The organism is Vibrio sp. Y58_MX_L22 (assembly GCF_024181865.1).
Lineage (GTDB): Bacteria > Pseudomonadota > Gammaproteobacteria > Enterobacterales > Vibrionaceae > Vibrio > Vibrio alginolyticus.
The window spans coordinates 346030-403700 of sequence record NZ_JAMZAN010000003.1 but is presented as its reverse complement, the minus strand read 5'-3'; the positions used below and the strand labels follow the sequence as shown (position 1 = coordinate 403700).

Annotated in this window: 51 protein-coding genes (2 of these 51 only partly in view); 26 read left to right on the top strand and 25 right to left on the bottom strand. The window is 45.9% G+C overall.

Translation table 11 applies throughout. The features are described 5' to 3' along the window. Positions 1-426: the 5' portion of a BCCT family transporter gene (locus NL626_RS09520; RefSeq protein ID WP_005373846.1), read on the bottom strand. It extends 1161 nt beyond the left edge of the window; the window shows 426 of its 1587 coding nt (coding positions 1-426); it begins with the start codon at positions 424-426; its stop codon lies off the left edge, out of view. A 303-nt stretch (positions 427-729) separates the two neighbouring features. On the opposite strand from NL626_RS09520, the gene NL626_RS09515 reads away from it, so the two are divergent. Next, on the top strand, positions 730-3138 hold the full coding sequence (locus NL626_RS09515; protein WP_253657271.1) for a glycoside hydrolase family 2 protein: 2409 nt from the start codon (positions 730-732) through the stop codon (positions 3136-3138). A 101-nt stretch (positions 3139-3239) separates the two neighbouring features. Here the strand turns inward: NL626_RS09515 and NL626_RS09510 are convergent, their stop codons facing one another. Beyond that, positions 3240-3494 (bottom strand): hypothetical protein, encoded by a 255-nt coding sequence (locus NL626_RS09510; RefSeq protein WP_005387084.1) that lies wholly within the window; start codon positions 3492-3494, stop codon positions 3240-3242. A gap of 167 nt (positions 3495-3661) precedes the next feature. Between NL626_RS09510 and NL626_RS09505 the strand changes: the two genes are divergently transcribed. Beyond that, entirely contained in the window at positions 3662-4021 is a 360-nt protein-coding gene (locus NL626_RS09505) for a DUF6559 family protein (RefSeq protein ID WP_253657270.1), read from the top strand. A gap of 137 nt (positions 4022-4158) precedes the next feature. Further along, positions 4159-5193: a PotD/PotF family extracellular solute-binding protein gene (locus NL626_RS09500; protein WP_053307190.1), complete on the top strand. Its 1035-nt coding sequence runs from the start codon at positions 4159-4161 to the stop codon at positions 5191-5193. A 106-nt stretch (positions 5194-5299) separates the two neighbouring features. On the opposite strand, the gene tyrS is transcribed toward NL626_RS09500, so the two are convergent. The 4 genes from tyrS to ppsA all read right to left on the bottom strand — a co-directional run bounded on the left by tyrS (position 5300) and on the right by ppsA (position 10964). After that, positions 5300-6559: a tyrosine--tRNA ligase gene (gene tyrS, locus NL626_RS09495; RefSeq protein ID WP_253657269.1), complete on the bottom strand. Its 1260-nt coding sequence runs from the start codon at positions 6557-6559 to the stop codon at positions 5300-5302. A gap of 82 nt (positions 6560-6641) precedes the next feature. Beyond that, positions 6642-7448 carry a response regulator transcription factor gene (locus tag NL626_RS09490; RefSeq protein WP_021707696.1) on the bottom strand — a complete coding sequence of 269 codons (807 nt, stop codon included), beginning with the start codon at positions 7446-7448 and terminating at the stop codon, positions 6642-6644. A gap of 193 nt (positions 7449-7641) precedes the next feature. Next, entirely contained in the window at positions 7642-8421 is a 780-nt protein-coding gene (locus tag NL626_RS09485; RefSeq protein WP_005373824.1) for a hypothetical protein, read from the bottom strand. Between the two features lie 170 nt (positions 8422-8591). Beyond that, positions 8592-10964 (bottom strand): phosphoenolpyruvate synthase, encoded by a 2373-nt coding sequence (gene ppsA, locus NL626_RS09480; RefSeq protein WP_005373822.1) that lies wholly within the window; start codon positions 10962-10964, stop codon positions 8592-8594. A gap of 251 nt (positions 10965-11215) precedes the next feature. Here ppsA and NL626_RS09475 point away from each other — a divergent pair, with 251 nt between their 5' ends. Next, entirely contained in the window at positions 11216-12052 is an 837-nt protein-coding gene (locus NL626_RS09475) for a pyruvate, water dikinase regulatory protein (protein WP_005373820.1), read from the top strand. A 76-nt stretch (positions 12053-12128) separates the two neighbouring features. On the opposite strand, the gene ansB is transcribed toward NL626_RS09475, so the two are convergent. Both ansB and NL626_RS09465 read right to left on the bottom strand, forming a co-directional pair. Then, on the bottom strand, positions 12129-13193 hold the full coding sequence (ansB, locus tag NL626_RS09470; RefSeq protein ID WP_213869136.1) for an L-asparaginase 2: 1065 nt from the start codon (positions 13191-13193) through the stop codon (positions 12129-12131). Between the two features lie 374 nt (positions 13194-13567). Beyond that, on the bottom strand, positions 13568-14824 hold the full coding sequence (locus NL626_RS09465) for an adenylosuccinate synthase (protein ID WP_150917033.1): 1257 nt from the start codon (positions 14822-14824) through the stop codon (positions 13568-13570). A gap of 105 nt (positions 14825-14929) precedes the next feature. Here NL626_RS09465 and NL626_RS09460 point away from each other — a divergent pair, with 105 nt between their 5' ends. The 3 genes from NL626_RS09460 (at position 14930) to NL626_RS09450 (ending at position 16903) form a co-directional block, all read left to right on the top strand. After that, positions 14930-15799: a LysR family transcriptional regulator gene (locus NL626_RS09460; protein ID WP_253657268.1), complete on the top strand. Its 870-nt coding sequence runs from the start codon at positions 14930-14932 to the stop codon at positions 15797-15799. Positions 15800-15818: 19 nt separating this feature from the next. Beyond that, a complete protein-coding gene (locus NL626_RS09455) occupies positions 15819-16211 on the top strand; it encodes a ribosome recycling factor family protein (RefSeq protein ID WP_017819813.1) in 393 nt (130 codons plus the stop codon). A gap of 77 nt (positions 16212-16288) precedes the next feature. Further along, positions 16289-16903, top strand: a complete 615-nt coding sequence (locus tag NL626_RS09450; RefSeq protein ID WP_017633575.1) for a LysE family translocator — start codon at positions 16289-16291, stop codon at positions 16901-16903. 93 nt (positions 16904-16996) lie between these two features. Here NL626_RS09450 and NL626_RS09445 read toward each other — a convergent pair whose 3' ends face one another. The 6 genes from NL626_RS09445 to doeA all read right to left on the bottom strand — a co-directional run bounded on the left by NL626_RS09445 (position 16997) and on the right by doeA (position 23664). Continuing rightward, positions 16997-17518, bottom strand: coding sequence for a DUF2058 domain-containing protein (locus NL626_RS09445; RefSeq protein ID WP_005373793.1), 522 nt, complete (start codon positions 17516-17518; stop codon positions 16997-16999). Positions 17519-17689: 171 nt separating this feature from the next. Further along, on the bottom strand, positions 17690-19093 hold the full coding sequence (locus NL626_RS09440) for an aspartate aminotransferase family protein (RefSeq protein WP_213871453.1): 1404 nt from the start codon (positions 19091-19093) through the stop codon (positions 17690-17692). Between the two features lie 41 nt (positions 19094-19134). Further along, positions 19135-20655 (bottom strand): NAD-dependent succinate-semialdehyde dehydrogenase, encoded by a 1521-nt coding sequence (locus NL626_RS09435; protein WP_253657267.1) that lies wholly within the window; start codon positions 20653-20655, stop codon positions 19135-19137. Between the two features lie 155 nt (positions 20656-20810). Continuing rightward, on the bottom strand, positions 20811-21290 hold the full coding sequence (locus tag NL626_RS09430) for an Lrp/AsnC family transcriptional regulator (RefSeq protein ID WP_054576150.1): 480 nt from the start codon (positions 21288-21290) through the stop codon (positions 20811-20813). A 124-nt stretch (positions 21291-21414) separates the two neighbouring features. Continuing rightward, on the bottom strand, positions 21415-22422 hold the full coding sequence (doeB, locus tag NL626_RS09425) for a N(2)-acetyl-L-2,4-diaminobutanoate deacetylase DoeB (protein ID WP_005373782.1): 1008 nt from the start codon (positions 22420-22422) through the stop codon (positions 21415-21417). A 54-nt stretch (positions 22423-22476) separates the two neighbouring features. Then, positions 22477-23664, bottom strand: coding sequence for an ectoine hydrolase DoeA (gene doeA, locus NL626_RS09420; protein ID WP_005373780.1), 1188 nt, complete (start codon positions 23662-23664; stop codon positions 22477-22479). Positions 23665-23935: 271 nt separating this feature from the next. Between doeA and NL626_RS09415 the strand changes: the two genes are divergently transcribed. After that, positions 23936-25369, top strand: a complete 1434-nt coding sequence (locus tag NL626_RS09415) for a PLP-dependent aminotransferase family protein (RefSeq protein WP_080996739.1) — start codon at positions 23936-23938, stop codon at positions 25367-25369. 20 nt (positions 25370-25389) lie between these two features. On the opposite strand, the gene NL626_RS09410 is transcribed toward NL626_RS09415, so the two are convergent. After that, a complete protein-coding gene (locus tag NL626_RS09410; RefSeq protein ID WP_253657266.1) occupies positions 25390-26412 on the bottom strand; it encodes an AraC family transcriptional regulator in 1023 nt (340 codons plus the stop codon). A 131-nt stretch (positions 26413-26543) separates the two neighbouring features. On the opposite strand from NL626_RS09410, the gene NL626_RS09405 reads away from it, so the two are divergent. From NL626_RS09405 to NL626_RS09395, 3 genes are read left to right on the top strand one after another with little or no spacing between them, the layout of a single operon-like run. Further along, a complete protein-coding gene (locus tag NL626_RS09405; RefSeq protein ID WP_253657265.1) occupies positions 26544-27305 on the top strand; it encodes an SDR family NAD(P)-dependent oxidoreductase in 762 nt (253 codons plus the stop codon). Between the two features lie 40 nt (positions 27306-27345). Continuing rightward, positions 27346-27858, top strand: coding sequence for a 2,4'-dihydroxyacetophenone dioxygenase family protein (locus tag NL626_RS09400; protein ID WP_253657264.1), 513 nt, complete (start codon positions 27346-27348; stop codon positions 27856-27858). Positions 27859-27862: 4 nt separating this feature from the next. Continuing rightward, positions 27863-28921: a zinc-binding dehydrogenase gene (locus tag NL626_RS09395; protein ID WP_253657263.1), complete on the top strand. Its 1059-nt coding sequence runs from the start codon at positions 27863-27865 to the stop codon at positions 28919-28921. Between the two features lie 83 nt (positions 28922-29004). On the opposite strand, the gene NL626_RS09390 is transcribed toward NL626_RS09395, so the two are convergent. Further along, positions 29005-30129, bottom strand: coding sequence for an alkene reductase (locus NL626_RS09390; protein ID WP_239938755.1), 1125 nt, complete (start codon positions 30127-30129; stop codon positions 29005-29007). Between the two features lie 10 nt (positions 30130-30139). Continuing rightward, positions 30140-30769 (bottom strand): glutaredoxin 2, encoded by a 630-nt coding sequence (gene grxB, locus NL626_RS09385; protein WP_253657262.1) that lies wholly within the window; start codon positions 30767-30769, stop codon positions 30140-30142. A 198-nt stretch (positions 30770-30967) separates the two neighbouring features. Here grxB and NL626_RS09380 point away from each other — a divergent pair, with 198 nt between their 5' ends. Beyond that, positions 30968-31903 (top strand): LysR family transcriptional regulator, encoded by a 936-nt coding sequence (locus NL626_RS09380; protein WP_253657261.1) that lies wholly within the window; start codon positions 30968-30970, stop codon positions 31901-31903. Here the strand turns inward: NL626_RS09380 and NL626_RS09375 are convergent. After that, positions 31856-32767 carry a LysR family transcriptional regulator gene (locus tag NL626_RS09375; protein ID WP_005392753.1) on the bottom strand — a complete coding sequence of 304 codons (912 nt, stop codon included), beginning with the start codon at positions 32765-32767 and terminating at the stop codon, positions 31856-31858. The genes NL626_RS09380 and NL626_RS09375 overlap by 48 nt on opposite strands. Before the next feature lie 220 nt (positions 32768-32987). Between NL626_RS09375 and NL626_RS09370 the strand changes: the two genes are divergently transcribed. Beyond that, positions 32988-35867, top strand: coding sequence for an amylo-alpha-1,6-glucosidase (locus NL626_RS09370; protein ID WP_253657260.1), 2880 nt, complete (start codon positions 32988-32990; stop codon positions 35865-35867). A gap of 106 nt (positions 35868-35973) precedes the next feature. On the opposite strand, the gene NL626_RS09365 is transcribed toward NL626_RS09370, so the two are convergent. Next, entirely contained in the window at positions 35974-37542 is a 1569-nt protein-coding gene (locus tag NL626_RS09365; RefSeq protein ID WP_253657259.1) for a DEAD/DEAH box helicase, read from the bottom strand. Between the two features lie 285 nt (positions 37543-37827). Next, complete coding sequence (locus tag NL626_RS09360) at positions 37828-38538, bottom strand: lipoate--protein ligase (protein WP_253657258.1); 711 nt, start codon at positions 38536-38538, stop codon at positions 37828-37830. Between the two features lie 225 nt (positions 38539-38763). On the opposite strand from NL626_RS09360, the gene NL626_RS09355 reads away from it, so the two are divergent. Continuing rightward, positions 38764-39090 carry a DUF4156 domain-containing protein gene (locus NL626_RS09355; RefSeq protein WP_025767966.1) on the top strand — a complete coding sequence of 109 codons (327 nt, stop codon included), beginning with the start codon at positions 38764-38766 and terminating at the stop codon, positions 39088-39090. A gap of 95 nt (positions 39091-39185) precedes the next feature. On the opposite strand, the gene NL626_RS09350 is transcribed toward NL626_RS09355, so the two are convergent. After that, the gene (locus NL626_RS09350; protein ID WP_253657257.1) at positions 39186-40214 is read right to left on the bottom strand and encodes a hypothetical protein; all 1029 of its coding nucleotides are present in this window, start codon (positions 40212-40214) and stop codon (positions 39186-39188) included. A 410-nt stretch (positions 40215-40624) separates the two neighbouring features. Further along, positions 40625-41773 (bottom strand): PLP-dependent aminotransferase family protein, encoded by a 1149-nt coding sequence (locus tag NL626_RS09345; RefSeq protein ID WP_017819834.1) that lies wholly within the window; start codon positions 41771-41773, stop codon positions 40625-40627. 125 nt (positions 41774-41898) lie between these two features. Here NL626_RS09345 and NL626_RS09340 point away from each other — a divergent pair, with 125 nt between their 5' ends. After that, positions 41899-42768 (top strand): GyrI-like domain-containing protein, encoded by an 870-nt coding sequence (locus tag NL626_RS09340; protein ID WP_005387011.1) that lies wholly within the window; start codon positions 41899-41901, stop codon positions 42766-42768. Positions 42769-42848: 80 nt separating this feature from the next. Then, positions 42849-43745, top strand: coding sequence for a LysR family transcriptional regulator (locus NL626_RS09335; protein WP_167416170.1), 897 nt, complete (start codon positions 42849-42851; stop codon positions 43743-43745). An 80-nt stretch (positions 43746-43825) separates the two neighbouring features. Here NL626_RS09335 and NL626_RS09330 read toward each other — a convergent pair whose 3' ends face one another. Then, positions 43826-44863 carry a DUF4382 domain-containing protein gene (locus tag NL626_RS09330; RefSeq protein ID WP_213866906.1) on the bottom strand — a complete coding sequence of 346 codons (1038 nt, stop codon included), beginning with the start codon at positions 44861-44863 and terminating at the stop codon, positions 43826-43828. Positions 44864-45095: 232 nt separating this feature from the next. Between NL626_RS09330 and NL626_RS09325 the strand changes: the two genes are divergently transcribed. Beyond that, complete coding sequence (locus NL626_RS09325; RefSeq protein WP_005373737.1) at positions 45096-45335, top strand: YdcH family protein; 240 nt, start codon at positions 45096-45098, stop codon at positions 45333-45335. Positions 45336-45408: 73 nt separating this feature from the next. On the opposite strand, the gene NL626_RS09320 is transcribed toward NL626_RS09325, so the two are convergent. After that, positions 45409-46080 (bottom strand): cupin domain-containing protein, encoded by a 672-nt coding sequence (locus NL626_RS09320; protein WP_253657256.1) that lies wholly within the window; start codon positions 46078-46080, stop codon positions 45409-45411. Between the two features lie 207 nt (positions 46081-46287). On the opposite strand from NL626_RS09320, the gene NL626_RS09315 reads away from it, so the two are divergent. The 6 genes from NL626_RS09315 (at position 46288) to NL626_RS09290 (ending at position 53098) form a co-directional block, all read left to right on the top strand. After that, positions 46288-47430 (top strand): hypothetical protein, encoded by a 1143-nt coding sequence (locus NL626_RS09315; protein ID WP_253657255.1) that lies wholly within the window; start codon positions 46288-46290, stop codon positions 47428-47430. Further along, positions 47420-48346 carry a zinc ABC transporter substrate-binding protein gene (locus tag NL626_RS09310; protein ID WP_213876886.1) on the top strand — a complete coding sequence of 309 codons (927 nt, stop codon included), beginning with the start codon at positions 47420-47422 and terminating at the stop codon, positions 48344-48346. The genes NL626_RS09315 and NL626_RS09310 overlap by 11 nt, the downstream gene beginning before the upstream one ends. 3 nt (positions 48347-48349) lie before the next feature. Then, the gene (locus NL626_RS09305; protein WP_167416166.1) at positions 48350-49144 is read left to right on the top strand and encodes a metal ABC transporter permease; all 795 of its coding nucleotides are present in this window, start codon (positions 48350-48352) and stop codon (positions 49142-49144) included. A gap of 300 nt (positions 49145-49444) precedes the next feature. After that, on the top strand, positions 49445-50164 hold the full coding sequence (fabG, locus tag NL626_RS09300; RefSeq protein ID WP_017633598.1) for a 3-oxoacyl-ACP reductase FabG: 720 nt from the start codon (positions 49445-49447) through the stop codon (positions 50162-50164). Positions 50165-50476: 312 nt separating this feature from the next. After that, positions 50477-51205, top strand: a complete 729-nt coding sequence (locus NL626_RS09295; protein WP_025767960.1) for a hypothetical protein — start codon at positions 50477-50479, stop codon at positions 51203-51205. Between the two features lie 519 nt (positions 51206-51724). Beyond that, positions 51725-53098: a carbohydrate porin gene (locus NL626_RS09290; RefSeq protein WP_253657322.1), complete on the top strand. Its 1374-nt coding sequence runs from the start codon at positions 51725-51727 to the stop codon at positions 53096-53098. 63 nt (positions 53099-53161) lie between these two features. On the opposite strand, the gene NL626_RS09285 is transcribed toward NL626_RS09290, so the two are convergent. Continuing rightward, positions 53162-54148, bottom strand: a complete 987-nt coding sequence (locus NL626_RS09285; RefSeq protein WP_005373712.1) for a LacI family DNA-binding transcriptional regulator — start codon at positions 54146-54148, stop codon at positions 53162-53164. A 235-nt stretch (positions 54149-54383) separates the two neighbouring features. Between NL626_RS09285 and NL626_RS09280 the strand changes: the two genes are divergently transcribed. The 3 genes from NL626_RS09280 to NL626_RS09270 form a co-directional block, all read left to right on the top strand. Further along, on the top strand, positions 54384-55823 hold the full coding sequence (locus NL626_RS09280; RefSeq protein ID WP_017819848.1) for a sucrose-specific PTS transporter subunit IIBC: 1440 nt from the start codon (positions 54384-54386) through the stop codon (positions 55821-55823). A gap of 165 nt (positions 55824-55988) precedes the next feature. Continuing rightward, entirely contained in the window at positions 55989-56912 is a 924-nt protein-coding gene (locus NL626_RS09275) for an aminoimidazole riboside kinase (protein WP_253657254.1), read from the top strand. 31 nt (positions 56913-56943) lie between these two features. Continuing rightward, positions 56944-57671, top strand: the 5' portion of a protein-coding gene (locus NL626_RS09270; RefSeq protein ID WP_042523221.1) for a sucrose-6-phosphate hydrolase. Its footprint extends 727 nt past the window's final position; only the first 728 of its 1455 coding nucleotides appear in the window; its start codon is at positions 56944-56946; the stop codon falls past the right edge of the window.

Below are 57671 nucleotides of genomic sequence, written 5' to 3'. Positions count from 1 at the left end.
AGTCACAAAGTGGGCGATAGGCTCAGCAGCAGCCCAGAATACACCACCACCTGCAAGTAGAGTACAGAGTACGATTGACAACCACTTAAAGTTATCAATATCAGGTTTCGCTAGACCACCTAGGCGCACATAACCAGTGCGACCAAACGCAAGAGCCAAACCAATTAGGAAATTCAGAAGAAGCAGTACTTGCCAGTAAGCTCCGAAATATTTAGTAGCAAAGCCGAAGCCGGTGTTAACCATTGCGGTTAGAGAGTCGGTATTCGTTAGAGCAAGTAAAACGAATAGAGTGAGGAAGCTACCACTTAACCAAAAGACAGGATTGGTGAGTTCGAGGCGCTTGAGTAAAGATGGGGGATGAATAGCAGAATAGTCAGCATCCTGAATAGGCGCTGTGTGGGAGGCGGCATTCGTCATATTTGACATAATTACTTCGCTTTTTAGGGCTATGAAGCCGTGCATTTCCCCTCACATCGTTTCAACGAAAAGTGTGAGGATGTTCAAAAAGCCGATGATGTTAACATGTCGAAGTTGCAAATATAACCTTAGATTTCGATTAATTTTTAACAGGTTAGCCAAGTTGCTGATTTTTGGGTAGAGATCAAAAGAAAGAGTTTTTACGTGAAATGCACCGCATTTCGTATGTAATTAACATTTCCCTTGTTTTTGCATGGGATTATCAGGATTACATTGAGAAAACATGTTTTTCCCAAGCTAAGGTTTAACTCAATGGCTCACTTCGAACTTAACGGGCAGTGGATGCTTACCTCGCAACAGCGTCCCGATCTTGAAATTCCAATGTTTATTCCGGGCGATAATGTGTCGGCGCTTTTACAAGCAGAGCAGATTCCAGATCCTTATTTTGCCGATAATGAAAACAAAGTTCGATGGATTGAAGAGTGTGAGTGGCATATCTCACGTGAGTTTGACGTCGACGCGTTTACGTTGTCTGCCAAGCAAATTTGGATGACGCTAACTCGTGTCGATACATTGGCAACCTTCTATGTTAATGGTGAGCTAGCACTAACGTGCAGCAACATGTTTACCCAGCAACGTGTGGATATTAAACCGCATTTAAAGCAAGGTACTAACACGATTCGGATTGAGTTTGCTCGGGCGGATTTAGAAGGTATCGCAAGAGCAAAAAAACTGCCATTTCCTATTCCATCGGCAATGGGCAACAACCAAATTCCACACATGAACTTGATCCGCAAAACACAATGCCATTCCGGATGGGACTGGGGCATTTGCTTGATGGTATCGGGTATTTACGACCCCATTCAAATCGACATTGTGAATGAGCTTTGGCTCAAAGGCTTCTCGACAGAGCAGCAATGGCAAGCCGATGGGAGTGTGTTTCTTGATGTAGTAGTTGAAGTGGAAACGGACAGTCAACGCCATGAAATGATGGTTGAATTTAATGGTGAGCGTCAATGTATTCAAACAAAAGGAAGTGGTCACTATCATTGCCAGTTCCACATTTTGGAGCCTCAACGCTGGTGGCCATCGGGTTATGGCGAAGCGTATCTCTATCCCATTACCATTTCTTGCAGAGAGCAAAAGTTAACGCACAACATTGGTTTGCGTCAGTTAACCCTAAATAACCAAGCTGATGAGCACGGCTCTGCAATGGAATTTATCGTCAATGGCGTACCGATTAATGCTAAAGGTGCCAACTGGATCCCTATTGACGCAATGCCGGGGCGAGAGTGCGAAACACGTTATCGCAACCTTTTGCAAAGTGCGGTTGACGCCAACATGAACATGATTCGCGTATGGGGCGGTGGTCAGTACGAGAGTGAAACCTTTTATAACCTTTGTGATGAACTTGGCTTGTTGGTGTGGCAAGACATGATGTTCGCCTGCTCGTTGTACCCATCAAACGACGAGTTTTTAAAAGACGTAGAAGAAGAACTTAGATTCCAAATCCCGAGGCTTAAGAAGCACCCATCAATCGCACTTTGGTGTGGTGACAATGAAGTGATTGGAGCTATTGGTTGGTATGACGAATCTAAGCGCAGTAAAGTCAAATACACGGTTAACTACGATCGCCTCAACCGCATGATTGAGAAGGAGATTACCGAGCAAGATAGCACTCGCCGTTTCTGGCCAAGTTCCCCATGTAATGGTGAACTGGATTTCGGTGATGCGTGGCATGATGATAGTAAAGGCGATATGCACTTTTGGGACGTTTGGCATTCAGGAAAATCATTCAGTGCCTACCTTGACGTGAATCCTCGTTTTTGCTCTGAGTTTGGTTTTCAATCTTGGCCATCTTTTGCTGAAGTTAAGCGGTTTGTCCCTGAGCAAGACTGGAATATTACATCCCCAACTTTCGAACAACATCAGAAGAACCCTCGAGGTAATAGTATTATCACAGAGATGTTCACGCGCTATTTTCGTTTTCCCTCTGGATTTGAGAGTATGCTGTATTTAAGTCAAGTTCAGCAGGCAATCGCGATCAAAACTGCATGCGATCATTGGCGTGCCATTTCTCCAGTTTGTCGCGGCATGCTGTACTGGCAACTCAACGACAATTGGCCTGTCAGTTCTTGGTCTAGTTTGGAATACAGTGGTAGATGGAAGCAGTTGCACTACCATGCAAAACGCTTTTTTGCGCCACAGTATTTGGTATTTTCCGAGCATACAGGCGAGTTGAGCCTACATTTGCTCAATGATGCAAAAGAGCCCGCAAGCGTCAACGCACTGCTTAAGTGGGTAGATTGGCAAGGGGAAGAAAAGCAATGTTGGAGCTTAGAACAAACAGTCATAGCAGACAGCAATACGATTTTGTGGCAGTTGGATGAATTGATCGAGAAGGATGAACTTACGTCAGGCTTCTTCTATGTTGAAGCGCAAATCGGTGAAGACAGAATAAGCAACACATGGTTTAGTACTCACGAGCTAAAAACCTTGCCGATAGCGAAAGCCAATATAGATGTCTCTATTGAAGGGAGGCGAATTACATTGATTGCGGATAAGCCTGCGTTTTTTGTTCATTTGGAGAGTGATGCTGATGGAAGGTTCAGTGACTCCAGTTTTACTCTGTTGGTCAATGTTCCAATGACGGTTGAGTATTTAGGTGATGATGTTTCAGGTATGCAGCAGTCGTTGAGGGTATACCACCTTAATGATTAAAGCGGGCATAGAACATCTACATGCTGATAACTAAAAAGGGAGCGTTTGCTCCCTTTTTAGTTATCAAGTATCCGTTATTAAGCTCAGGTGGAGACAGAAGACTATTTAAGTTTCTGATGGACCCGATAGCTAACGACAAAGCCAATGTAGAATAGTGCAGCAAGAGTAATCACTGCCGTCGCGTACGCCAGCAGGCTGTTTAACCCTAAACCAAAAGCCAAAGTGAAGGCGATACCATGAATGGCTTCCGCAGGGATTCGGTACCAAGCAGCGTGGACGGAAGATCCGAAGAGGATAAAGGTACTAAGTAAGACAATCGTGCCGCCTATAAAGCCGACCCATCTGCTGTTGTTCATGTTGCAGTCTCAGGGGTTACCGAGGTAACGTAACAAAATATTTCAGGATCGTATTATACAACCGATCATCGCGAAAAGCGCTAGAGAAATTTCGCGGATAAAACAGAGTGTTTTAATTCGAACAAAAGAATACGACCATAGCCAACTTAATACAGGAATAACAAAACATGTTGAGATTTATACAACGTCGTCGCATTAAGAAAGTGATTAAACTAATGAGTACCAGATTGGTGGTGGGATACGGCAGTCGTGAGTATTTTTCGGTTGGTCAGGTAAAGACGAGCACCAGTGAGTTAAGCGCGTGCCAACAAAAAATTGCGTTGGCATTATATGCGGATCCGCAAGATCTTGATTTGGAAAATCAACCAGAGTTGCAAGCAATACGCTCAGACGTGGCGCATGATTTCTTTTCTGGTGCCGATTATACCGCTCAAGATGTGCTTCATTTACTCGGCTCTGGTGGCTGGAAAGGTGGCCGAATGGAAGATGGAATGTCTCATCATTTTGGTATGCACAGTCGCTATTAAAAACATGCGTTAATTTTATAAATTCGATAAATATTTTTGCTGTTAAAGATTAATTAAATTTTCTTTCAATTGGGTAACAATTACCTAATTATGCACCCGAATCCCAGCGCGTCGCTGGACTGGTTGGATTGCATACCATGAAATTAATCATCAAAGGATTGGGGCTGAGTGCTCTTGTGCTCAGCATGTTTGCTCATGCAGATAGCAAAACGTTGAACGTTTATGCATGGGGTGGCTATTTGCCGGAAGCATCGTTAAAAGTGTTTGAAAAACAAGAAGGCGTTACGATTAATTATTCGACCTTTGAGAATAATGAATCAATGTACACCAAGCTAAAATTGCTAAAAGGTTCTGGTTACGATGTGGTTTTTGCTTCTGCGTACTTCATTGAAAAAATGGGTCGAGAAGGGCTGCTTTCGAAAATAGATCACGCTCAAGTGCCAAACATGCAAGACACAATGGACGGCTTACTTGGCCAAGCGCACGATCCTAAAAATGATTACTCGCTGCCTTATATTTGGGGCATTACCGGGATCAGCTACAACGAATCCATGGTTGAGCAACCAGTGACCAAATGGGCAGACTTATGGGAGTCTCAATACGAACAACAAGTCATGCTGATTGATGACGTTCGCGATGTGTTCGGTATGGCGCTGAAGAAAAATGGCCATAGCGTGAACACAAAAGACGAAGCAGAAATCGAGCAGGCTTTTGATTCTCTAGTCGCGCTGAAAAACAACGTATTACTGTACAACTCAGATGCGCCGCAAGTCCCTTACGTGTCCGGTGAAACATCGGTCGGCATGCAATGGAACGGCAACGCATTCCAAGGACAAGTTGAAATGCCTGAGCTGAAGTTCGTGATGCCGGAAGAGGGCGCGGTATTGTGGATGGACAACTTCACTATTCCGTCTGGCAGTAAAAACAAAGCATTGGCGCATAAATTTATTAACTTCATGTACCAATCAGAGAACCAAGCGGAAATCGTGACCAGTTTGGGTTATGCGTCGGCAACGAACGCAGGGCGTGACAAATTGCCAGAAGAGTTGAAAAACAACCGTACTATTTTCCCTTCATCAGAAGACTTGAAAAAAGGCGAGTTTATTAATGATGTTGGAGCAGAAACGTTAGCGATTTACGAAAAGTACTGGCAACGTTTAAGAACGCAATAAGCAACGTCTTTGCCTATTGTTAGGCTTAAAATCGTTCAAATTTGGATTCCCCTCATCACGAAAGTGGTGAGGGGAATTTTTTATAGGCTTTGTACTGCGAGTGTTGCTACGCGGCACGCTTTACGAGGCAGAAGTGCTTTTTACCGCGTTGCAGTAACCAATATTGATCAAACAGTGGGAAGCTTAAACTCGGGTTATCAGCCGCCACTTTTTCACCGTTTACACTGATGGCGTTGTTGCTGATGTGTTCGCGTGCAACACGCTTCGAACTTGCTAAGCCCGACTCAATCAACAGCTCAACCAAATCTTGTTGTGTGCTCTCAATGCTTGGTAAACCATCCAACTCCAACTGTTTTAATTCACCCAAACTCAGCTGTTGCACATTACCGCTGAATAAAGCTTGAGTGATGCGCTCGGCACTGGCGAGGCCGTCTTCGCCATGAACAAATCGCGTCATTTCTTCAGCGAGAATACGTTGTGCTTGTGGCTTGCTTTGGCTTGCTTGGTCTTGCGCTTCAATGCTGGCAATTTCTTCGCAGCTCAAGAATGTGTAGTAACGCAAGAAGTGGTAAACGTCGGCGTCTTCTGCGCCAAGCCAGAACTGGTAGAACGCGTAAGGAGAGGTTTTGCTAGGATCTAGCCATACTGCGCCGCCTTCGGTTTTGCCAAATTTGGTACCATCGGATTTGGTGATCAGCGGCAGAGTTAAGCCAAATACTTGCTCACCATTTTGACGGCGAGTTAAATCGATCCCGCTGACGATGTTTCCCCATTGGTCATTGCCACCGATTTGCAAACGGCAACCGTATCGACGGTTTAGCTCGGCAAAATCGTACGATTGCAGTAGGGCGTAGCTAAATTCGGTGAAGGAGATACCTTGGTCAGGTCGTTGCAGGCGTTGTTTTACCGATTCTCGGTTGACCATAGTATTGATCGAGAAGTGCTTACCCACATCGCGGAAGAAGTCGATCACATTGATCGCTTTCATCCAGTCAGCGTTGTTCACCATGATCATCGGCTTGGTCAGTTGGTGATTCATCAACTGATGAATTTGATTAGAAAGATCGTTAACCCAGCCTGAGACGATTTCCTCTGAGTTCAGACTGCGCTCAGTCGCTTTAAAGCTTGGGTCGCCAATCATGCCCGTTGCACCGCCAATCAAGGCAACAGCTTGGTGTCCGGCATCTTGAAAGCGCTTAAGCATAATCAAAGGCACGAGGTGGCCGATATGCAAGCTGCCAGCTGTAGGATCGAAGCCGCAGTAAACGGTTTGTGGCTGTGAGAGAAGTGTCTGAATTTCTTCCAAATCGCTGGCTTGTGCAATCAAGCCACGATCTTGTAAATCTTGCAGTAATGGTGTCGTCATTCTTTTTGTCTGTTTTAGTGGTTGTTGTATTCAGACTAAAACGCGACACCTTTTCTCGATATATCCCTTAAGGGACAGTTTTTTATCTTGAATGGAGAATGAGGTGATTGAGGAAAAGCTGGAATAACTCACTCAATGAAGACACATTTAATTGCGAGTAAATTCGCTTTCGATGATTTTTGACCGTGCCTTGAACTAAGTGTAACCGCGCGGCAATTTCTTTGGTGTCAAACCCTTGAGCGAGAAGCGAAGCCACCTCTTGTTCGCGACGGGTGAGTGATTCTACGCCAAACGTTGCTAAAGCTTGCTCAATGGCTAATCGCATACTGCCAGAATAAGCACTCTGTGCAAAAACAGGCTCAGAAAAGGTAAATTCCGTTTGTTTCCAATGCTGCTGACAAAGCGACTGAATTATCGGGAAATAGGGCTTTAGCTTATTGATTTGTTGCTGAGAAAAGTATTTTCCATCAGTCATATATCCGAAGTACAGCATGACCCAACGGCCAGATTCAACTTCGACTAGCATGCTAAGCTCGTCTTTCCACCCTGTTTGATGATAGAACTGCTCGCAGTATGAGGTGAAGTCAACGCCTTTACGCGCCACGTCTTTGAGCGTAAATACGCCTTGTTGCTTTGTCTCGTTTAGTTTGAGAAAAAAAGGGTCATTTTGAAATGAGTCAGTAAGGTAGCGTTGAAAAAGTAACTCTCGCTCGTTCTCAATTGAGTCGTAGAGATAAATAGGATGTTTACCTTCTCGGTAACCTAAAATAACTGCGCAATCAAAATGAAAAAGAGTGCGAATGACACGCATAAGTTTAGGAGTAAAGTTAGGCGTGTTAAGAGCAGAAATTGCTTCTGCTAGCAGATTATTAAAGTTATTGTCAGGCATGGGATACCGAATTGCAGGTGGTTTTGCGCAAGCATAACCAAAAGCAATCCAACGAGAAAGGGAAGTCGCCATCTTCTGGTGACTTCCATAGAGAAAGTTGCGTAAGTGCTCAGTTTTGAGGATTCATATCCCCGTTAACTTATTGATAAGGGTGCATAACAACGGTTTTATTTAAGCGATTAGTTGCTATGCATTACTGCGAGTTAGTGAGCTCTTCGTTAACCCAATATTTAGAACCAGACACGTTAGCATCGATGAGCAAACCTTTAGCGTTCAACTGATAGACGGCGACGCCGCTGTTAAATTGTTTTGAAAGTTGCTCTGAATCTTCGCCCGCAACAGCAGAGGCTTCACTTGTGGCCTCCCATCCTTCGTTGACGAACGTATCAAAGTCTTCTTTGCTCTCAAACAGAACCACTTGTTGGTAAAATTTGCCGCCAGCCCCAAGTGCAACGCCCAAACCAAACATATTCATATAAGTGCGTTCTTCTGTTTCCTTATTCACTGCGACTCCTGACCCTGAGTTGGTGTGAAACAGCAAAGATAATTTACGAGAATCAAAGACCGCGTAGCCGTACGCGTTGTCGTAAATAGCTTTTGCCTCCGGCTTTTCATTAAATAACTTGAGCAAAGCGCTATCTGCCATTAAGTCCACGGCTTGGCGAGCTTCTTCTGGCGTATCGCCTTCCATCAGCTCATCAATTTTTTTGTCGGCAGCATCTATCCATTCTTTGCTTTTCTCGATGCTGGCTTCTGTCCATTCGCCTGCGGTATTGATCGCTTCCTCGGACCAATTCGTGAAATCTTGCCACGCTTGTTTTGAAAACGCTTTGGTGTCGTCCCAAGCATCTTGTGCAGTATCAGAAACTGCGTCGCCAAGCTCAGACATTTTATTGGAAATTTCATCCCAATCGGCATAAGCAGGGGATGCCAGGAGCATCAATGTAGTAAGGAGTGCGATAGGCTTTTTCATCAAATTCTCTCTGGAGTTATCGATATACCATTCATTTTAGGTCATCAGACTTTGATAATGAAATTGACTAAATGACGAACTTGAGAGAGGAATCACGAACTGATTGTGAAATGACGTGTGAATAACAAAGCCCTCACAAGGGGAGTGTGAGGGCTAGAGTTTATCGTGTGTTACTTGCTGCTAACTTTACCTAGTTTTAACCAAGTATCGATAACCGTATCTGGGTTTAGTGATACAGAGCTAATACCTTGATCCATTAGCCATTCCGCTAGGTCGTCGTGGTCTGATGGGCCTTGACCACAAATACCAACGTATTTGCCTGCTTTTGTTGCCGCATCAATCGCCATCTGAAGCATCACCTTAACCGCTGGGTTGCGCTCATCAAATAGATGTGCGACATCGCCAGAGTCACGGTCAAGACCAAGCGTTAGCTGAGTCATGTCGTTTGAGCCAATCGAGAAGCCATCAAAGTACTTCAAGAACTCATCGGCAAGGACCGCGTTGGATGGCAGTTCGCACATCATGATGACTTTAAGACCCTGATCGCCACGGCGCAGATCAAACTTCGCTAGCAAATCAATCACTGATGCTGCTTCGCTTGGTGTACGCACAAATGGGATCATGATTTCAACGTTTTTCAGACCCATTTCGTTACGAACGCGTTTGATTGCTTGAGTTTCTAGCTCGAAGCAGTCTTCAAACACTGGAGAAATGTAACGAGACGCGCCACGGAAGCCAAGCATTGGGTTTTCTTCATGCGGTTCGTATGCTTTACCGCCAACCAAGTTGCTGTATTCGTTAGACTTAAAGTCAGACATACGAACAATAACGCGTTTCGGCCAAAATGCCGCAGCAATGGTTGCGATACCTTCTGTCAGTTTGCTTACGTAGAAATCGATAGGATCTTTGTAACCACGAATACGCTGAGTGATTTCTGCTTTTAGCTCATCGCTTTGTGCATCAAAGTTAAGTAATGCTTTCGGGTGGATACCAATCATCTTATTGATGATGAATTCAAGACGCGCAAGACCAACACCTTCATTTGGAATTTGTGCGAAGTCAAACGCGCGATCAGGGTTACCCACGTTCATCATCACTTTTGTTGGTAGCAGTGGCAGTTCATCAACAGAAGAGCGTTTTACATCAAACTCAAGTTCACCTTGGTAAACGTAGCCCGTTTCACCTTCTGAACAAGATACGGTCACGGTTGCACCATCGGTTAACTTGCTTGTCGCATCGCCACAGCCAACGATTGCAGGAATACCAAGCTCACGAGCGATGATGGCAGCGTGACACGTACGGCCACCACGGTTGGTTACGATTGCAGATGCTTTTTTCATCACTGGTTCCCAATCTGGGTCAGTCATGTCTGTAACTAGCACGTCACCTTCTTGGACTAAAGACATTTGGTCCAGAGAGTCAACCAAGCGAACCACGCCTTTACCGATGCGCTGACCGATTGCACGACCTTCAACCAAAACATCCGCTTTGTTTTGTAGCTCGTAGCGCTCAATCACGTTTTGTTCCGTTTGTGAACATACGGTTTCAGGACGCGCTTGAACAATGTACAGCTTGCCATCAATGCCATCTTTTGCCCATTCAATGTCCATTGGACGCTGATAGTGCTTTTCGATGATCATTGCTTGTTTTGCGAGCTCTTTAATCTCGTCGTCGTTCAATGAGAACGTGTTGCGCTCTTCATCAGAAGTATCAACGATATCAACTTGTTTGCCGATTTCTTGGTTATCTGAGTAGATCATTTTGATCAACTTAGAACCAAATGTTTTCTTAACGATTGGGTGTTCGCCTGCTTCGAGCATTGGCTTGTGAACGTAGAACTCGTCAGGGTTTACTGCACCTTGAACGACCATCTCGCCTAGACCCCATGAAGAGGTGATGAAGACAACTTGGTCGAAACCCGATTCAGTGTCTAGTGTAAACATAACACCCGACGAGGCTTTATCTGAACGCACCATACGTTGGATACCCGCAGATAGCGAGATGCCACGGTGGTCGAACCCTTGGTGAACGCGGTAAGAAATCGCACGGTCGTTAAATAGAGAAGCGTAAACGTGCTTAGTTGCTTCTAGTACTGCGTCGATGCCTTTCACGTTCAAAAACGTTTCTTGCTGACCAGCAAAAGAAGCATCAGGTAGGTCTTCTGCCGTAGCAGATGAACGAACTGCGACTGAAAGCTCAGGATTGCCTTCGATCAGTTCTTGGTAGTTTTCACGAATTTCTTGTTCAAGGTCCGCAGGGAAAGGGGCCTCTAATACCCATTGACGAATGTTTGCACCTGTCTTACGCAGAGCTTCTACATCTTCAACGTCTAGTTCATCGAGTAATTGGTGAATACGCTCATCCAAACCTTCGTGGTCAAGGAATTGGTTAAACGCGTATGAGGTTGTCGCAAAACCATTTGGTACAGAAACGCCTGCGTTTGCTAGGTTAGAAACCATTTCGCCAAGTGAAGCATTCTTACCGCCGACTTTGTCGACATCATCCATGGATAGGCCATTGAACCAGAGGGTGTTCTTTTGCATGTCTTTCTCCAGAAACATTGCAGCTTAGTAGGGGGACTTAAATCGATCTAAACAATCGCATGTTGGCTGTTATTACACGTTGACCATACATTGCTTCATTTAGATTGATATCAAAGGCAAACGATTACGTTCTGGCTGAAAAAAATTCAAAAGAATTTTTAAAGCTGTGGTGAACCTAACTGAAAGCCAAACTGATTTATTAATATTATGTGTACCATCCTACTCAAAAGATTTTGAAAAATTAAACAGAAATGCAAATAAATAACCAAAGTCGTGATGTATTCTATGTTTCTGACGGTACGGCGATAACATGTGAGACATTAGGGCATGTTGTTCTCGGTCAATTTCCGTTCATTCCTAACGAAAAAACCTTTCCGTTTGTAGAAAGCCAGGACAAAGCTACTGACGTAGTCAAAGAAATTGAAACTTCCTACCAGCGCAATGGCGTCAAACCTCTGGTCTTTTTCTCAATTGTCGTTCCAGAAGTACGTGAAATGCTGCTTGAAGCGCCGGCATACAGTTACGATGTGTTGGAGAGTATTGTGCAGAAAGTGCAAGACGACATTCAGATGGCACCAAAGCCTAAGTTGCAGCGTTCTCGCAGCGTGGGGAAAGATTCCGACACCTATTTTGACCGTATTGCGGCTATTGAATACACATTGGCGCATGATGATGGCATCACGCTAAAAGGGTTGGAACAAGCCGATATTATCCTGCTGGGAGTATCGCGCAGCGGAAAAACGCCGACTAGCTTGTACATGGCGATGCAATTTGGTTTACGTGTTGTGAACTATCCGTTCATTGCGGAAGATGTGAAGATGATGCGTTTGTTGCCTGAGTTTGAGATCCATCGTCATAAGTTGTTTGGGCTGACTATCGATCCCGAGCGCTTGACTGAAATCCGTGAAAATCGTTTGTCTGGAAGTGATTACGCTAGCACAGAGCAGTGCAAGCTGGAGCTAGACACTGTTGAGGCGTTGTTTAGAAGAGAGGCGATCCCATATATCAATACGTCCTCTCTGTCTGTTGAGGAAATTACTACGCGTATTCTGGAAAAAGCAGGAATGAAGCGTCGCTTGTTTGGCTAACAAGAGACGCTCATGTCGCTATGTGTAAGAGGAGGTAAGGTGTGTACCTCCTCTATCGAATGAGCCTTAGACAGAATTAATAGTATTGGAACATCTTTTGGATGTCTTGATAGTTTTTCGTCTGAGTCAGTGACAGCATCAGTAAGATACGTGCTTTTTGTGGGTTCAATGTACCTGCGGCAACAAAGCCATATTTGTCGTCATCAATTTCAGCATCCAAAGTCGTTGAGCCGCTAGGCGTTCGGGAGCTTCTTACAACAACAACGCCATCTTTACTCGCTTTCTCTAGCTCATCAAACACAGTGTGGTACAAGTTACCATTACCGACACCAGCACTTACGATGCCGTCAAACTTCGCATCCACAAAGGCTTTCACCGGCAAACTGGAGGCATTTGCATAGTTATAAACAATACCGACCTTAGGCAACTTAGTAAGCTTTGATACATCGAATGGGGTTTCTGTCGTATGTTTACGTTCTGGGCTTCGTTGATATTTGGCATCGCTATTATGAATGTAGCCGATAGCACCAAAGTTGGGTGACTGGAAAGTGCTGACGGAGGTTGTATTGGTTTTTGTCACATCTCGCGCATCGAAAATCGTGTCATTCATTGCGACTAGCACGCCACGTCCTTCTGAATCTTCATCGGTGGCTGTTACGACTGCATTGTATAAGTTGACTGGTCCATCAGCACTCATTGCGGTGGAAGGACGCATTGCACCGACGATCACGACAGGCTTTTTGCTCTTGACGGTCAGATCAAGGAAGTAAGCGGTTTCCTCTAACGTATCCGTACCATGAGTAATGACGATGCCGTCAACATCATCTTGATCGAGTAGCTCATTAACTCTTTTCGATAATTTTAGCCACACTTCATCATTCATATCTTGTGAACCGATACTGACCACTTGCTCTCCAGAAATATCGGCAATCTTGGTCATACTCGGCACCGCAGAAATCAATGATTCAACGCCGACTTTACCTGCTGTGTAGTTTGATTCTGTTGCAGATTGACCTGCGCCTGCTATGGTGCCACCAGTGGCAAGAATTTTAATGTTCGGAAGATCGGATTGCGCAAAAGAGAACGAACTGATGCATAAACCGAGGGTTATCGTACTGAGGCGGAAAAGATTTTTTGTCATGGGAATCACCTGCTTTTAGGTTAGATGTTGGTTGGGGAACAACCTCTATCCTAAAAACAGAACGGGAGAATTTTTGAGCACAAGCTCAACAAATTGCAGATGAAAATCGTGATCAACTAATCACTTAAAGAATATCAAATCAACCAGTTAACCTAATTAACGTGCTTCTTTAACAAGTGAGATGTGCTAGTAACGTGCACAACGTGTTAAGTCCTATAATTTATTGATTTATAAATAAAGGAGGTGGGAGTCTCGTGATGAGGTTATTAAACATGAATTTAGCCGTGCAATTTTCCAAAGTTTACAGTGTAAAAAAAGCGGCTTTACCCCGGAACAGATAAAAGCCGCTTGCCAATGATGTGTTAATTCACATCTTATCGCATAATCATTTGTTCACGACCAGGACCCACAGACACCATTTTTACTGGTACGCCCATGAGTTTCTCAATGCGTAGAACGTATTTCTGTGCTGCTACTGGAAGCTCTTCAAACTTACGACAACCTGTGATGTCCTCGCTCCAGCTTTCCATCTTCTCGTAGATTGGCGCAAGAGAGGCAGTTTGAGGCCAGATTGGGTTTTCGCTGTGGTCGCCTTCGTAGCCAACACAGATTTTCAGATCGTTAAGGCCAGTCAAACAGTCTACTTTCGTTAGTGCAATTTCAGTTGCGGCTTGCAGTTCAACGCCATTCTTCGTAGCGACTGCGTCAAAGTAGCCCATATCGCGTGGACGACCCGTAGTTGCACCGAACTCGCCAGCAAGTTCGCGGAAAGCGTCTTGCTCTTCCATTGCAGTGATCAACGTACCAGTACCCACTGATGAGCTGAAGGCTTTTGCAACCGCAATAACGCGTTCAGGACGAAGTGCCGGAAGGCCACTACCGATACCCGCGTACATTGATACAACATTAGAAGATGTTGTCCAAGGGTACTCACCGTAAACAAGGTCACGACCCGCGCCAAGCTGCGCTTCGAACAAGAGAGTTTTGTCTTTCGCTTGTAGTTCTTTTAGAGGAAGCGTTACGTTGCAAATTGAATCGCGCCAAGGTGCAGACACTTCTAGCAGCCAGTTCGCCAGTTCTTCAGCGGTTTGTTCAAACTCGAACGTCGGGTAAAGTGCACGCAGTTGCGGCAGTTTCCAATCCATCATGAATTGAAGGCGTTCAACCAATACTTCTGGTTGCTTCAACCAACCAACTAGGATGCCTTTCTTCATTACGCGGTCACCGTAAGCAGGTGCAATACCTTGACGAGTTGAACCGTATGCTTTGTCGCCTAAACGTTGTTCTTCTAGCGTATCTTCTAGTGCGTGTAGAGGTAGACACAGTGTTGCGCGATCAGAGATGCACATATTCACTTTTACGCCCGCTTCTTCAACTTCCGCAATCTCCTGAGACAGCAACGCAGGGCTGATAACCATACCCGGACCTAACACTGCCAAACAGTCTGGGTTGAATACGCCACTTGGTAGCTGGTGCAGCTTAAACGTACCTAGATCGTTAACCACGGTGTGACCCGCGTTGTTACCACCTTGGAAACGAATGCTCGCAGAAGCTTGCTCTGCCAAAAAGTCAACGATGCGGCCTTTGCCTTCATCACCCCAGTTTGCACCCACAACAACGATAGACGACATAATTTAATCTCCAAAAACAGATGCAAAAATCTTAAGGTGTTCGCCATAATAAGAGAAATTAATTATACTCATTAACTTGATAAGAATTTCATATCGGAATTGGCAATGTTAGATTTGAACTGGCTGCGAACCTTCGTAACTCTTGCAGAGGTAAAACACTTTGGTAAAACAGCGACGGAACTGCACATGACGCAGCCGAACGTAAGTTTGCATATCAAGCAGTTGGAGCAAGCCACGCGCACGAAATTGATTGAGCGAAATCCCGTGCAGTTGACGCAAGCGGGGAAGCGTTTGTTAGCTACGGCGCAGCGGATGCTTAATGAGCTGCAAATTTGTCAGTCGGATCTCAATGCCATCAACGATCTTACGCAGGGGACGCTTTCTATTGCGGCGAGCGATATTGTTTCACGTTTACTGCTTATCAAACCATTTCAGCAATTCAAAAGTGAATATCCGGGGATCGACTTGGCATTGTTCAACACCACATCTTCTCAAGCGGTGGATTTGGTGAAAAGTGCACGTGCCGATATCGGCTTTGTTATCGCACAAAAAGAGAGTCAACCGCTGCATTTTACGCCTCTCACGCAAATTCACTGGTGTGCGTTTGGCGATAACATTTTTGAGTGGCAAGACAATCGAAAAGAGAGCCAGACGCTGATCCTGCTAGGGCACGATACTCGAACCCGAGAGCTGATTGATGCGTCTTTACCTGAGCTAAATCTGCCTAAGCATCGCGTGATGGAAGTGGGCAGTGTGGAAGCACAAATCGACTGGGCGGAAGCGGGGTTTGGGACTGCTATTGTGCCGGATTTTTCGCTCGATCCGAGATTAAAGCTTTCTCGAGAAGTTACGCCTTTGCCAAGTTTTCCAAACACTGATTTCGGCTACATCGTGCGTCAAAATCAGGTGTTATCCAAAGCGGCAAAACAGTTGTTGGCTTGGGTTGGTGAGAATGTGTCGGTGGTTGAGGCCTAAGACGATGAAAGAAAAGGCCATGAAAGAGACGAAGATTACGATTTCGCTCCCATCCTTGATTCACCGTATTGGGGGCGACCATGCCAAGCGAGCGAAAACACTCGCAGCAGAAAAACAGTGCGATCTTAAGCGAATTAGACGATCTCGTCACTGGCAAATCTCGGGCGAGGCTTTGGATGTAAAAGCGTTTTTAGAGCATCTCAAAAACGAAGAAGCAGAGACGATGCGATTTGCGATCAACAAAATCGAACAAGCTCTACTTGCTCACCAAGACAAATTGGAACCTTTGGACGTGAAGTTGATACGTTTGGTGAGACAAAACCCAAACATCACCTTAGCGGAGCTGATGGCTGAAACGAACTGCACGTTAGTTCAAGCTCGCACGGCACGATTTGATGCTGAGTTGCTTTAAGATCGGTTTGTGGTTTACTCACTTTATTAACAGATGTTAGGGTACCGATCAAAATCACTCACTAAGACCATTTTATTATGGATATTTGGCAGCTTCTCCTTTTTATTCCTGCTTGCTTTGCTCTCAATATGGCTCCTGGCCCAAACAATTTATTGGCAATGAATAATGCGCGTTGTTACGGCTTTAGGGCCGCGTTTACGGCCAGTTTAGGCAGAATTGCTGCTTTTTCAGCGATGATTGCGTTGTCTGCATCAGGTCTGGCTGTGATTTTGTATACGTCAGAAATGCTATTTTTGGCAATAAAGTTGGTAGGGGCGTTGTATCTACTGTGGATTGCGTTCAACCTTTGGCGTTCAGAGTCCAGCCCGATCTCTGACTTGGACAATTCGCGCAATTACGCAGGACTTGCGAAGCAAGAATTTACGCTTGCTGCTGGCAACCCGAAAGCGATACTTATTTTTACTGCATTCTTGCCGCAATTTGTTGATGCCAATGCCAACGTTCAAGAGCAGTTTTTTGCCCTTGGCTCCACGTTTTTGATATTAGAAATGGTCGCCATTTCAATCTATGCCATCTTTGGTTTGTACTTGAGACACTGGTTTTCAAATCCAAAAATGGCGAAACGTTTCAATCGCGGATGTTCGCTGTTTTTAGCCGCATCAGGTGCGAATTTGCTACTAAGTAAGCAATAACAACACATCATCTCCGTAGATTATTTTTCTATAAAAAGAGCCGCTGATGTTACATCAGCGGCTCTTTTCGTTGATGCATCGATTAATTTATTGTTACCACATCAAATCGTCAGGCACGACGAAATCTGCGTATGGATCGTCTTCTGCCGGAATCTCAGATTCTGCTTCTTTCTGTTCGATGATGACGGATTCATCACGTTGAGCAATTTTATTCGCTACTCCGCGCGGAATGACAACGTAGCTTTCACCGACAATAGCAATAGCCAAAATGCCTTTGATCAACTGTTCGCGGATAAGTGAATCTACATAAAGTGATTTCACTAGCGTACCGTGCGTGAAGTTGTATTTGATGTCGCCATCTTTTAGCTCGATCTTGTTCATCTCAATCAGTTGATTGATTTGCGCTTTGATCTCTTTGTTTAATCGCTCAGCATTTTGCTGCTCGCTCAATTGTTTATCACGCTCTAACTGTTGGCGTTTATTTTCTTCAACCGCCGCTTTTACTTCGCGTGCTTGAACGCGTGATTTTTTAGAGCCTTTCTTCGCTTTCTTTAGTTTCTTTTCATTAACTAAGCCAGCTTTCAGCATTTGTTCTTGAAGGGTAAGTTTTGCCATGTTTTATCCAGTTAGTGCGCAATTTTGGGCATTTTACCCACTATTGCCACTTGTAGTAAATAATAGTGCTTTCTATGGGTCTAAAATGTTTGGTTGGCTTGTTATCTCTTTAACGAAAGTGCAAAGCGGGCCTTCTCCAAAGCCCGCGAGCGTCACTGAAATCTAGGTGGGTTATGGCTGCCACTGTTTAGATGTGACGAGGTTATCCATCACTTTGTTTACCGCTTGATGCGCTTTGTCGACAATGGTGTCTATATCGTTACGGTTCGCGATAAGCGGTGGAGCAAAACCGAGGATGTCACCATGTGGCATGGCGCGAGCGATTAAGCCTTGCTCTAAACAGGCTGCCGCGATTTGCGGGCCTACTTTCAAGTTTGGATCAAAGTGTGCTCTGCGGAGCTTGTCTGAAGAAAACTCCAACGCATGCAACAAGCCAACGCCACGAGTATCACCGACTAATGGATGATCGTTAAACGTCTCCGCCATACGTTGCTGCAAGTAAGCGCCGACTTCGGCCGCGTTTTGCACTAAGCCTTCACGTTCAATGATATCGAGGTTGCAGTTCGCGGCTGCCGCTCCCATTGGGTGACCAGAGTAGGTATAACCGTGTCCGATAGCACCCCATTGGTCGGTGCCGTTTTCTAGCACACTCCAAACTCGTTCACCGACGATCACGCCAGACAGCGGTTGATACGCCGAAGTTAATCCTTTCGCTACCGTGATGAGATCTGGTTTCATGTCGTAGTGCAGTGAGCCAAAATCGGAGCCGAGGCGACCAAAGCCACACACCACTTCATCCGCAATCAAGAGCACATCGTATTTGTCGAGCACTTTGCGAATCGCCTGCCAGTACCCTGCTGGTGGTGGCACAATACCGCCAGTACCGAGCACTGGTTCTGCAATCATTGCTGCTACCGTTTCTGGGCCTTCTTCCAAGATCATCGCTTCGAGTTGATCTGCGCAATATTGAGAGAATTCGAGCTCAGACATACTCTCGTCTTCACGGCGATAATAATATGGCGCGATGGTGTGTTTGATACGCTCAAGTGGTAAATCAAAATGGGCGTGGAACAGCGGCAAACCTGTCATTGAACCGGATGCGATACTTGAACCATGGTAGCCGCGGTCACGCGAAATGATTTTTTTCTTCTCTGGTAGACCACGAGCATTGTTGTAATACCACACCAACTTAAGTTGAGTTTCGTTCGCGTCGCTGCCTGACATGCCGTAGTAAACTCTGCTCATGCCTTCAGGCGCCATTTTGATGATGCGATCTGACAGTGTCACGAGCGCTTCGTTCGTATGACCGACGTACGTGTGGTAGTACGCCAGTTCTTTGGCTTGCTCATAAATCGCATCGGCCATTTCGGTCCTGCCATAGCCAATGTTTACACAATACAACCCGGCAAAGCCGTCTATCAGCTCGATGCCTTCTGAATCGGTGATGCGTATTCCGCTTCCGCTCGAGATAATTCTTCCCGGAAGCTCCCCGGCCGCATACTGCTTTAGGTGGGTTGAGGCATGAAATACTCTCTGACGATCGATCTCTAAAAGTTGTTGGGTTTTGTTACTCATGATCCTTCTCCTCGAATAATTGGATATCCATATTTCGTGTCTCAACTGCCACTGACGGTTGGTAAAGCGCCTAAGCAGCAGTATTTGATTTCGCTGTATTCTTCAAATCCGTGACGGCTTCCTTCTCGTCCAAGACCAGACTGTTTCACGCCGCCGAATGGGATAGGGTGCCCTGTCATTTTGACGGAGTTCACGCTCACCATGCCAAACTCCAAACCGCGCATGCAGTGCCAAATTTGGTGGATATCGTGACCATAAACATAGGCAGCTAAGCCGTATTCAGTGTCGTTGCTCATTTCAATCACGGTATCTAAGTCTTGGTAAGGCAATACGCCTGCCACAGGACAAAAATTCTCTTCGCGATACACCGCCATTTCAGGGGTTACATCGGCTAGCAATGTCGGCGCGAAGAAGTTTTCGCCTGGTACGGGCTGGTGGTATCCCGCTACCAATCGCGCGCCTTTGTCGAGCGCGTCACGCACCAAATCATGCGCTTTATCCACCGCAGTGCGATTAATAAGTGGTCCCATGGTGGTTTTTTCGTCTAAGCCATTGCCCAAAACGATGTGGCTCATTTCTTTGGCAAACGCTTCCAAAAACGCTTCGTACTTATCGTCAGGGACGAAAATACGGTTTGCGGCCAAGCAGTCTTGTCCTGCGGTTTGAAACTTCGCATCCACGGCGGCTTTGGCTGCTTGCTCGACATCCATATCTGGCAGCACGATGAAAGGGGCGTTACCACCTAGCTCCATACTGCACTTCTTCACGGTTTGTGCCGCGTCGCGTAGCAATAGTTTGCCTACTCGAGTTGAGCCTGTGAACGAGAGCGCTTTGACTTTATCGGAGTGACACAAGGTTTGTGACACCATCACCGCATCGCCAGTGATCACGTTAAATACACCAGGTGGAAAGCCAGCTCGGTCTGCTAACTCTGCCAACGCTAACGCAGAAAAAGGCGTTTCACTGGCGGGCTTAATGATCACCGGACAGCCTATTGCTAGTGCGGCTGCGGCTTTGCGTGTGATCATGGCATTAGGAAAGTTCCATGGCGTAATCAGTGCTGCGACACCAATTGGCTCGCGCACCGTTGATAGCTGCGCATTCGGAATATGACTTGGGATGGTTTCGCCATAACAGCGGCGTGATTCTTCGGCAAACCAACGAACAAAGGATGCGCCGTAGTCAATCTCACCTACAGCATCACCTAGTATTTTTCCTTGCTCCATCACCATCAAATGAGCAAGATCTTGCTTTGATTCTAGAATCAGGTCGTGCCAACGCATGAGAATTTCAGCGCGCTCTTCTGCTTGCATTTTTCGCCATTGACGAAAGGCTTGGTCGGCTTCATCAATCGCTTGATAGAGTTGTTGCTGAGAAAGCTTAGTGATGTAACCGATGACCGTGCCATCTGCTGGATTATCCACCGGATGAAATTGATCACCACTTACCCATTTGCCATTTACGTACGCTAAACCTCTCACCAAACGTACGTCTTTCATTATCGCCATCATGTCGTGCGAGGCTTTTAATTCCTCTGCATGTAAGCTGTGCAGTGCTGTCATGAGTCCTTCTCCCAGCATCGTTGTCCATAATGAAACTGTAATGGAGAAGTGACCGAAATAATTTCTGATACCGAGGTTTAAAACGTCAGAACTTTCTTTTTAGTGCCGTTAAATATGGTGTTTTTTCTGTTCACGTCTGATGCGCATTTTCCCTTTTATAACAAAGCGTTTTGGTTTACTTCGAATGTGCCCGCATCACGTTTGATTGTTTTTGTCACAATGTAAGTAAAGTAGCGCTCAATGCCCACATCTGAGTCTAACCAGTTGTCGATAAGCCGCTGATATTGGTCGATATCTTCTGACTGAATTTTAAGGATGTAATCGACACCACCGCCCGTGGCATAGCAATCAGTGACTTCTGGTGAATGTTGAACCAGTTGCTCGAAGCGTTTGAACGCTTGGGCGTTGTGTTCTTTGAGCGTAACTTCAACCATAACCGACGTTCGTTTGAACAAAATATCGGTATTTACTCTTGCTCCGTAGCCTTCAATGATGCCTGCTTCTTCCAGTTTTTTGACGCGCTCCCAGCAAGGGCTCACGGATAGGTTGATGGCCTCGGCAAGGTGAGATTTGGTGATACGACCATTATCATGAAGTATTTGTAGAATTTTTACGTCGTAGCGATCGAGGCGCATAATGAGTCTCCCTGTAGAATACTAATCATTTCATGAAAGGCTGATGACTGGTCGCTGTTATAAGGTGCTTTCCAGTTTGCTTCTGGTATGCCATTTGTTTTGATTTCTTTAGTTGGCTTTTCAATCAGCCTATCTCGCCGCAGTCTTCGGCTATAACTGCGATAGTGTCACCGATATTCACCATAGCAGGAAAACGACGCGCCGCGAAAATACCATTGCGCTGTGACTTGTACTCAACGGGGGCGGTACCTGTGCGCTCGGTCGAGAAGATTCTCACTAATACATCGCCCTTTTTGACGGTATCGCCAAGATCAAATAAGTATTCTGTGATGCCGTGGTGCTGGCTTTGCACATAACAACTTGCATCAGGCATATCTAATAACTTAGTTGGTTGGGTTGGTTGTTCGTAGTCACCGGGCAAGTTGCCTGAGAAGCGTAAGAAGTTGCGAATGCCACGGTCGGAATAAGCGATGGTTTCTGGAGTGCTGGTTCCGCCTCCTCTTAGTTCGGTGGTAACAAAGATTTTTCCCTGAGACTCCACGGCAGTGTCATACAGGCTGGTGGCGTCCATTTCGAGCAAGATCATGGTGTAAGGTGCGCCAAACAGTTTTGCACCTAATATGCAGGCTTCTTCTTGATCGAGATTGTCGAGACGATGGGCAGCGGCGAACGGCACGATATCTAACGTTTTACCACCTGAGTGAATGTCTAACGCAAAATCGCACTTAGGAACTAGGTAACGAGTAAAATAATCCGCAATTTTCTCGGTCACTGTGCCTATGGGGTTGCCGGGAAAGCTGCGATTTAAATTCCCTTTATCGATAAACGACGTACGTGAGGCATTTTGTACCGCAGGTAAGTTCATCATGGGTACAATAATGACACGACCTTGGATTTGATCTGCCTGAAGCGAGTTCGTCAATTTTAGCAGGCTGGTGATGCCTTCGTATTCGTCTCCGTGATTACCGCCAGTAAGCAGTGCGGTTGGTCCGTGACCATTTTTGATCACGGTGATAGGTATCATAATACTGCCCCAAGCGGAGTCGTCATGTGAATAGGGCAGCGTTAAAAAGCCGTGCTGTACACCTTCTCGGTCAAAGTCTATGGTGGCTGTGATCGAGCTTTTTTGCATATCAAGTCCTTTTAGTTCTCAGACCTGGCTCAACAGAGCTTAAGGTTTGAAAAATTAGTGTTTAACAAATAAGTGGCGTGGAAAATCACACAATGTTTTTGCTCCATCATGGGTAATGACGATACTTTCCGTTGTTTCTAACCCCCAATCTTTGAACCACAGCCCCGGCATAAAATGGAATGTCATACCTTCTCTCAAGATGGTTTTATCGGTGTCTCGCAAACTCATGGTTCGTTCCCCCCAATCTGGCGGGTAGCTCAAACCTATTGGATAGCCACAACGGGCGCCTTCGCGTGAGAATCCCGCTTTATCGAGAACCTGGTTTAGTGCATTGGCGATGTCGGCGCAGGTATTTCCGGGCTTTGCCACTTTCAAGCCCGCTTCAAGTCCTAGAGTTAGGGCTTCGTCGGCTCGTTTGAACTTGTCGTCAGGCTCGCCAAGAAAAATAGTGCGTGAGAGTGGGCAATGGTAACGGCGGTGCGCCCCTGCGATTTCAAAAAACGTCCCTTCGCCTTTCTTGAAGGGTCTGTCATCCCAAGTCAGGTGAGGTGCGGAAGCATCAGAACCTGATGGCAAAAGCGGCACAATCGCGGTGTAATCGCCAAAGTGGTCTTCATGCCCGAGCACGGCTTGACGGTTAATCTCGGCAACAAGGTGGTGTTTCGGTAATCCTGGTTCAATCATGTCGAACGCGACACGGTGCATGTTTTCAACAATGCGAGCGGCACGGTACATGTATGCCAGTTCTTGATCGGATTTAACGGCGCGGCACCAGTTGACTAGTCCGGTTGCATCGAGAAGTTGAGCATTCGGTAGGTGCGTAGTGAGTGATTCGTAAGCGGTGGCGCTAAAGTAATAGTTATCTTTTTCTACACCGATACGACCACGATCCCAAAGGCGCGGAGCCAGTACGGCTTCGACCAGGAAATCCATCGGGTGTAGCGGCGGATTCATTACATAATGGTCTGGATAGTAGGTAATGTTTTCTGCCGACATATACGCAGTCCTGTATGCTCCGTTGGCATCTTGGCAGCGTCCAAACCAAACAGGTTCATCAGATGGACCAACAACGACACATTGTGGCACGTAAAAAGACCACCCATCATAGCCTGTCAGCCACGCCATGTTAGAAGGGTCATGAATGATAAGGACATCCAATTCTCTTTCTTCCATCGATTGCCGAACTTTCGTTAACCGATCCTGGAACTCATCCAGTGTAAAATGCAAAGCAACGCCTCTCATATTTTCTCCTTGTTAGAAATCCGACGCCTTATGGGCCTTCGGAGACGCTGAGGTATTTCTACCTTCTACCAGCTAGCCAGATCTGCGTTAAAAATGATTGCAATTTACCTCTGGGGTTGTATTTGGATTGAACGATGCTGTTTAACATGTTTGTTTAACCCATACATTTCATGTCAATCATTACAATTGTGGTTTATTTTTGTGCATTTCACCTCGTTTTGTGAGTTAAAGTTCGCCATTTGTTAAACGGAAGTTACAATGAGCGTTAAAAATGAATCAATTAAAATATTGTGTCATGACAATTTCTTTGAACCCGATCATTCGGCCAGGCACCGCTAAATACATCTCCATTGGTAACTATCTTGTCGAATGTGTCCGCAGTGGTTATCTAAAACCGGGGACTCGATTACCCACACATCGTGAGTTTGCAGAGCAAATTGGCGTCAGCGTACAAACGGTGAGCCATGCATATGGTTATGCAGAGAAAAAAGGGGCGATCGAGTCTTGGGTTGGGAATGGTACTTTTGTCAAATCAGGTTTTGTGGATGAAAGTACGGACACGGAGTTCATGCTGACACAAGAGATGAAAGAAACGCCGGATGAAATTGATATGTCGATTGCACATCCAGTGGTGACCGATCGCCACATTACGCTTTTTAATCAGGCGTTAATGGAGATTGCTGGGCAAACAAACAATCGTGGTTTGATCAGTAAAGCAAAGCCGGTAACAGGTCAGCCTCATCATATTGAGTCAGGAGCACGATTTCTAAGTAGCCAAGGGTTGGATGTGGGTGCCGATCAAATATTACTCACAAATGGCGCATGCCATGGTTTAACGTTGGCTTTAAGCACAGTTGTTGAACACGGCGATTTAGTTGCTTGTGGTCACTTGGTTGATCATGGCTTGATCTCTCGCTCGAGAATGCTTGGATTTAAGTTGCAACCACTTGAAATGGATGAGTTTGGTATAACGCCGGATGCATTTGAATGGGCATGTAAACACAAACCAATCAAGGTATTGTGTTGCACACCGAGCATGGCTAACCCGACTAGTGCGCATATGGATGTTGAACGCCGAGAGGCGATAGCGAATATTGCGCAGCAATACGACATCTATGTAATTGAAGATGACGTGTATGGAGCACTAGAACCTAACCGTGTCCCACCCCTTGCCACATTGTTACCCGAACAAGCTTTCTATGTCACCAGTTTAACCAAAGTTGTAGCGCCAGGCATGCGCACTGGCTATCTGACGGTCCCACGTCATTTTTTGCAGCACGCGATTGGTCGTTTAGCGGCAACGAGTTGGTCTGCGACTCCATTACCATTTGAAGTTGCTCATTTGTGGATCGAAAACGGTACGTTAAATCGACTTATTCGCTTTCAAGTCAATGAGTTTGCCAAGCGACAGCGAATAGCAAAAGCCGCTTTAGAAGGGCATGTTTATAGCTCGCACCCGAATGGACAGCACATTTGGTTGAGACTACCCGAGCAGTGGAATAGCGATGATCTGGTTGCTTCGGCTAAGCGTTCAGGGGTGCAGATCACGGGATATAAACCGTTTGTTCTCGATACAAATCAGCCAATGCCTTACGTGCGAATCAGCTTGGGAGCAGAAACAAACCGAGGCTACATCAAACACGGGTTATCTGTGATTGCTGAAATTCTCGATACCAACCCTCCCACCTCACACTTTTTGGTCTGAGCGATAGGTTATCTATGCTTTTATCTGATGGGCTTAAACGTTTGTAACTGAGTTTTTTCTTGTCGCCATTGTCTCGGCGATTTCCCCGTCCAACGGCGAAAGTGGCGGCTGAAGACCGCAGTTTCTGCATAGCCCAGTTGCAACGCGATATCGGTAATACTCTGAGTATTCTCATGCAATCGCTGTTCGGCGAAATCCTGACGCACTTGTTGTAAAAGCTGCCGATAATTTGTGCCCTGTTGTTTCAGCTTGTTTTGCAGCATTCTCGGATGCAGGTCCAATGCTCTTGCAACGCGCTCAACGCTGCATTCTCCGGTTGAGAGCAGACGGCCAATCATGTTTGCTGCTTGGTCACTGAGATTGTTGGGGTAACGGGTTTGCAGCTCTTTGAGGTGCTGTTGAAAATGGCGCTCTAGTGCGTCTTCATCTTGGTGGTTCCTAGCATTAAGCAGAGTCGCTTTAAGTAGGATACCGTCAAACTTATCGCCGAAACGCAGTTTGCTCTGCTGGGCAAATTCGCTCTGTTCTGTCTCGAAGCTCGCGTGTTGGGTGAGGTGTAAAGAGAAGTGACTTGCTTCAATATCAAGCAGACTGGCAATAAACATCGCCAGATGCGACACACTGAGCTGCATCAGCTGTGCGATACCTCGTTCGCTGTGCACATCAATATTGAGCGACAACCGTACCCAATCATCTTGTGGCGTCATGTTGAGAGTGACCCCTGACGAATGCAGATAGAGAAAATCATTCACCCGCGCCAAGGCTTCACCGACCGTTTGCGCCCGGGAAACCAGCATTGGCAAGTCTCCCAAGCTCTGTAGGTTTTGACGCTCGGCGAGCAACACGCCAAACAGCGGTTGCTGACAACGAGCAGCCGCTTCCTCCAGCAATTCAGCCAGCCTAGGGTAGGCGAGATACGTATCGGGATTGCGAAACTGCGCCGCAGACAGCCCGACGGCAGCCATAATCTCAACCGGATTCTGCCCCAGTTCGGAAACCAAGCTATCAAATTTATCGGCAGCGCCACTTCGTACGATATGCATGTCTCGATTTTTAAATGTTAACAGGTTGTAAATCGCAATGTATCAAATTTACTTCGCAAAAGGTCAAGTGAGTGTCAGTGAGTTGATCTAGGTTACATTTTGATAACAACAACGCATGGATGAGAAGGTGTATGGAACTTATCAATAAAACGGCCATTGTGACTGGGGCAGCTGGTGGAATTGGCCAAGCCATCATTGCAAAGCTGAGAGAGCAAGGAGCCAAAGTGCTTGCTGTCGATATTTCAGAACAATCACTGCAAATGTACACAAGTTTTGACCCAAAGCAGTTGGGAACCTTTGTCGCGGACGTCACCGATTACCAACAAGTTGAAGCTATGGTGAAGTACGCGGTTGAACAGTTTGGCTCGCTTGACATCATGGTTAACAACGCGGGCATCGGTGCACCGAAACCTCTGCTTGACCACGACCCAATTGCCGATTTTGAGCCGATCTCTAAGGTCAACCAAAATGGCGTTTACTACGGCATTCTTGCCTCTGGAAGACAATTCCAAGCGCAAGGCACGCCGGGCGTGATCCTCAATACTTCTTCTGTTTACGCACGAATGGCGTCTGAGATGACCTTTACCTACAACGTCAGTAAAGCCGCAGTCGATATGATGACCAAATGCGCCGCATTAGAACTCGCACCATTGGGTATTCGTGTTTGCGCTGTCGCTCCGGGACGCGTTGATACTCCGATGTTAAGGCAATACGAAGAGATTGGCCTGTGGGACCACATCCGCAAAGAACAGATGCGTCAAAACTTCACACAACCAGAAGAGATTGCTGATGTGGTGGCGTTTCTGGTCAGCGAGAAAGCCAACTGTATCAACGGTTGTACCATCAGCGCATCTGACGGTTTCGAGAATTTTAAGTACCCACTTATGGGATAGGCGAGTACGCCACATTACAGCAATAGCGAGGATGTAAGTTATGTCATTACCAGAAGTTATTCAGCACCAAGATTTCTTATTAACTCTTAATACCAATGAGGAGTCGCTCATCAAAGACGCGTTACCGGGTGTGGATGTTTACCCATTGTTTCTTGACCCAGAAAATGGTACTTGGGTGATTCGTGCCAAATTCAAACCGGGTATCACTCTGCCTAAGCACTTCCACACTGGCGTGGTGCATTTCTATACGCTGAGTGGCGCTTGGCACTACATTGAGTACCCAGATCAAGTCCAAACTTCTGGTAGCTACTTATATGAGCCGGGCGGTTCGATTCATACCTTTCACTGTCCAGAAGAGTCGGGTGGTGCAGATGGCTTTATGGTGATCCAAGGTGCGAACATTAACTTTGACGACGAGGGTAACTTCATCAACATCATGGATGCAGGTTGGATTGAGCAAGTGGTGGTTGCCGCTGCCAAAGCGCAAGGCTTCACTGCGCGCTATATCAAACCGGGTGCGATTGCTGGCCTAAGCGATGAGCTAGCGGAGTAACCCCATGCAACAGATGAACAGTATCGTAATGCAGGATGGTAGTGTCCGCCTGAAGCAAGTCGAAATCCCCAAACCTGCAGCGGGACAAGTGTTGGTTCGTAGTCTAGCTTGTGGCATTTGTGGCTCCGACCTTCACATTACTCGACACGCGGATGAGGTATTTGATGTATTCCACCAGCTCGGGTTGATGCCTGATGAAGCCGGTGAGCACGCTCAAGTGATGTTGGGGCATGAGTTCTGCGCGGAAATTGTCGAATACGGATCTGACACTCAACAGACGTTGGCTGTTGGTAGCCGAGTCACCTCAGTACCGATGTTGCTCAGTCAAAATGGCGCGGGCGTTGGTGTTACTCCGGGTACTTATGGCGCTTACTCTGAGTACTTCCTGCTTGATGAAGCGTTATTGCTACCTGTCCCAGACGGAATGCCGTCTGAGGCGGCGGCATTGACCGAACCACTGGCGGTCGGTTTGCACGCGGTCAATCGCAGTGAAATCGAAACGGAAGAAACCGCGCTGGTTGTCGGTTGCGGCCCTATAGGGCTGGCGGTGATTGCAGCGCTCAAACAACGCGGCGTCAGCAATATTCTTGCGGTCGATCTTCAGGAAGAGAAGCTGCTACTTGCTAGTGAGTTTGGCGCAAATCGATTGATCAACCCGACTAAGGAAGACGAGATCGCCGTTGGTGAGCAGTACGCGATGAACTCACGTCTGGTCATTTACGAGTGTGTTGGCAAGCATACTTTGATTGACGATTTTCTGCGCCGCGCCCCTGCCCGAACGCGAATCGTCATCTCGGGTATCCATACGACACCCGCAATCATTAACTACGCGTACGCGACGGTAAAAGAGCTCGATTTGAGATTCTCTTACTACTACCAACCGCACGAGTTTGAGCAATGCCTACAAGCGATTGCCGAACACACGTTGCCTTGGCAGAAAATGCTCACCGCCAAAGTGGGAATCGACGGTGTCGAAGACGCATTTACACAGTTAATGACGCCAAATGATCACATCAAAGTGGTGATCGAACCTTGGCGCAGCGGCGCGTTAGAAGTGATTTAACTCTTAGCCAGATTAAGCTAGCTAAAACCAATTTTAGTTTGGTGACAGCCCCAACCGTAGCAGCTAGGTTGGGGCTTTTTTTGTTAGGCTTGTTCTGCGCATTCCCGTTGCAGAGCAGGGTAATCGGTGTAGCCTCGTTCGTTTCCGCCAAACAACGTTGAGCCATCGAGTTCTGCCAACGGATGGTGATGTTGCAAGCGAGAGACTAAGTCTGGGTTTGCTACGAATGGTCGTCCGAATGCGACAAGATCCGCGTAGCCTTTCTCTAACACTTCGTCTGCTCGCTGAGGATTGTAGCGACCTGCGACAATGATAGCGTTGCGAAAGCGCTTTCTAAGTTCGATTCGAAACGTCTCGGGAATCGTTGGTGCATCGGCCCAATCGGCCTCGGACAAGTGCAAGTAGGCAATGTCGCGCTCCTGTAGCTGTTTTGATGCCTCTAGGATCGTCGGCACGATATCTGGGCAGTCCATATCTTTAAACGTAATGAATGGTGCCAATCTCACTCCAACTCGATGCGCACCAACAGCGGCGATAACTGCATCCACCACTTCGATAAGAAAACGGATACGATTTTCTCGTGAACCGCCGTAGTTGTCTGTTCGATGGTTTGAGTTGGTTCTTAAGAACTGATCGATCAGATACCCATTCCCGCCGTGGATTTCTACACCATCAAAACCCGATTCAATAGCGCGTTTGGCTGCGTTCGCGAAATCACCGACAACTCGGTTGATATCCGCTTGTGTCATTGCGCGTGGCTCAACACAATCGACCATATTGCCGTTGCCTTGTTCATCTGCAATCCAAACTTGCGTCTCTACCGGAGCGAGCGCAGATGGTGCGATAGGCTGTTCACCATTTTGGAATGTTGGGTGAGACACTCTGCCCACATGCCATAGCTGACAAAACATCGCTGCGCCTTGTAATTTGACCGCTTGGGTCACACCTTGCCAGCCCGCCACTTGCGCATCGGTGTAAACGCCAGGTGTGAACGAATAGCCTTGAGAATCGTCCGAAATTTGTGTGGCTTCGGAAATGATCAGCCCGGCAGAAGCGCGCTGTTGATAATACGTTGCCATCATCTCATTCGGGATGTTGCCCGGCTGAGTGGTGCGTGCGCGAGTCATTGGTGCCATGACAATGCGGTTTTGTAGTGACAACGCTTTCAGTTGAGCTGGTTCAAACAGCTTATTTGTTCTTTGTTTCATGATGCGCTCCTTAGATAAGTACTGGCACGTTGGTCGCTTTACGAGCGGTTGCCATCCAGTGAAGTACGGCTGGATCCCATTGCACTTCGGGCGCACTGAAAAAGCCGCGTAGAATGGAGAACATAATGGCCTGATCAACCAGTGACGTTTGCTTTTCTGAACTTAGGTTGAGCAAGGGTTTAGTTTGTTCTATCAAAGCGGCGACTTCTTTCGCAATCGCAGGTGTATCGTTAATCAAAACTTCAAAATTTAACGCTTCGGTTTCTTTTTTTGCACGCCATGCTTGTTTAGCGGTTTCTGTTGCAAATTCCGGTAACGTCATGTTTGACCAACGCGGATACCCGACTTTTTGTAGCGGTAAAAACGCTTGTTTTTGCCAGTCTAAAACCGGTGTTGAGGGTTGGCTTTTTTCGCTGGAAGATGCCAATTCAAGGAAGTAGTTGATGATGTCTAAGCTTTCCGCCATGGCTTCACCATCGTCTTTGATCAAAAGAGGAACTTGTTTTGCGCCGATGATGTTTGTGGTGGTGCTCTCGTCGTCATACGCAATGTTGATGACGTCGAGCTGAATATTCAGCATGCCTGCAACAAAACGGACGCGGGCGCTAAAGGGGCAATGTTCATAAATGTACAGTTTCATTTTTTGTTTCCTATCTCTGGCTGGGCAGGGCGTGTTGTTGTGCGTTGAACAGCGTTACGGCGTTTAACTTTTTCCTGCCACATAACGTTCTGGGTCTAAACAATGTCGATAGGGTCAGTATATGGATTCGACTTAATTTGATAATTGGGTAATATCTGAATTGATTATTCAGTTTTTCCAAACAATAAGGGCGCGAAGATGGATAAGTTTTCGGATATGACGTTGTTTGTCGCCATCGTTAAACATCAAGGTCTGGCAGCGGCGGGAAGGGAGTTAGGTTTGTCTCCGGCGACGGTAACGGCAAGGCTGCAAGCGATAGAAGAACGCTATGGCGTAAAGCTGCTCAACCGAAGCACACGCCACGTATCATTCACGGACGCAGGGGCAATGTACCATCAAGCTTGTCTGAACATCATTGATAGCGTGAAAGAGACGGAAAACTTACTGCAAACGGGTATTTCGGAAGTGCGCGGAACGTTGAAAATTTCAGCTCCACGAGATATTGGCAAACAAATTATTTCGCCGATGGTGTCGGCTTTTTCTGAGCAATATCCGGATGTGACGCCTTATCTTTATCTTAATGACAATTTATCGAACTTGGCTGAATCGGGGCTCGATTTAGTGATTCGTTACGGTGAGTTAGCGGACAGTAATCTCATCTCGCGCAAGCTGGCATCGAGTCAACGTGTGCTGTGTGCGTCACCTGATTATTTGGCGAAGCAAGGTGTCCCAAACTGTCCACAAGATCTCGCGGACCATCGCTGCTTAGCCATGGTGCGCAGCAATGAAGAATTAAAAACGTGGCACTTTAAAGATGAAGAGTCTCACCAATCGATCACGGTCACGCCAAAGCGATTTTCTGATGATGGTGAAGTGATTCGACAATGGGCGTTGGACGGTGCGGGGATTGCGTTGAAATCGATTTTAGATATTCAGCAAGACCTCAAAAAACAACGTTTAGTAACGGTTTTGGATGGGTATATGAAAAACTTCAGCGCCTTTTCGCAAGGCGCTGAAGCGGATCTACATGTCATTTATCAAAGCCGCCAATATCAACCGAAAAGAGTTCGCCTGTTTTTGGACTTTCTAGTTGAGCAATTTAGCGCGCTGAGTGATGCCAGCAATCAGATCTAGATGCGATTCAGAGGTTTCTCGGCGGTGGCGATAAATCCCGACGGTGCCAGGGTTTGGTTCGTTTTCCATGGTTAAGCATCGTAAGCCAAAGGATTCCAAATACGGTTTGAGGTGGCCGGTATAAGACATCACCGCGACGCTTTCTTTCAGTACATCAATACTGGCGAGCAGAGAATCCACTTCGTAAGTCGGTCTGTCATCCAGTTGCTGCCTTTCGCGTTCATTTTGTTTCGGGATTGGGTTATCGATGACGTGAGCGAATTTCTTAGCGTCATAAGTGACCGAAAGAGCAGGGTATTCGTGCAGCATCTCTTCGGTGACTGTTTTACCTAGCAGTGGATGGTTTGGGGAAACAAAATAGGCATCAACCGTTTGAAATAACGGAATAAACGTAACATCGCATTTAGACGACAAGCCGACAATCTCGTGGCCGATGAAAAATTCAATCTGTTCGTTGATTAATGAATCCATCAAGCCTAAGTGGTTGCCAAATTCGACGTGTGTAGATGCCGATGGCTGCTTGGTCAGATGTTCATTGAGTGCTTGTTTGACGAACAGCGGCCACCACGCATCGCCAGTACCCATTTTAATTTTTCCGACTTGATACTGTTTCCGTTCATCAATGCTTTGCATCATTTGGTTGTATTCATGCTGCATCGCGTTGCTATGGCGATAGAGGATGCGTCCGTATTCGGTCAACACCATGCCATTAGGATGACGTTCAAACAGCGTCACGCCGAGATTCTCTTCCAGCTTCTTTAAATTGCTTGTTACCGTTGGCTGGCTTAACCCTGCCATTCTTGCCGCAGCGCTGATGCTTTGGCAGCGTGCAACCAGTAAAAATTGCTGCAGAGATTTGTCCATTTTCTTTCCCCTCTAAGAACGAGGGGTATTTTGCACAATTTCATTTATAAATCACAAATCTGTAATCTCATTTGATTGAAATTATGCGCATTTCATAGATCTACATCACTGTTGGGGTCTGACGTATAGATGTTATCTATAGCTCGCTCCTGACTTCCTATTTTCCCCTCAAAAAGGTGTTCTTTAGACTGTCGCCAAAACAACAATCTAAGGGATGAACATGAAACCGAGTTTTATTGCGCTTGCTGTCGCGTCTTGTATTGGTCTTGCTGGATGTGGGTCTGATTCCTCTGATGCGCCTGTGCCGGTCGACAAACCAATTATTTCAGCCGACTTATATTTACGTGGTTTAAATGGGGATTGGGGCACGGCAGAGCATGCCAAGCTAAACTATTTGGGTAATAACGAGTACGAAACCGTACTGCGCGTCGCTCGAGGTAGCAATCAGTTCAAGATTGCTGATCCGGGTTGGCAGATCCAATACACCTATTTTGAGGAGCCCGCGGCGTTCGATAAAGCTCAGGAGTACCTGCCAAAACCAGACACGAATGAAGCGTGTATGAACGATGATTGCAACTCTGAGATCACGTTTGAAGACAAAGGGTATTACAAGTTTTCTGTGAGCTTTGCCGATGAAAGTCGCGCGACAATGACTGTGACGAAAGCAACGCAAGAAGAAGCGGAAAAATACTACTCTGATGCGATTCTCGACCCTGCAATGGTGCATGAAGGGCATCAGAGCAGAGAAGTGAAACTGTTCGCCAATTACGATGACTCGAGTGATACCGTGATTTTCTCGGTGAAAGATCCTAAAGCTGAACTGCGTGAATTTGGTATTTCAACGACGACAGAATTGCGTGATGCGCTCGACCAAGGCTTAGTGATTAATGAGCAAGCAGGGCCGCGAGTGGTGTCGGATGATGTCGCGTTTGACGCGTTGTTTGCGTTGACGATGAAAGAGCTAGACCAGCTTGCTGTTTCTGAAATCAAAGACGGCAATTACAACTACAACAACCCAATCAAAGCGGAAGTTTTTGAGACGGGCGCGAAGTGGCATTACGTGTGGACGCGTGATTTGGCGTACGCAGCAGACCTTTCGCTTGCATTGATGAATCCAACTCGGGTGCAAAATGGTTTGAATTTCAAATTGTCTGCTTTCCGCGACACGACCGATCAGCAATACGATGGCGAGCAGATTGTGCAAGACACGGGCACTGGCGGCAGTTGGCCAATCAGTACCGACCGCACGACTTGGGCGCTTGGTGCAGAACGCTTACTTTCGGCATTGGATGGAGAAGAGTACAACCAGTTTGCTGAGCGCGCATATAAAGCTATCAGCAATACACTTGAAGCCGATCGCCTGGCGGCTTTTGATGCGAAATCCGGTTTATACACTGGTGAACAATCCTTCCTCGATTGGCGTGAGCAAACGTATTCAACGTGGACGCCAAACGATGTCAATGCGATTGGTAGCAGCAAAGCGTTATCGACAAACGTGGTTCACTACCGCGCGATTCAGCTCGCGGCTAAGTTGGCAGAGAAGTACGATTCAACCAACGCGGTCAAATACACCGAGTGGGCTGCACAGCTAAAAACCGCTATCAACGAGCAGTTTTGGAATGCCGAACGCGGTATGTACGTAAGCTATTTGTTTGACAATGGCAAAGACATCGCGGTCGACAAATACGACATGTTGGGCGAAGCGCTTGCGATCATCAGTGGCGTGGCAAGTGATGCGCAGGCGAAACAAATCATGGCCAATTACCCACACAGTGAGTTTGGCGTGCCGGTTTATTTCCCTCAACAACCAGACGTGCCTGTGTACCATAACCGCGCAATTTGGCCATTTGTTACCGCGTACAGCTTGCGCGCCGCGCATCAAACACAAAACGTGGCAGCAGCGAACAATGCCATTCAATCGTTGGTTCGTGGTACGGCAACCAATTTATCCAACATGGAAAACTTAGAGTGGCTTTCTGGTAAGTCATTCATCATCCATAGTGATCATGGCGAAGCTCCGAGCTTGGATGGCCCAGTGATTAACTCTCAGCGTCAGCTTTGGTCTGTGGGTGGCTACTTGAACATGGTGGTAGAGACCCTATTTGGCATCCATACCGAAACGGGTAAGTTGGAAGTGAAGCCATTTATCACAAGTTGGGTGCGCAATAAGTTGTTGGCTCAGTCTGAACAAATCACGTTGGAAAACTTTGCCTTCAAAGGAAAGAACTACTCGGTAACCATTGATTTGCCTGAAGTAAGCAAAGATGAAACAGGTTACTACCCAGTTGAAAATGTCACGATGGACGATGAGGGGCATTTCCACGTGACATTGGGCGCGCTTGTGAATGTAGATAGCAGCATTACTTTAGTTTCTGGTGTGAAACCGTATGCAAGTGAAGACAGTCGCGTTTATTCTCCGCAAGAGCCAACGTTGGTGGTAAAAAGCGTTGATAATTCGGTTTCGATTGACGTGACGAGCAAGTACAACGTGAACTTGTATCGCAATGGCGAGCTGATTCAAAAGAACGTGATTGCTCAATCTTATTCCGATACGCCAACAGGTTTTGCTTGTTATTTGGCTGAAAGCATTAACGATAAAGGCTTCCGTTCTAACCCAAGCCAACCGGTTTGTGTCGGTGAAGAGATCCGCATCAAACTTGATGGCGAATATCAGCCACTCAAAGACAATGTCTCAGTGGTTACGGTGAGCAAAGACAGTGGCATCGTAAAAGGTGCAGAGTCGTTTACAGCTCCTGTAACGGGCACTTACCAGTTCGATGCTTGGTACAACAATAACCTGGGGCAACTTAATACCGGCATCACGAACACCGTGAAATTGTTAGAGGTACTGGATGATGCAGGTAAAGTGGTTGGTCAAGGTTACTTGCAGATGGGCCATATTGGTGAAAACCAAGGTATGCGTTATTCAACGCCAATTGAAGTAGCGTTGGAGCAAGGGAAAAACTATCAGATCGCGCTGAAGGACCACTTCAATATGAGTTACCTCAAATCGAATGAAACCTACATCTACGCTGGTGGTATTGAGGGTGAAAAGAACGAAGCGCAAATCGCAGATATTCGAATCACACCTTTAATGTAGGCTGTTTTAACAACGCTGTGTTCTAAAAAACTGTGTTCTAAGAAAAACAAAGCCGCTGAGATTATCAGCGGCTTTGTTGTATTTGCTATCGGAGGCCGTTTACAGATTAGTTTGCCGCCTGCGGACGAGGCTTACGACGCTGACCTGATGGTTTGTTTCCTGCAGGCTTAGCATTGTTTGGCTTGCGGTTACCTGACGGTTTACCAGCGTTGCCACTCTTATTACCGTTTGGTTTATTTCCACTCGGTTTATTGCCATTTGGCTTGTTGCCGTTAGGTTTACGGTCATCTGGTTTGCTGTGTGCACGACCTTGGCCTTCACGGTTGCCTTTAGGCTTACCCACACCGCCTTGGTTGGTGCTGTTTTTGTTGCCGTTGTTACCACCGTTGAAGCGACGCTTAGGTTTGTTTGCACCATTGCCTGCTTTCTTATTGGTTGCTGGGGCGTTTTCACTTGCAGCATTTGGCGCTTTTGGTTTTTTCGGCTTCTTAGGTTTTTTCGGTTTGATTGGGCGAGTATCCAGTTTAGATTCTGGCACCACATTGGTTGGCGCAAAACCTTCCAGCTCTTTACGTGGTAGTACTTCTTGAATCAAACGTTCAATCGCAAACAACTCAGATGCTTCTAGCGCACACACGAGTGAAATCGCTTTACCTACTTCGCCCGCGCGGCCAGTACGACCAATACGGTGAACGTAGTCTTCTGCCACTTTAGGTAGCTCAAAGTTCACCACTTGCGGCAATTGAGGAATATCGATACCGCGCGCAGCAATGTCCGTCGCGACCAATACACGAATTTCACCCGATTTAATATCCGCCAGTGCTTTGGTACGCGCGCCTTGGCTCTTGTTGCCGTGGATGGCAGCAGCCGGTAGATTTTGTTCGATCAGGAACTTCGCCAGACGGTTTGCGCCGTGTTTCGTTTTCGTAAACACCAGCACTTGCTTCCAATCACCGTCTTTGATCAATTTAACCAACATCGGTGCTTTCTTCTTCACGTCTGCTGGGTAGATGCTTTGCTCAACCGTTCTCGCTGTCGAGTTCGCCGGGTTCACTGAAATCTCAACCGGGTTGTTCACCAAGCCTTTCGCAAGGTCGCGGATTTCATCCGAGAAAGTCGCTGAGAACAGTAGGTTCTGACGTTGTTTTGGTAGCAGAGCTAGGATCTTACGAATGTCACGGATAAAGCCCATATCCAACATACGGTCTGCTTCATCCAGTACCAGAACTTCTAGTTGGTCGAACTTCACCGCATTTTGGTTGTACAAATCCATCAGGCGGCCTGGTGTCGCAACCAACACATCCGCACCTTTGCGAAGACGCAGCATTTGCGGGTTGATCTTCACACCACCAAAAACAACCGCACTGCTTAGTGAAAGATGACGGCCGTACATAAACACGTTTTCTTGCACCTGAGCCGCAAGTTCACGTGTTGGCGTCAGGATAAGTGCACGAACTTGGTTAGCACGAACGCGAGGGCCGTTCGATAAACGCTCAAGAATCGGTAGCGTAAAGCCTGCAGTTTTACCTGTACCAGTCTGCGCTGCTGCCATTACGTCTTTCCCTTCCAAAATAGCAGGAATTGCTTTTGCCTGAATTGGCGAAGGGGTGTCGTAGCCTTTCTCTTGAATAGCTTTAAGGATTGGAGCAGATAGACCTAACGAGGTAAAACCCATATGTATGATTCTCAATTGTAGAGTTAGATAACAACGCGCCGAAAATAAATCGGTGCGAAAAGTGCGACATTCTGAGGCTTTTACGCGCAGGCTTCAACTAATTCCGTCATGGATAAATATTTGAACTGGATCTCATTTCTTTTTGGCAGGCAAAACTGATAACTGGTTTGGTCGATCGATTGAATGGTTTTACGTTGGCGATGCCCATTCTTACATCGCTATCACGGTATGCAGTTTTAGTTTATCAAATGCTGTTCGGAGTGTGGGGGAGGCTTGCTCCTTTCATTACTCCGCTTTTGCATGCGTTAAAAACGCACTCGTCAATTGCTGAAAGAGCGAATCTACCGATGGGCGGTCGGATACATGATGGAAGAGCGGTGTGTGGACATCACCACGAATATCATCGCTGTGACCGCAAAGCTGATTACACATTCGTACTGGTTCGACAATCTTCTCGACGTCGGCATCAATCAGAATGCATGCTTGTGACAATACCACTTGTCCGCCGCCTTTTTTAAGTAAAACACGCTGCGCGGTTCCCACGACTTTTTGCCCGCCAATGTTGAGGTTGTACTCGCCATCGCAGTAGGAATAAGGCGTAGCATGAACATCCACTTTCACGCCGAGCTGTTTAAAGAAAACCGTTAATATCGCACATAAATCGAGATACGCTTTTTTGATGTTGTAAGGCTCGCCTTCTGGCCAGTGGTAAATGTGGGATAGATTGATAATACCTGGCACCTGAGGGACTGGGGCACCACCGGTTTTACGAGAAAAGAGCTTCCAGCCAGACGTATTTAACGCATGTTCTAACTCATTAGACACTGGCCATTTCTTACCCGCGGGAAACACGAGCGTTGGACTTTTTACTTGCCAAAGCAATAGCACTTGCGAGAGTTGGTTGGACTGAACTTGTTTAATGAGCTCATCTTCTTTGTCAAATGCATCAGCGACTTCCGTAGCTGTGTAGCGAATTAGCTTATTTTTAGCAACCAAACTCTATCCCTCGCGGCTATTTAATCATTACTGTTGTATCTCAGATACAGCTTTATTGCTAGGTCTGTGATTATTAGGTTTTTGCTCGCTAGCTGCATGATCACCTTTTGGATCTTTTCCGTTGTCCATTAATTCTACTTGAACACGCGATAAAAAGTTTTTGCTAGTCATCACATCAGCCATTCATAAAATCTGCCATCTATGAAAAATTTTGGCGATATAAGTATGAAAAAGCGAGTGATGACTCTCGCGTTAGCGGCATCATTAACGGGATGTGTGACGTTCCCAACTCAAGAATCTGAGCAAGTACAGGTGCTTTGGGACAATGTGAATGCGATTGAAAACTGTGAACTAATGGGTACCGTGATCGGCTCAGAAGGACACTTTTACGACTATTGGCTTCACGCCGATAAAGACATGGTTTGGGGGACGCTAAACCAAATGCGCATCAAGGCGGCAGATTTAGGCGCAGATACCTTGTACTTATATCAACCGTTGAGCTTTTCTACGTCAGTGACGATGTTTGCAAATGCTTACAAGTGCAAACAGTAGCTATTGGCTTGATCATAATTGAAAGACAGGCGCTGCTCGCCTGTCTTTGATGTGCTCAACAAACATGGGTTTGTTCGTTATGTTCTCTCTCGCCGTTAATTCACATTGGCCGTTGCTACCGCGACAGAGTCGGAAAACGACAGCGTGAAATCTTGCTCTGTATTGAGCACTTTGGCTGGAAACTCTAAGCTTAATTGCGCGTGTGGCGCGACTTCCGAAGCAATACTGGTGATGAATTTTCGAGTTTCTCCAGGAGAGATCGACAAGCTGTTTCCACCTTTGGATGAAAGCTCGGCAATGCCCATCGTTTGCAGCGTGTTGCCTGCCGTATCAGCCAGATGCAGCAAAGATTCTGACTTATAGACCAACTCTCCACTTTCGGTGCGATATGCACTAAATGTGTTGAAGTTTGGCTGTAATGAACCTTGAGAACCTACGTTTGTGACGGAGAACATCACGTTAGAACCATCAAAATTCTCGACTTTCACCAACACGTTACCGTCTTGGTAACGAGCGGCTGCCGCAGCACTTGCTTGCTGTTTCTGCCTCTGTTTTTCTTTTTCAATGTTGCTCAATTGGTTTTGCTCGTTTGCTAGGCGGTTTTCAGCCATCGCGTACGATTGATCCACCATTGCCAACAGCGCTGGGATTGAATACAGCGTTAGACCTTCCAAATGGTCAAAGTCGATTTTAGCATGCTGAGTTAGTTCGTGATTCGAGAACTGGCAGTAGCCATCAATCAAGCTAACGAACGCGACTTCAAAAGTGCCCTGTAATCGGCTTACTTCCTGTGCGGCTTTTTCTAAATCTGAGCGTACTTTTCGGATCTCTTCCAAAGTCTTTTGTGGCAGACGTCCATTGGGCGACACGTCATTGGAAACCGAGACCAGTTCTTCGGTCACAAATGGATTGTTTTGGGCTGGAATCACCGTGGTGATGCGGTTGGATTTGGTGATGTCTTCGCCCAATAAAACCATCATTTTTTGCGATGCGGCGGTTGTGTTGCCCGCTAATACGTCACTACAGTTTGGCGACGTATTGGCATATGCGGCGAATGCGGTAAAAAGTGAAAGTGTAACGGACCAGCCGATGGTGACAAGTCCTGTCGTGATTCGAGTATTCATCCTGATAACCCCTCTGTCATTTGGTGCGATTCACTGACGTAATTGCCAATCAAAAGATTGGCTCGCGACATTCAGAATGGTTCTGGTCAACCCTTCGTAGTGGGTATGCCCACAGATGCTTTTTTAGTCGTTTATCAACCGCTAAGCCACGATTGATAAAGTGTCTGAAATTGGGAGCATTAACGCTGCGAAGTTGATGTCTTTGACTGAAAGATAGACGTAACTTTTCTAACCATCAAATACGTGATTGAGTTCTCATTTTTATATGAGTGAGAGGTTCAAGAGAAAACAGGTACTTACTATAGAGAGTTGATTTGAAGGAAAAATATAAATTTTTTGGGGAACTTTTTTGATGCTGCCTTTGAGACTTTTTTTGAATCTCAAAGGCAGGTTCTTACACTCGCGCTCAATTACAACGTGTTGAGGACATCCGCGAGTCGAGAGACAGCCGTCGTTAGTTCTTCTGGTGTGGCATTGGTAAAGTTAAGACGCAGAGCGGCTTTTACCTTTGAACCTTCTGGATAAAAGACCGGGCTCGGCACTACAGCAACCCAGTTTGCGAGAAGGTTTTTCGCCAGTTCGAAGGTGTCGCATTCTGGAATTTCGACCCAAACGAACATACCACCATCGACGGGTTTGAGTACGCAACTTTCTGGCAGCTGTTTTTGCAGTTCAGCAAACATGACATCGTAACGTGATTTGTAAAGCGCACAGATGGTTGAAATGTGCGTTTCGAAGTTGTCATGTTGCAGCAGGCCATGCAGCAAAGCTTGCATAGGAATACTAGAGTGCAGATCGGCACCTTGTTTAATTTTGATAAGTGGCTCAAGGTAGCTGCTTTTGCCCGTAACTACACCAATACGCAAGCCTGGTGAAGCTATTTTGGAGAAAGAGCGCAATACGATGGAGTGCTGTGGGCAGAAGTCCGAAACCAGTGGAAGCGCTTCACCAGAAAAACGCAGCTCGCGGTATGGTGCGTCTTCAATGAACGCCACGTCGTATTGTATACAAAGCTCGGCAACTTTTTGGCGAGTCTCTAGCGCCCAGCATACGCCCGTTGGGTTGTGAAAATCGGGTACGGCGTAGAACATTTTTGGTTGCTGCGTGGCAAAGCATTGTTCGAGTTCTTCAAGGTTTGGGCCACACTCGGTTTGTGAAACGGTCACGATGTTGGCTTGCACTAGACCGAATACTTGCATAGCACCAAGGTAGCTCGGTGCTTCCATCACCACTTTATCGCCCGGATTCACGTACGCACGCGCAATCAAATCTAGCCCTTGCTGAGAGCCCGTTGTGATCATCGCCAAATGAGATTCTGGCAGCTGGTAATAATCGGTCAAAAAATTAAGTAGCGGTGCGTAGCCTGCTGTTGCGCCATATTGAAACACCTCTGGCATATTCGCGAGGTTTTCGAGCGTCGGTTTCATTAAGTCGATCGGGAAGGTTTTTTCGTCCGGTAAGCCACCTGCAAGAGAAATGACGTTCTTATCGCTCGCTGCTGCGAGGATTTCTCGGATGTAGGATGACTTAGTTTGTTGTAATGACTGTGCGATTTCCATGTGCTGTGCTTCTCGTAATTGTCTTTTTTTATGTCAGAAATAGTATAGGTAAATTGCCAAGTTTGGTGTGTCCATTTATGCTGTTAAACATGTCCATTTATGCTATTTAAGCGAAAATTTACTCCGTGAGCCATCAACAAGTTTCTAGAATCAATGACGTGCTGTTTTACATTCACCAGGACATTAGCAGAGATTTATCGGCTAAAGAGCTAGCAGATGTAGCAGCCTATTCTGAACAGCACTTCCATCGTATTTTTAAAGATGTGGTAGGGGAGTCTGTCCATCAATATATCCGTCGTACAAGAATGGAATACGCCGCCAATCAACTGATGTTTGATACCAGCTCGTCGGTGTTAGACATTGCTAACAAGTGCGGCTTTAGCTCGGTATCTTCTTTTAGCCGAGCGTTTAAAGCAACGTTCGCTATGTCTCCTGGCGCGTGGCGAAAGCATGATTTACAAGTTGCAGAAAAGCCGTATCTAAAAGATCCGGAAGTGGCTGCGGGTTATCATCGGGTTGCTAAACGCGAGTTGCCAGAACCTAAAATTATGGAGGTCCCACAACGCTTTGCGGCTTATGTGCGGCATGAGGGTTATAGCCGTTCCATTCGCAATGCGTGGCTGATTTTGAAGGCGTGGGCAAGCTCTGAGAATCGGGACTTTTCGGTTCAATACGGTTTGCATCACTCCAACCCCGCTTGGGTCGAGCTCGATAAGTGTCGCTATGTGGCTTGTATGGCGATTGATAAGCCGCTTAAAGTACGCGGTGTCGTGAATCAAATGACGATTCCGGGTGGTTTGCATGCTGTTTTTCGCTTAACAGGGGTATATGGAGAGCTTCTTCCTCAATTGAGTATGGTGTTAGAGAAGTGGTTGCCGAATTCAGGCTTTAAGCAGCGTTCTACACCCGCTTATGTTCACTATCATAAAAACCATTTCCTTAGCCATGATGAGGCGTTTGAGCTGGACTTCTATCTGCCCATCAGCTTTTTCTAATTGGAGTCTTTATTTACTATCCGTAAGGAAGAAAATGCTAAGCTCTATATGGTAATTTTTTACAAATAATTGAAAATTAAATGAACATCGATCATGTAAAGCTATTTGTCCGTTTGGCTTCGACACACAACATCAGCATGGCTGGTCAGGAGCTTGGACTTTCTCCTGCTGTCGCTAGTGCGCACATCAACAAACTTGAGGACAGCTTAGGAGTTCGTTTAGTTCATCGCACCACACGCAAAGTTTCCTTAACTGAAGAAGGGCAGGCTTTTTTACCTCACGCGGAGGAGGTCCTTGCAACAGTGGAGGCAGCAAGGGGAGCTGTTGGCTCAGGGCAGAGTGCGCCAACGGGAGTATTACGTATGACCGCTTCTGCAACTTTTGGTCGCTTGCATATTGTGCCCGCATTAAAAGGTTTTATGGCGCGTTACCCAGGGTTAACCGTGGACTGCCGATTTTCTGATTCCATTATTGATCTGGTTGAGGGAGGTTTCGATGTCGCCATTCGTGTCGCTGAGTTGAAAGATTCTTCATTGGTCGCAAGAAAGCTTGCGCCAGATCGTCGTATTATCGTTGCATCACCAGATTATATTGAACAATTTGGGAGACCTAACAAGCCCCAAGACTTGACGAATCATGAATGTATTAACTTAGTTGGAATGAATAATTGGTCATTCAATACAAAAGATGGAATGTTCAATGTAAGAACTTCTGGTCGTTTTAAAACCGATAATGGTGATGCGATGAGAGACGCGACGGTAAACGGGTTAGGTATTTCTATCAACTCGGTTTGGAGTGTTTATCAAGAATTACAAAGTGGTCAGCTAGTGGAAGTACTCGAAGATCACCCTTTAGCGATGGATGCTGGGATTTGGGCTGTGTACCCAAGCTCTCGTTTAATTGCGCCTAAGGTGCGTGCCTTTATTGATTACTTTGCTGAATACTATGGCACGCCACCTTATTGGGAAGAGGTTTAAAAGTCACAAAGACCATGATCCGTGCTCAGTTGGAATAGCAAAAAAAGCAGACCCATGCAGGGTCTGCAGTGTTAGAGAGATTAAAAGTCTGCGTTTGTATCGGTACCAACAAAGACGCTAATTCCGCTGGTAGATTGATAAATGCTAAAGGTTTCACCTGCAACAATACCATCTACAGAATCGTCATTTGCGGTACAGGTATAGCCGACGGAGTACGTACCGGGCTCTACAAAGCCAAATTCATATTCGTAATTTGCTTCATCAATGTCTTCCACTACGTTCGCCGCTGCGATTGGCATTATTTGGCCTTCTGCGCCTGCAAATGGCCCCATGTTCTCTTCGGCGATATTTCCTTCATATAGGTAGACCGCGTGTGCATACCCATTTGCGCTTGGGGTATCCGTTTCGCAGTTTTGGTAGGTTAATGTTGCGATATCTCCCTGAATTTCACCCGTTGTAACCGTGTTAATTAAAGTGACTGAGGTGCGCTGAATACTGTAGCCCTCGTTTTGCCCAGTTCCGTCTTTTAAGCCACGACGCAGGTCAAACTCCACCACAAATTCGTTGTTGTCAGGGTTGACTGCGAAGGTATCATTAAAGAACAGTACCCCAGAATTCGGATCTTTTCCGACCCCCTGCGGACAAGCCCCATTACCTTTTACGGTCAGTGGTATTTGATTGCCGGTCGCTTCATCAACAACATAGGATGGATAATCCGGATGATCGCCATCATTCGCAAACACGCAGAGTTTGTAATTGCCAGTGGGTATCAGCTCGTCGTCCACTAACTCTTGAGCGTTACTGCCTTGGAAATTGAGTAAGTTAACACTTAGTGGGAGTGGATCTTCACCTTCGGGAAGGGGGTTACCATCTTCGTCGACCAAATTGCCTTCTTCGTCTGTTTTATACACATCGAAAACTAGTGGTGTACCACCATCCAAAGGGAGGAATGCCACTTTGTTGTATGCGATAACCACTTCTGATACGTCATCAATAGGGGCATCTGATACAGACAAGGTAACCGGAGTCATTGTGCTGACAGAGTCACTGTCTGAATTACAGCCAATCAACGCAACTGTTATTGACGCACTGATCAAGCCAATTTTCATGCTGTTCATTTAGATGTACCTTTTTATTAGAAGTGTATTAAATGTAGTCGATTATTGATAAAACACAGAATAATAACGAGCGGAGTCGCGCGGTTAAAAGAGTGATAAACCATGACTAAGAAGTTCAGTAAAAGTGTGCTCAAATCGACGATATTGTGCTATTTGAAGTGCTATGGTTAGAAATGTGTCGCTCAAAAAATGAGCGGACAAATACATCAACAACTCTAGCCAAGAGGTCTCTATGTTAGGTGAAAATCACTCATTAACTCATGAATTCCCAGAACATTTGGATACCATTACCCAGCTTACCGAAAACGATGCATCATTTGCTGAAACCGTTAAAAACTACAATGCTTTAGATAAGGAAATCCGCGTACTAGAACTTCAAGGAAGCCCGATTGATGATCACGAAATGAACGTGTTAAAACATAACCGGGCTGAGCTCAAAGACTGGCTCCACTCGCGAATAATGGGTTCTTAGTGACGAAATGATCATCGGCTCGTAAATAGCGGGCCGATTTTAGTTCCAATGGACGATGCCAAGTGTGCAAACATTAGGAGTGCTGAGCAGGAGCTTGGAGCGGCAGGTGACCAGTTTTTACCCAAATGATCGTTTCTTGCTCTACAAAAGGAAAGTGCTCACTCATATGTGGACTGCGTATCCAAGAGTAGGGAGGATAGGTTCCTAGCTCGTCTTTAAATTCCCCCGATAACACAAAAATTTCTTCACCACCAAAGTGACGGTGTGGTTGAAACTTCTCGCCTTTCGGCCATTTAACCAATGCGACATGTTCATGCTCAAAATCATGCAATGGCATGACTTTCAGCCCACCGATGCCAGGTAACCAATTCGCTTCGTTCGTGTTGATACGAACTGTTTCAAGATCATCAGAATTGAATTGATTTAGTTTAACTAAAATCACACAGCCTTCTTTGCTATAGGGCGCATGTTGACTTCCAGGAGGGTTACGCAAGTAGGTTCCAGCAGGGTAGTCACCATCTTCGTCATAGAACACTCCTTCGAGCACTAATATTTCTTCTCCGTGAGGATGAGGATGAGTCGAAAAGTGCGAGTTTGGCTCATACTTCACTACGCTGGTGGTGTGCCCTGATTCTTTGGCTTCTCTTTCCAAAGGTTTACGCCACACGCCTTTGGAAGGGCTGGCGATCCACTCCTGTTCCCCCGTTTCTATCACGATTCTTTTCGAGAAATCCATATTCAACATACTGAAATTCCGTTACTTATCTAATGATTGACTCTCAATAGTATACGTATAAAAAACATCAATTGATTCACTTGTTGATAGTCAAAATCAGGGATTGAATACGAGCTATCAGTCGGAACCGAGTTAAATTTCTGCTTGTGTAATGATAATTGTTATATTATAACATCGCAAAATTAAATGTTATAACATAACAAAAAGGAAAGAGTAGTGAATAAGAAATTGGTTTCTCTCGCGATCGGTAGCATTTTTGCGTCCCCTGTTTTTGCCGATACATTATCGAACCCACAGATTGGTGTTGTTGTTGATGGCTACTACCAAGATGGTCAACGTCATAATTCTGAGCGTGAAGAGGGCTTTGGCCTAGGCCATACGGAATTGAACTTATCATCAAATATTGACGACAAGTTTCACGGTGCGTTGACCGCTGTTCTTGAAAGTCATAGCGATGAGACAGAATTAGAGCTTGAAGAAGCATTCATCGAAACTTTGGCATTGCCTTACGGTGTAAACGTGCGCGCAGGCCGATTCCTATCTGACTTCGGTTACCTCAACAATCAACACATGCACACTGACAGTTTCGTTGAACGCCCAATTGCTTACCGTACTTTCCTTGGTTCGCATTACTATGATGACGGTGTACGCGCAAACATCGTTCTGCCAACCGATCTTTACGTGAAATTTGGTGTAGAAGCATTAAGCGGCAACAAGATGTCTTCTGTTGAAGATGGCTCTAAAGTTGGTGTTTACACGACAACGATGAAGCTTGGTAATGATTTCTCTGAATCTTCAAGTTGGCAGTTTGGTTTAAGTTACCTGCGTAACGAAAATGGCAAAGTTAAAGAATTCGAAGATCATGACCATGGTCATGGTCACGAAGAAGAACATGACCACAGCCACGCTGCGGCTGTAACGGGTGCGAACCTATACGGCGCAGATTTTGTGTGGAAGTGGGCACCAGATGGTAACTACAAGTACAGCAACTTCACGCTATCTGCGGAATACATGTTGTTAGACGGAGTAGTAGACAGCAAATACAAGAACGATGCAGAGTCACCAGACAACCTAAGCGCATACTATGTTTCGGGCGTTTACCGCTTCAACCCAAGTTGGTCTGCAGGCCTACGCTACGGCGAAGCAGAAAGCTATGATGGCCACGCACACGGCGATCATATGCATTTCACAGCACTGAATGATAAAGAGATGGATGCGATGATCGCATGGGATTCTTCTCATTTCGGTACTATCCGTGCGCAATACACTCGCATTGATAACCAAGACAGTGAGACAGACAACGTGTTCACTCTGCAATACGTGATGACATTTGGAGCGCACGGTGCTCATGCGTTCTAAGCTGACATTGAATAAATTCAGTTTGGTGATGATGGCGGCAGGTGCTGCCATCATCTCTTCGCCTGTTTTGGCTCTAAACATTTTCGTTTGTGAGCCAGAATGGAAAGCCTTTCTTGAAAGCCACGCGCCAGATGCCAGTATTTATTCAGCGACAACGGTCAAGCAAGACCCACATTACGTACAAGCTCGTCCTTCTTTGATTGCGAAGATGCGCCAAGCGGACATGGCAATGTGTTCGGGCGCAGAACTAGAGGTGGGGTGGTTACCTATGCTGCAAGTTCGTAGCAGCAATGCGGCGGTGCAAAATGGTGCGCCGAGCATGATCTACGCGACGGACTTCGTGCGCATGTTAGATACTCATGCTCACGTTGACCGTAGCATGGGAGATATACACGCTCACGGTAACCCACATGTTCAATTTGCGGCAAATGACATGATTCCATTATCTCGTAAAGTCACAGAGCGCCTAAAAGCGATTGATCCCGAGAACGCACCAAGTTACCAAGTGAATGGTATGAAGTTTCGTGCTCATTGGCGTAAAAAGCTTAAAGAATGGAATGAGAAAGGTGCGGCTTTAAAGGGTAAGCAAGTTGTCGGTTATCACGCGACGTATCGTTATTTGTACGATTGGCTCGGAATGAAGCAGATTGCCGATCTCGAACCTAAACCGGGCATTTCACCGACCACATCTCACCTGCAATCACTTACCAAGTTAGATGCTGACAGTTTTGATGCGATTGTTTACTCTTCTCATCAGGATCAGCGTCCAGCGAACTGGTTGCAAGATCATACTGACAAACCTGTGATTCAACTGCCATTGACCGTTTCTGAGGGTGAAAGCTTAGATGAGATGTACGATCAGGTCATTGATGATTTACTGGATGTGTTAGTGCCACCCGTTCCTGTGAAGATCTAAGTCATGGCGGATTATGCATGGCTTTTACCTGCGGTTTTTTGTGGTTTAATTGCGTTGGTTGGCAACATCGTACTGGGGCAGCAAGTTCTTAATCGTCAGATCATCTTTATTGATTTGGCGGTGGCGCAAGTCGCGGCATTGGGGGCAGCACTAAGCCACTACTGGTTGAGCCAATACGCGCTGTTCTCAGGTTCATTCTTTGGCGAAATGATTGGCCCTTGGGTGATGTCTTTGATGCTTTGCGGTTTGATTGCTTTAATGGAGAAACGATACCAGCAGCATTTAGAGCCCATGATTGGCAGCTTGTTTGTTGTGTCTGCATCGCTGGCGATCCTGCTGGTGAGTAAAGACCCACACGGCGGAGACTTTATTCAAGGCATTCTTAATGGGCAACTGTTATGGGCGACTTGGGCAGACGTTTGGCCTTTGGCACTCATTACCACTGCGATGTTGCTATTAGTTTGGTTAAAACCTGCGTTTATGCGCGGTAGTGGTTTTTATCTGATCTTTGCTATTCTGATGCCCATTACGGTCAAGTTAACCGGCATTTATTTAGAATTTGCTTTGTTGGTGATTCCAGCTTTATGTGCGGCAGCATTGAAGGGAACTCGATTCTTTGTCGCCAGTATCAGCATCGGTATTGTTGGGATATTAACGGGTATTGCCGCATCGGCTCGCTATGACTTACCGAGTGGTGCGAGTATTGTGATCACCCTGTTTATTGCTGGCATGTTGTTTAATCTCTTGCTTCAGCCTTTTCTGGTGAAAATAACAAAACCAGCTTTTGTAAGAGATTAAGAGACAAGTAATATTGGTCTGATGAAGTAGTATTTGATTAATCAGACCAATACTTTTCTATCCAAGTCCTCCAATCGTGTAACTTTGCGCCTTCCAACACACTTTCTTACGTTGATCTTGCCATAGTCATCAAGTTGCCTTGATTAGTTCACATCCGACTCCCAGACTGTTTCTATAGTTTTTATAAGATATAAAAGACCCTGCGTATGAGAAGCGCAGCTGTAACGCGACTAGGCATAAAAACAAAAAACGCTAGGGATACAAGCGAATTTGTAATCTCAACATTTAAGGAAGACCAAGATGAAACCGGAAAAAGTAGCAGTAGTCACTGGTGCGGCTCGTGGTATTGGCCAAGCGATTTGTGAGCAATTACTGGAGGATGGATTCCACGTAATCGGGCTAGACATATCTCCCGTGGAATGGAGTCAGTCGGCGCAGCTAAGCAGTTATCAAGTCAACTTGTGTGATGCCGAAGCCGTCAGTGAAGTAGTAGAAAGTGTTGTAGAGCAGCACGGAAGAATCGATGCTCTGGTTAACAACGCGGGCATCACTCGAGATGCATTGTTGCCAGATATGTTAGAGCAAGACTGGGACAGCGTGATCGACGTGAACCTAAAAGCGGTGTTCTTACTCACCCAACGTGTTGCTCCTGTCATGCTAGAGCAGGGCACAGGCAGTATTGTTAGCATTTCTTCTATAGTGGGAACGGATGGTAATATCGGCCAGAGCAACTACGGCGCAAGTAAAGGCGGCGTCATCTCAATGAGCAAAGGCTGGGCGAAAGAACTTTCAAGAAAGGGTGCACAGATACGCGTCAACTGTGTCGCGCCAGGCTTTATCGCCACCGACATGACCAAGAACCTGCCAGAGAAAGTCATTCAAATGATGGAAGGCAAAACCCCATTAGGGCGCATGGGCTCAGTTCAAGATATCGCCAATGGCGTCTCTTTCCTAACCTCAGACAAGAGCGCCTACATCACAGGCCAAGTGCTCAAGATTGACGGTGGGTTGGTATTATAGCTCGCTAATCAAAATCTAAAATAAAAATGCCTTTTACTTATGTAAAGGGCTTTTTTGTTTGAGGAATGTTATTCGGGCTTTTGACACTTTCACTTTATTCGTTTCGCACTGCCGGACTTGTATGATTAAGTATAGAGTGAGTACACATAATTCACTTTTACATCGTTCTCTGTTATTAACCTAGATATGTAGCTAATCAAAAATATTAACTTCGAAATAGAATAGCTGTTGAGGTATTAAAGTATGATTTTGTTGCCCATGGTATTAATTTAAATGATAATGCCAAGAAATAATTAACTTTGAATACTCACTATGTACTTAAAAACTGTACTGTTTAGCGCGTCAACTCTTCTTATTTTGGGTTGTAACTCCGAATCAACTAACCCATCTACTGAAGAAAGCGGATGGATAGTTGTAAGCTCTCACTCCGAGCCAAGAAAGCATCAGGTAATTTACGAAAAACATAGCAGGAAAGGTCTAAGTCTTGCCACTAACGTTCCGGATCTTGACCTGCCTTTAACTTACCAACTAGCGAACCAAATTATTGAGGTCAAAGAAGAGCTTACATTTGGTGAAAATATTGACGGGAACCGCCTAACTTGGAAAGCTATTGGCAATGCTAAACTTAGAGAAAATCAAGTCCACTACGGAGTTAATAAAGATTACTCAGCTTCTAATGAAGGTATTGCTATCGGTTATGTTAACTTTGAGTCGAGGTTTGAGGCTGAAGGACAGCTTGGAATCGAAAAGTTAGTAATTGCGATGTATGACGATGTCAAGAGTGTCGAATTTTACTCTGGATGGGATAGTTCTAAAATATCTTGTTACCAAAATACGTTTGATGAAGACTTAGCTTGTTACGGTGAAATTTTAATTAACGACGATATAGTTCATGTTTTTGATAAATATCTGTCGTATGAATATGTAAACATGGTTTACGACACCGTTATGTCCAAAGGTCGAGAAGATATAATTGAGGCAGATTTTCAACATCAAATTAAATACTTACTAGTCGAAGAGAATAACGTTGAGATGCATTAGCTTGATTACTTTTTGGTAATGAGTGGCTTTTCGAAGCCGAAGTGACCATGAGCAAGATTATTAGATTTTACAAAACTCATTTATGTTCAAAAAATGAGTTTTGTAGATATTAAAATGCATGGAGCCAAATTCTCTCACTGATTCTATGAAGTTTTTGTGCGCTCTAACCATAAGACAATCTATAAAAGACGTTGAGCCAACGTCTTTGCCACAATGCCACCTGTTAATAAGGCTTTCAATGCCTCTTTCTCATTACTATTCAAATGTGCGCTGGTTAATGATTTTTCTGTAAGTAACACAATTGAACGTGATAGAAGTAACAAAATGGCCTCTTAACGGTAACGTTCCCGAAAAGTTTATATATTATCGCCCTCATTGATACAAGTAGTAGAGACGCTCTGAGTCTGAGTGCTCTCAAATTCAGGCTTTAGATGGACATTTAAAGTCACCATAAGTTTGCGATTTTTCTTGGGAACGTTTGCAGTATGCCTAAGTATAAATTTACGTGAGACTATGGAAATGAAACTACACACTTTGACGATGGCAGTAGCGCTTGGACTGGTTACTGCACCTGCATTCGCAGCAACAGATGTTGACGCTCTTGAAAAGCGAATTAATGAATTAGAACAGAGACTTGAGCAGACAGAAAAAGCATCCACAGAAGCAAATGAGAAAGCCTCAAGCTTTGAGTTTCATGGCTACGCTCGTTCCGGGCTACTGATTAATGACGATCTGAATGGTGCAGTGGGTACTGGTCCTTACATGACGGCAGCTGGTGCTATTGGCGCTCCAGTTGGGCGATTAGGGGTAGAGGATGATCATTATGTGGAAGCAAACCTTATTCACAAACGTTTTGCAGATGATGGTTCCAGCGCATTGTTCCGAATCATGTTGGCAGATAGTACGGAAACCAATAACGAATGGACGGCGAGCGAGAGTCAATTAAACGTTCGTCAGGTATATGCTGAGCTAAACAAGTTGAGCATGTTCTCTGAATCAAGTGCGTTTGCTGACGCGACGTTTTGGGCTGGTAAACGATTTGACCGTGATAACTTTGACATTCACTTCTTTGACTCGGATATTGTTTTCTTATCTGGCACTGGTGCTGGTGTGTATGACGTCCAAATGAGCGAATCATGGAAAGCAAACTTCTCGATCTATGGTCGTGATTTTGGTGAGATTGATAGCTCGTCAACGGATGTTGAAAACTATATCGCGACAATGAACAACCGCTTCGGTAATTGGCAATTGATGCTGAGCGGCATGACGTCAGCTGATAACAATGATCGCGTAGAAGGAGCAGCGGACAAAGGTTTACATGCGATGTTTGCCTACCATGGCGATAACTTCTTTGGCATGAGTGAAGGCTTCTCTAAAACCGGTATTTTGATGGGTGATGGACTGGGAGCGGAACTTAAAGGCATCGGTTCAAACGGAGATTTGTTAGAAGACGCAAAAGCCGTACGCTTGTTCAGCTATGGTGTAACACGCATCGGCGACAACTGGCGTGTAGCACCTGCGTTGCTAGCAGAACACAGCCAAGATCGCTTTGCTAAAAATGATGAATTTACGTGGGCATCGTTCAACATCCGCTTAGCGCAAGAGTTTACGCAGAACTTTGAGATGGTTTATGAAGGCTCATACCAATACATGGACCTAGACAATGCGATTGATAAAGCAAGTGGCAGTTTTTACAAAGCGACAATTGCACCAACGCTTAAGATGTCTACCGCAGCAGGTTTCTTTGACCGTCCGGAGCTACGTTTTGCTGTTAGCTACGTTGATTGGAGCGAAGACTTAAATGGCTACTCGATTAGCCAGGATGCGGGCGCTGCAACGATGGGTGATGGTGGTGAAGTTCTGTTTGCACTGCAAATGGAAACTTGGTTCTAAAGGGATCTAACCGACAAAGAGTAATAAGAAAAGCGCCAACTGATTTCAGTTGGCGCTTTTTCATTAACAGGACTGACGCTCAATTGTTTTGAAGGTTAGTACCATCTTACTCATTTCAAAACTTCTGTTGGCAATTCTATCTAGTAGCAGTTTCGCACCATTTTCACCTGCTTTATCAAATGCATAGTTAAATGTTGATAAGGTTGGGGTGCACACTGATGCGAGCTCATCATCACCAACTCCTAGCACTAAAACGTCTTTACCCGGTGTTAACCCGAGCTCTTGAATCGCTCTCATCGCACCGATAGCAATACGGTCTGTCGCACAGAACAAGCCATCTAGCTTAGGGTTCTTTGTTAAGTGTTGTTTTGCCAACGAATAGCCAGAATCGATGGTAAAGTCACCACGAGCATGGAAGGCGATCTCAAAACCATGATGCTGTAGCGCTTGAACAAATCCTTCAGAGCGTTGCTTATCTACCGCGATATCGTCACCTTGCACACCAATAAAACCCATGGTTTGGCAACCTTTTGCAACCAGTCTATTTCCCGCTTCAAACCCTACTCGTGCGTCATCATGAATGATGCTTGGAATATTAAACATGGAACCATCTTGACCGACGAGCACAACTGGAACGGCTGAGTTTTGAATTGCTTTTACCAGCTTGGAATCGAGGTGGGTGGCGTAAAGAATGATCCCTTCAACCCGTTTTTGGTTAAAGATCTGAATGTATTCCAGTTCTTTTTCGTGGGCTTGGTGAGTGCTAGCAAGTAAGACATGTTTCCCTGCTTTTTCAAGGACATCTGTTAATCCATCGACACCTTGGGATGTGGCATGAGAGGAAACCCGAGGAACAATGACACCAACCAGATTGGTCTTTTGAGATTTTAGATCTTTAGCGACTTGGTTTGGCACATAGCCACACTCCGCTACTGCTTGGCGGACCTTCAGTTTTGTCGCTTCTTTTACGCCATATTCATCGTTTATAACCCGTGACACTGTTGATTTTGATACGCCAGCCAGACGGGCGACATCATGCAGACTCGCCATTGTTCCTATCCATTCTGTTTTTCGTTTTTGGGATTGTTTGCAAAGAGAAGATGAAAAGCTCTTTGATAAGTAGCGATTCTAACCTCCTATACTGCTCTTAGGGAGAGAATTTGACGATCATTCTCACATTCTCTCTGCTTTATCTTTGATCATTTGGTTTTATTGAGCAAAAATCTGTTTTGCAAACGTTCCCGAAAATTTCACAAGCTCAGATAATAATCCAATGGGGTATGAAATGAATTATCCGGCAGTAGCAAAAGAGTTGTTAACTCTATTAGGTGGTAAAAGCAACATCACCGCACTTGCGCATTGTGCGACACGCTTACGCCTTGCCGTTGCAGATGAGCAAAAAATAGATGAACAAGCGATTGATAACCTTGAAGGGGTCAAAGGGCAGTTCAAAGTTGCGGGTCAGTACCAAATCATTTTTGGATCAGGCATCGTAAACCAAGTTTATGCAGAAATGGCGAAGTTGACGGGTATGAGTGAAATGTCCACCAACGACGTTGCGTCTGCTGGCGCAGAGAAACAAAATATCGTTCAGCGCGCGGTGAAAGGGCTGTCTGATATTTTCGTCCCAATCATTCCCGCAATCGTCGCTGGCGGTTTGTTGATGGGTATCTATAACCTATTGACTGCTCAAGGCTTGTTCATTGATGGAAAATCTTTGATTGATGCCAACCCAGGACTGACAGACTTGGCGAACATGATCAACACGTTTGCAAACGCGCCGTTTGTTTACCTGCCTATTCTGCTGGCATTTTCAGCCAGTAAGAAGTTTGGCGGTAACCCATATTTAGGGGCGGCGCTAGGTATGTTGATGGTTCACCCTGACTTGCTGAATGGTTGGGGATTCGGCGGCGCATCTGTGTCTGGCAACATTCCGGTTTGGAATATTCTTGGCTTTGAAATCCAAAAAGTGGGTTACCAAGGTTCGGTGTTACCGGTTTTGGTATCGGCATTCATTCTTGCGAAGGTTGAGCTAGGCTTACGTAAAGTCATACCTTCTGTTTTAGACAACCTTTTAACGCCATTACTGGCGATTTTCATAGCGGGTTTGCTGACGTTTACTGTCGTCGGTCCGTTCACGCGTGATATCGGTTTCCTATTGGGTGATGGTCTGAACTGGCTATACAACACTGCTGGCTTTGTTGGTGGTGCGGTATTTGGTCTTATTTATGCTCCGTTTGTTATTACTGGTATGCATCACAGCTTCATTGCGATTGAAACTCAACTTCTTGCGGATATTGCGACGACGGGCGGCACCTTTATCTTTCCTATTGCGGCGATGTCTAACGTTTCTCAAGGAGCGGCAGCGTTGGCGGTGGGCGTGATGAGCAAAGATAAGAAGATGAAAGGTATTGCGATTCCATCTGGTGTTACGGGTTTGCTGGGTATTACAGAACCGGCTATGTTTGGTGTTAACTTAAAACTACGTTACCCATTTATTGCGGCAGTATGCGCTGCGGCGTTATCAAGTGCGTTCATCACAATGTTTAATGTGAAAGCTCAGGCATTGGGCGCAGCTGGTCTTCCAGGCATCATTTCCATTACGCCAGAGAAGATTGGGTACTACATCGCGGGTATGGTGATCGCGTTCTTGACCGCATTTGTTCTCACCATTGTTCTTGGTATGCGTGACCGCGCTAAAGTTGGTAGAAAAGCAGCGGCTTAATCTGAACTCCTTAAGGGTGGAGTCCCCCAAAATCCACTTCTTTTCCTAAATGTTTGGGGTGCTAGCCAAGCACTAATGGCTTGGCTAGCCTTTTTCAATTTTTACTTGGTAGTGAAGGTGTTCAACACGTTGGACTATCAGGGCTTTAATTTCAAGGTAAGCAAGATGAATCAAGTGTGGGTAACTGGTGATGCTGTTGTCGATCTAATACCGGAATCTGAGACTTCTTTACTCAAATGTCCCGGTGGTGCACCAGCGAATGTCGCCGTAGCAATTGCTCGTCTATCTGGTAAGAGTGCGTTTTTTGGACGTGTAGGTGATGACCCATTTGGTCGCTTCATGCAATCAACGCTCGATCAAGAGGGCGTGAGCACGGAGTTTCTCGTTAAAGATCCTGAGCAAAGAACATCAACAGTGGTGGTGGATTTAGACGAGCAAGGTGAGCGCAGCTTTACGTTTATGGTAAAACCGAGCGCTGATCAGTTTATGTCTGTTGAAGACATCCCAAACTTTAAGCAAGGTGACTGGCTACACGTTTGCTCAATTTCACTGGCAAATGAGCCAAGTAGAAGCAGCACATTTGAGGCGATCAAAAGAGCAAAAGCCGCTGGTGGTTTCATTAGCTTTGACCCTAACTTGCGTGATGAAGTGTGGCAAGATCAATCAGAAATCCAAGCTGTCGTGATGAAGGCTGTAGCGATGGCCGATGTGGTTAAGTTCTCTGAAGAAGAGCTTTTGTTCTTAACTGACTCAACATCGATGGCGCAAGGTTTACAACAAATAGCCGCTTTGAATATTGCTTTGGTCTTGGTGACACAAGGTGCGAAAGGTGTTTGGCGCGTCTTTGAAAGTCAGAGTGAACTGATCACAGGTCAAGTCGTTAGTCCGATTGATACCACAGGTGCGGGTGATGCTTTTGTCGGAGGGCTACTGGCATGCCTGTCTAGGTATGACGATTGGAAAAATCATCCTGTTGTTAGCTCTGCGATTCAATGGGCAAATGGCTGTGGTGCATTAGCGACGACGCAAAAAGGCGCAATGACCGCGCTTCCGACCCAGACAGAGTTGCTGCAATTTATTGGGCAATGATCTTCAGATCCAATTTCAGTTGAGAAAAATTATGAGCTTAAACAACCGTTGGACTGTAGAGCAAAGATATCGCCGACTTGAGCAAATCCCTCAGTGTGATATCGAAGAAATGACACTTTCACGTCAGCAAGATAAAGGCTTTCCTAGTTTTCATATCGCCCCTAGATTTGGGCTGTTAAATGACCCAAATGGGTTGTGTTATTTCAATGGTGAGCACCACATCTTTTACCAGTGGACGCCTGTGGGACCAGTCCATGGAATGAAGTATTGGTATCACCTTTCTACTAAAGACTTCATCCATTTTACTGATCATGGCGTGGGTCTTCATCCCGACCAAGACTACGATTCACATGGTGTTTATTCTGGTGGTGCTTTGGTTGAAAACAACAAGGCTTTGCTGTTTTTTACTGGCAACAAGCGTGACCAAAACTGGAATCGAATCCCAACACAGTGTTTTGCCACCATGGATTCAGACGGCAGCATTGAAAAGCACGGTGTAGTCATTGAGAACGAACATTACACGGAGCACTTTCGTGACCCAAAAGTTTGGAAGAAAGGCGACGACTATTTGATGGTGGTGGGTGCTCAAACCAAAACCGAGCATGGTTCTATGGCGCTCTATCAAAGCAAAGATTTGAAAACGTGGCAGCATAAAGGTCCTATCAAGACCAAGTTCTCTGACCTTGGGTACATGTGGGAGTGTCCTGATTTATTTGAGATTAATGGTCAATCGGTGATGCTGTTTTCTCCACAGGGCGT

Coding starts and splice junctions, on each gene's coding strand:
- NL626_RS09515 (WP_253657271.1), top strand. CDS start 730: ATGGCTCACTTCGAACTTAACGGGCAGTGGATGCTTACCTCGCAACAG.
- NL626_RS09510 (WP_005387084.1), bottom strand. CDS start 3,494: ATGAACAACAGCAGATGGGTCGGCTTTATAGGCGGCACGATTGTCTTA.
- NL626_RS09505 (WP_253657270.1), top strand. CDS start 3,662: ATGTTGAGATTTATACAACGTCGTCGCATTAAGAAAGTGATTAAACTA.
- NL626_RS09500 (WP_053307190.1), top strand. CDS start 4,159: ATGAAATTAATCATCAAAGGATTGGGGCTGAGTGCTCTTGTGCTCAGC.
- tyrS (WP_253657269.1), bottom strand. CDS start 6,559: ATGACGACACCATTACTGCAAGATTTACAAGATCGTGGCTTGATTGCA.
- NL626_RS09490 (WP_021707696.1), bottom strand. CDS start 7,448: ATGCCTGACAATAACTTTAATAATCTGCTAGCAGAAGCAATTTCTGCT.
- NL626_RS09485 (WP_005373824.1), bottom strand. CDS start 8,421: ATGAAAAAGCCTATCGCACTCCTTACTACATTGATGCTCCTGGCATCC.
- ppsA (WP_005373822.1), bottom strand. CDS start 10,964: ATGCAAAAGAACACCCTCTGGTTCAATGGCCTATCCATGGATGATGTC.
- NL626_RS09475 (WP_005373820.1), top strand. CDS start 11,216: ATGCAAATAAATAACCAAAGTCGTGATGTATTCTATGTTTCTGACGGT.
- ansB (WP_213869136.1), bottom strand. CDS start 13,193: ATGACAAAAAATCTTTTCCGCCTCAGTACGATAACCCTCGGTTTATGC.
- NL626_RS09465 (WP_150917033.1), bottom strand. CDS start 14,824: ATGTCGTCTATCGTTGTTGTGGGTGCAAACTGGGGTGATGAAGGCAAA.
- NL626_RS09460 (WP_253657268.1), top strand. CDS start 14,930: ATGTTAGATTTGAACTGGCTGCGAACCTTCGTAACTCTTGCAGAGGTA.
- NL626_RS09455 (WP_017819813.1), top strand. CDS start 15,819: ATGAAAGAGACGAAGATTACGATTTCGCTCCCATCCTTGATTCACCGT.
- NL626_RS09450 (WP_017633575.1), top strand. CDS start 16,289: ATGGATATTTGGCAGCTTCTCCTTTTTATTCCTGCTTGCTTTGCTCTC.
- NL626_RS09445 (WP_005373793.1), bottom strand. CDS start 17,518: ATGGCAAAACTTACCCTTCAAGAACAAATGCTGAAAGCTGGCTTAGTT.
- NL626_RS09440 (WP_213871453.1), bottom strand. CDS start 19,093: ATGAGTAACAAAACCCAACAACTTTTAGAGATCGATCGTCAGAGAGTA.
- NL626_RS09435 (WP_253657267.1), bottom strand. CDS start 20,655: ATGACAGCACTGCACAGCTTACATGCAGAGGAATTAAAAGCCTCGCAC.
- NL626_RS09430 (WP_054576150.1), bottom strand. CDS start 21,290: ATGCGCCTCGATCGCTACGACGTAAAAATTCTACAAATACTTCATGAT.
- doeB (WP_005373782.1), bottom strand. CDS start 22,422: ATGCAAAAAAGCTCGATCACAGCCACCATAGACTTTGACCGAGAAGGT.
- doeA (WP_005373780.1), bottom strand. CDS start 23,664: ATGAGAGGCGTTGCTTTGCATTTTACACTGGATGAGTTCCAGGATCGG.
- NL626_RS09415 (WP_080996739.1), top strand. CDS start 23,936: ATGAATCAATTAAAATATTGTGTCATGACAATTTCTTTGAACCCGATC.
- NL626_RS09410 (WP_253657266.1), bottom strand. CDS start 26,412: ATGCATATCGTACGAAGTGGCGCTGCCGATAAATTTGATAGCTTGGTT.
- NL626_RS09405 (WP_253657265.1), top strand. CDS start 26,544: ATGGAACTTATCAATAAAACGGCCATTGTGACTGGGGCAGCTGGTGGA.
- NL626_RS09400 (WP_253657264.1), top strand. CDS start 27,346: ATGTCATTACCAGAAGTTATTCAGCACCAAGATTTCTTATTAACTCTT.
- NL626_RS09395 (WP_253657263.1), top strand. CDS start 27,863: ATGCAACAGATGAACAGTATCGTAATGCAGGATGGTAGTGTCCGCCTG.
- NL626_RS09390 (WP_239938755.1), bottom strand. CDS start 30,129: ATGAAACAAAGAACAAATAAGCTGTTTGAACCAGCTCAACTGAAAGCG.
- grxB (WP_253657262.1), bottom strand. CDS start 30,769: ATGAAACTGTACATTTATGAACATTGCCCCTTTAGCGCCCGCGTCCGT.
- NL626_RS09380 (WP_253657261.1), top strand. CDS start 30,968: ATGGATAAGTTTTCGGATATGACGTTGTTTGTCGCCATCGTTAAACAT.
- NL626_RS09375 (WP_005392753.1), bottom strand. CDS start 32,767: ATGGACAAATCTCTGCAGCAATTTTTACTGGTTGCACGCTGCCAAAGC.
- NL626_RS09370 (WP_253657260.1), top strand. CDS start 32,988: ATGAAACCGAGTTTTATTGCGCTTGCTGTCGCGTCTTGTATTGGTCTT.
- NL626_RS09365 (WP_253657259.1), bottom strand. CDS start 37,542: ATGGGTTTTACCTCGTTAGGTCTATCTGCTCCAATCCTTAAAGCTATT.
- NL626_RS09355 (WP_025767966.1), top strand. CDS start 38,764: ATGAAAAAGCGAGTGATGACTCTCGCGTTAGCGGCATCATTAACGGGA.
- NL626_RS09350 (WP_253657257.1), bottom strand. CDS start 40,214: ATGAATACTCGAATCACGACAGGACTTGTCACCATCGGCTGGTCCGTT.
- NL626_RS09345 (WP_017819834.1), bottom strand. CDS start 41,773: ATGGAAATCGCACAGTCATTACAACAAACTAAGTCATCCTACATCCGA.
- NL626_RS09335 (WP_167416170.1), top strand. CDS start 42,849: ATGAACATCGATCATGTAAAGCTATTTGTCCGTTTGGCTTCGACACAC.
- NL626_RS09330 (WP_213866906.1), bottom strand. CDS start 44,863: ATGAACAGCATGAAAATTGGCTTGATCAGTGCGTCAATAACAGTTGCG.
- NL626_RS09325 (WP_005373737.1), top strand. CDS start 45,096: ATGTTAGGTGAAAATCACTCATTAACTCATGAATTCCCAGAACATTTG.
- NL626_RS09320 (WP_253657256.1), bottom strand. CDS start 46,080: ATGTTGAATATGGATTTCTCGAAAAGAATCGTGATAGAAACGGGGGAA.
- NL626_RS09310 (WP_213876886.1), top strand. CDS start 47,420: ATGCGTTCTAAGCTGACATTGAATAAATTCAGTTTGGTGATGATGGCG.
- NL626_RS09305 (WP_167416166.1), top strand. CDS start 48,350: ATGGCGGATTATGCATGGCTTTTACCTGCGGTTTTTTGTGGTTTAATT.
- fabG (WP_017633598.1), top strand. CDS start 49,445: ATGAAACCGGAAAAAGTAGCAGTAGTCACTGGTGCGGCTCGTGGTATT.
- NL626_RS09295 (WP_025767960.1), top strand. CDS start 50,477: ATGTACTTAAAAACTGTACTGTTTAGCGCGTCAACTCTTCTTATTTTG.
- NL626_RS09290 (WP_253657322.1), top strand. CDS start 51,725: ATGAAACTACACACTTTGACGATGGCAGTAGCGCTTGGACTGGTTACT.
- NL626_RS09285 (WP_005373712.1), bottom strand. CDS start 54,148: ATGGCGAGTCTGCATGATGTCGCCCGTCTGGCTGGCGTATCAAAATCA.
- NL626_RS09280 (WP_017819848.1), top strand. CDS start 54,384: ATGAATTATCCGGCAGTAGCAAAAGAGTTGTTAACTCTATTAGGTGGT.
- NL626_RS09275 (WP_253657254.1), top strand. CDS start 55,989: ATGAATCAAGTGTGGGTAACTGGTGATGCTGTTGTCGATCTAATACCG.